At 43.2% G+C, this 48,121-nt stretch carries 40 protein-coding genes and 1 pseudogene; 28 read left to right on the top strand and 13 right to left on the bottom strand.

What is annotated here, in order from left to right:
- The 4 genes and pseudogenes from B5D55_RS08650 to B5D55_RS08640 form a co-directional block, all read right to left on the bottom strand.
- A partial coding sequence (locus B5D55_RS08650; protein WP_143593299.1) for a transposase occupies positions 1-242 on the bottom strand: 242 nt, incomplete at its 3' end.
- Between the two features lie 61 nt (positions 243-303).
- Positions 304-456: a hypothetical protein gene (locus B5D55_RS11620; RefSeq protein WP_159446196.1), complete on the bottom strand. Its 153-nt coding sequence runs from the start codon at positions 454-456 to the stop codon at positions 304-306.
- Positions 457-787: 331 nt separating this feature from the next.
- A pseudogene (locus tag B5D55_RS12070) lies at positions 788-1,206 on the bottom strand (type II toxin-antitoxin system VapC family toxin).
- Complete coding sequence (locus B5D55_RS08640) at positions 1,199-1,447, bottom strand: DUF6364 family protein (protein WP_078933617.1); 249 nt, start codon at positions 1,445-1,447, stop codon at positions 1,199-1,201. Before B5D55_RS08640 ends, B5D55_RS12070 begins: the two are co-directional and overlap by 8 nt.
- A gap of 178 nt (positions 1,448-1,625) precedes the next feature.
- On the opposite strand from B5D55_RS08640, the gene B5D55_RS08635 reads away from it, so the two are divergent.
- Both B5D55_RS08635 and dapB read left to right on the top strand, forming a co-directional pair.
- Complete coding sequence (locus B5D55_RS08635; protein WP_078933606.1) at positions 1,626-2,951, top strand: aspartate kinase; 1,326 nt, start codon at positions 1,626-1,628, stop codon at positions 2,949-2,951.
- 42 nt (positions 2,952-2,993) lie between these two features.
- Positions 2,994-3,773, top strand: coding sequence for a 4-hydroxy-tetrahydrodipicolinate reductase (dapB, locus tag B5D55_RS08630; RefSeq protein ID WP_078933605.1), 780 nt, complete (start codon positions 2,994-2,996; stop codon positions 3,771-3,773).
- Positions 3,774-3,790: 17 nt separating this feature from the next.
- Here dapB and B5D55_RS08625 read toward each other — a convergent pair whose 3' ends face one another.
- A complete protein-coding gene (locus tag B5D55_RS08625; protein WP_078933604.1) occupies positions 3,791-4,483 on the bottom strand; it encodes a hypothetical protein in 693 nt (230 codons plus the stop codon).
- A 174-nt stretch (positions 4,484-4,657) separates the two neighbouring features.
- Here B5D55_RS08625 and B5D55_RS08620 point away from each other — a divergent pair, with 174 nt between their 5' ends.
- From B5D55_RS08620 to B5D55_RS08610, 3 genes are read left to right on the top strand one after another with little or no spacing between them, the layout of a single operon-like run.
- On the top strand, positions 4,658-4,936 hold the full coding sequence (locus tag B5D55_RS08620) for an OadG family transporter subunit (protein WP_078933603.1): 279 nt from the start codon (positions 4,658-4,660) through the stop codon (positions 4,934-4,936).
- A 24-nt stretch (positions 4,937-4,960) separates the two neighbouring features.
- Positions 4,961-7,045 (top strand): sodium-extruding oxaloacetate decarboxylase subunit alpha, encoded by a 2,085-nt coding sequence (gene oadA, locus B5D55_RS08615; RefSeq protein WP_078933602.1) that lies wholly within the window; start codon positions 4,961-4,963, stop codon positions 7,043-7,045.
- A 59-nt stretch (positions 7,046-7,104) separates the two neighbouring features.
- Positions 7,105-8,532, top strand: coding sequence for a sodium ion-translocating decarboxylase subunit beta (locus B5D55_RS08610; RefSeq protein ID WP_078933616.1), 1,428 nt, complete (start codon positions 7,105-7,107; stop codon positions 8,530-8,532).
- Between the two features lie 102 nt (positions 8,533-8,634).
- On the opposite strand, the gene B5D55_RS08605 is transcribed toward B5D55_RS08610, so the two are convergent.
- From B5D55_RS08605 to B5D55_RS08590, 4 genes are all read right to left on the bottom strand, one after another.
- Positions 8,635-9,270 carry a lactate utilization protein gene (locus tag B5D55_RS08605; RefSeq protein WP_078933601.1) on the bottom strand — a complete coding sequence of 212 codons (636 nt, stop codon included), beginning with the start codon at positions 9,268-9,270 and terminating at the stop codon, positions 8,635-8,637.
- A 43-nt stretch (positions 9,271-9,313) separates the two neighbouring features.
- On the bottom strand, positions 9,314-10,645 hold the full coding sequence (locus B5D55_RS08600; protein WP_143593297.1) for an OmpA family protein: 1,332 nt from the start codon (positions 10,643-10,645) through the stop codon (positions 9,314-9,316).
- A gap of 86 nt (positions 10,646-10,731) precedes the next feature.
- Positions 10,732-11,673 (bottom strand): lytic transglycosylase domain-containing protein, encoded by a 942-nt coding sequence (locus B5D55_RS08595; RefSeq protein WP_159446195.1) that lies wholly within the window; start codon positions 11,671-11,673, stop codon positions 10,732-10,734.
- Positions 11,670-12,734 carry a tetratricopeptide repeat protein gene (locus B5D55_RS08590; protein WP_078933598.1) on the bottom strand — a complete coding sequence of 355 codons (1,065 nt, stop codon included), beginning with the start codon at positions 12,732-12,734 and terminating at the stop codon, positions 11,670-11,672. Before B5D55_RS08590 ends, B5D55_RS08595 begins: the two co-directional genes overlap by 4 nt.
- Before the next feature lie 105 nt (positions 12,735-12,839).
- Here B5D55_RS08590 and B5D55_RS08585 point away from each other — a divergent pair, with 105 nt between their 5' ends.
- The 9 genes from B5D55_RS08585 (at position 12,840) to ffh (ending at position 22,698) form a co-directional block, all read left to right on the top strand.
- On the top strand, positions 12,840-13,466 hold the full coding sequence (locus B5D55_RS08585; RefSeq protein WP_078933597.1) for a LiaI-LiaF-like domain-containing protein: 627 nt from the start codon (positions 12,840-12,842) through the stop codon (positions 13,464-13,466).
- A gap of 56 nt (positions 13,467-13,522) precedes the next feature.
- The gene (locus B5D55_RS08580; RefSeq protein WP_143593295.1) at positions 13,523-15,223 is read left to right on the top strand and encodes a tetratricopeptide repeat protein; all 1,701 of its coding nucleotides are present in this window, start codon (positions 13,523-13,525) and stop codon (positions 15,221-15,223) included.
- 136 nt (positions 15,224-15,359) lie between these two features.
- Positions 15,360-15,764 (top strand): preprotein translocase subunit YajC, encoded by a 405-nt coding sequence (gene yajC / locus B5D55_RS08575; protein WP_078933595.1) that lies wholly within the window; start codon positions 15,360-15,362, stop codon positions 15,762-15,764.
- 18 nt (positions 15,765-15,782) lie between these two features.
- Entirely contained in the window at positions 15,783-17,522 is a 1,740-nt protein-coding gene (gene secD, locus B5D55_RS08570) for a protein translocase subunit SecD (RefSeq protein WP_078933594.1), read from the top strand.
- Positions 17,523-18,764, top strand: coding sequence for a protein translocase subunit SecF (gene secF, locus B5D55_RS08565; protein ID WP_078933593.1), 1,242 nt, complete (start codon positions 17,523-17,525; stop codon positions 18,762-18,764). It begins immediately after the preceding gene.
- Between the two features lie 100 nt (positions 18,765-18,864).
- Positions 18,865-19,728, top strand: a complete 864-nt coding sequence (ispH, locus tag B5D55_RS08560) for a 4-hydroxy-3-methylbut-2-enyl diphosphate reductase (RefSeq protein WP_078933591.1) — start codon at positions 18,865-18,867, stop codon at positions 19,726-19,728.
- An 89-nt stretch (positions 19,729-19,817) separates the two neighbouring features.
- Positions 19,818-20,261: a nucleoside-diphosphate kinase gene (gene ndk, locus B5D55_RS08555; RefSeq protein ID WP_078933589.1), complete on the top strand. Its 444-nt coding sequence runs from the start codon at positions 19,818-19,820 to the stop codon at positions 20,259-20,261.
- A 24-nt stretch (positions 20,262-20,285) separates the two neighbouring features.
- Positions 20,286-21,350, top strand: coding sequence for an NAD(P)H-dependent glycerol-3-phosphate dehydrogenase (locus B5D55_RS08550; RefSeq protein ID WP_078933587.1), 1,065 nt, complete (start codon positions 20,286-20,288; stop codon positions 21,348-21,350).
- Positions 21,343-22,698 carry a signal recognition particle protein gene (ffh, locus tag B5D55_RS08545; RefSeq protein WP_078933586.1) on the top strand — a complete coding sequence of 452 codons (1,356 nt, stop codon included), beginning with the start codon at positions 21,343-21,345 and terminating at the stop codon, positions 22,696-22,698. Before B5D55_RS08550 ends, ffh begins: the two co-directional genes overlap by 8 nt.
- A 98-nt stretch (positions 22,699-22,796) precedes the next feature.
- Here ffh and B5D55_RS08540 read toward each other — a convergent pair whose 3' ends face one another.
- A complete protein-coding gene (locus B5D55_RS08540) occupies positions 22,797-23,528 on the bottom strand; it encodes a glycogen-binding domain-containing protein (RefSeq protein WP_234975414.1) in 732 nt (243 codons plus the stop codon).
- Between the two features lie 229 nt (positions 23,529-23,757).
- Here B5D55_RS08540 and flcA point away from each other — a divergent pair, with 229 nt between their 5' ends.
- Together flcA and B5D55_RS08530 are read left to right on the top strand one after the other, a co-directional pair.
- Positions 23,758-27,873 (top strand): periplasmic flagellar collar protein FlcA, encoded by a 4,116-nt coding sequence (gene flcA, locus B5D55_RS08535; protein ID WP_078933585.1) that lies wholly within the window; start codon positions 23,758-23,760, stop codon positions 27,871-27,873.
- Entirely contained in the window at positions 27,873-28,496 is a 624-nt protein-coding gene (locus B5D55_RS08530; protein ID WP_078933583.1) for a diacylglycerol/polyprenol kinase family protein, read from the top strand. The genes flcA and B5D55_RS08530 overlap by 1 nt, the downstream gene beginning before the upstream one ends.
- A 20-nt stretch (positions 28,497-28,516) precedes the next feature.
- On the opposite strand, the gene B5D55_RS08525 is transcribed toward B5D55_RS08530, so the two are convergent.
- Complete coding sequence (locus tag B5D55_RS08525) at positions 28,517-29,350, bottom strand: hypothetical protein (protein ID WP_078933582.1); 834 nt, start codon at positions 29,348-29,350, stop codon at positions 28,517-28,519.
- A 123-nt stretch (positions 29,351-29,473) separates the two neighbouring features.
- On the opposite strand from B5D55_RS08525, the gene B5D55_RS08520 reads away from it, so the two are divergent.
- The 3 genes from B5D55_RS08520 to B5D55_RS08510 all read left to right on the top strand — a co-directional run bounded on the left by B5D55_RS08520 (position 29,474) and on the right by B5D55_RS08510 (position 33,270).
- The gene (locus B5D55_RS08520; protein WP_078933581.1) at positions 29,474-30,229 is read left to right on the top strand and encodes a DUF2259 domain-containing protein; all 756 of its coding nucleotides are present in this window, start codon (positions 29,474-29,476) and stop codon (positions 30,227-30,229) included.
- A 121-nt stretch (positions 30,230-30,350) separates the two neighbouring features.
- Entirely contained in the window at positions 30,351-31,397 is a 1,047-nt protein-coding gene (locus B5D55_RS08515; RefSeq protein ID WP_078933580.1) for a lipoprotein TP_1001-related protein, read from the top strand.
- Positions 31,398-31,527: 130 nt separating this feature from the next.
- On the top strand, positions 31,528-33,270 hold the full coding sequence (locus tag B5D55_RS08510; RefSeq protein WP_078933579.1) for an AMP-dependent synthetase/ligase: 1,743 nt from the start codon (positions 31,528-31,530) through the stop codon (positions 33,268-33,270).
- On the opposite strand, the gene B5D55_RS08505 is transcribed toward B5D55_RS08510, so the two are convergent.
- Complete coding sequence (locus B5D55_RS08505) at positions 33,242-34,195, bottom strand: AraC family transcriptional regulator (RefSeq protein WP_078933578.1); 954 nt, start codon at positions 34,193-34,195, stop codon at positions 33,242-33,244. The two genes, B5D55_RS08510 and B5D55_RS08505, sit on opposite strands and share 29 nt — an antisense overlap.
- Positions 34,196-34,343: 148 nt before the next feature.
- On the opposite strand from B5D55_RS08505, the gene B5D55_RS08500 reads away from it, so the two are divergent.
- The 8 genes from B5D55_RS08500 (at position 34,344) to clpB (ending at position 46,961) form a co-directional block, all read left to right on the top strand.
- A complete protein-coding gene (locus tag B5D55_RS08500; RefSeq protein WP_234975413.1) occupies positions 34,344-34,901 on the top strand; it encodes a BUD32 family EKC/KEOPS complex subunit in 558 nt (185 codons plus the stop codon).
- Between the two features lie 111 nt (positions 34,902-35,012).
- A complete protein-coding gene (malQ, locus tag B5D55_RS08495; protein ID WP_078933577.1) occupies positions 35,013-36,608 on the top strand; it encodes a 4-alpha-glucanotransferase in 1,596 nt (531 codons plus the stop codon).
- A gap of 197 nt (positions 36,609-36,805) precedes the next feature.
- Positions 36,806-38,098 carry an ABC transporter substrate-binding protein gene (locus B5D55_RS08490; protein WP_078933576.1) on the top strand — a complete coding sequence of 431 codons (1,293 nt, stop codon included), beginning with the start codon at positions 36,806-36,808 and terminating at the stop codon, positions 38,096-38,098.
- A gap of 78 nt (positions 38,099-38,176) precedes the next feature.
- Positions 38,177-39,709, top strand: a complete 1,533-nt coding sequence (locus tag B5D55_RS08485; protein ID WP_078933575.1) for a carbohydrate ABC transporter permease — start codon at positions 38,177-38,179, stop codon at positions 39,707-39,709.
- Positions 39,709-40,584, top strand: a complete 876-nt coding sequence (locus B5D55_RS08480) for a carbohydrate ABC transporter permease (RefSeq protein ID WP_078933574.1) — start codon at positions 39,709-39,711, stop codon at positions 40,582-40,584. The genes B5D55_RS08485 and B5D55_RS08480 overlap by 1 nt, the downstream gene beginning before the upstream one ends.
- A gap of 83 nt (positions 40,585-40,667) precedes the next feature.
- Positions 40,668-42,413, top strand: coding sequence for an ABC transporter ATP-binding protein (locus B5D55_RS08475; RefSeq protein WP_078933573.1), 1,746 nt, complete (start codon positions 40,668-40,670; stop codon positions 42,411-42,413).
- 9 nt (positions 42,414-42,422) lie between these two features.
- Entirely contained in the window at positions 42,423-44,315 is a 1,893-nt protein-coding gene (locus B5D55_RS08470) for an ABC transporter ATP-binding protein (protein ID WP_078933572.1), read from the top strand.
- A 60-nt stretch (positions 44,316-44,375) separates the two neighbouring features.
- Positions 44,376-46,961, top strand: a complete 2,586-nt coding sequence (gene clpB, locus B5D55_RS08465) for an ATP-dependent chaperone ClpB (RefSeq protein WP_078933571.1) — start codon at positions 44,376-44,378, stop codon at positions 46,959-46,961.
- A 160-nt stretch (positions 46,962-47,121) separates the two neighbouring features.
- On the opposite strand, the gene B5D55_RS08460 is transcribed toward clpB, so the two are convergent.
- Complete coding sequence (locus B5D55_RS08460; RefSeq protein ID WP_078933570.1) at positions 47,122-47,328, bottom strand: helix-turn-helix domain-containing protein; 207 nt, start codon at positions 47,326-47,328, stop codon at positions 47,122-47,124.
- A gap of 508 nt (positions 47,329-47,836) precedes the next feature.
- Between B5D55_RS08460 and B5D55_RS11615 the strand changes: the two genes are divergently transcribed.
- Positions 47,837-48,001 carry a hypothetical protein gene (locus B5D55_RS11615; protein WP_159446194.1) on the top strand — a complete coding sequence of 55 codons (165 nt, stop codon included), beginning with the start codon at positions 47,837-47,839 and terminating at the stop codon, positions 47,999-48,001.
- The last annotated feature ends 120 nt before the right edge of the window (positions 48,002-48,121 follow it).

Genomic DNA, 48,121 nt, shown 5'->3' with positions numbered 1-48,121 from the left:
TTTTGAAGTTTTGCTTCAAGTTCATCGATTTTCTTCTGCTGGGCTTTTTCTGTAATGTCCGGTCTGGTACGGTTGAATATCATTGCCGCATTTTCCAAGAATTCTTTCTTCCAGTTCAGGATCATGTTTGGATGAATGTTGTTTTCCTTTGCAACATCGCTGACCGCTTTTCCATCCTGAATAACAGCCATCACAACTTTCAATTTTTCTTCTGCCGTAAAAGTTCTTCGCGTTCTTCCCATAAGGTGTCCTTCCTTTGTATTATACACCTTATTAGCTTTGCTGTTTTAGTCCAAGTTGCGGTTAGGCATTACACATACAACCAGAACCATAAGAAGTTAATCCACAGAAAACGCAGTGTTTTTCATCATCAATATGTTCATGTTTTTTAGTTGGACTTTTCATACATCCACTACCGTAACTTGTAGAACCACAATATTTACATTTTGAAACCATAGCTTATTCCTCCTAGTAACTATATATTACTACGAATAAGTATATCATGTATGATACAGAAGTATGATTTTCCTTTGCATGAAATACCAAAACATCAGCAGAACATCCACCATCAGAATTAGCAAACCAAATCTTTCGTAAATATGGACGAATATTTGCAATAAGAACATCACCTTTTTTATAACGAGTAAGATTGCATTTTTGTGGTGGAAGATTTGCACAGGAAGAGTTCCTGTTACAGAATTTGTTTCATATTTGCATAGCGCGATTTCAGCATAGTTTTGTCAGCTTTTGTAATAATCTTTCAACAATGCAGTTCAAAATTTTTGTTTTAAATTAACTTTTTCGTAACCAAGTAACTTTCCGGCGTTTGTACAACAATAGATGCCTTTTTATAATCCCGAATGTTTCTGGTTAAAATGACAGGAATTTGATATTCCAAAGCCGTGTAATATTGAATTGCATCTTCAAAATCTGGAAAGTCAGAGTTTAAGGCCTTGTCGATGACGCTTTCTGTAGAATAAATTACATGCAAAAGAATACGCAGTTTTCGGACTGCATTTTTGCAGAAGCGTTTCCAAGCTGTTTTCGAAGAATATAAAAAGTATTTGCCAGAATCAGAGGAGTTGTGTAAAGTTCCAGTTTTTTCATTTCGGCAAAAGTAAAAAGCACCGCAGAAAAATGAAAATTCGGAAGGCGACCGGCAAGTAAATCCAGAATCACATCCGTATCGACAAAAACTTTATTCATATTTTTTATCCAGATAAGAAGTGTAATCGGATTTATAATCATAATTTTCTTCAAGATGAATTATGCCCGAAAGTTCATTTACCAAAGGGCTGTAAGAAAATTCTGATTTATTGTTATTAACAGTAAGATTGTCGAAAAAGTTTTCTACAATTGCAGAAAGTGAAGTTCCAATTTTAGAAACATATTCTTTAGCACGAGAAATTGAATCGTTATTAAGCTTTAAGGTTAATTTTGCTTCCATATTTTTCCTTTCATAAAAGTCAGTGCTGTAAGCTTTGTCGCGTTTCAATCATTTTTTTTCACACTTCTCTTATGCGTATAAAATAATAAATTTTATACGGCTTCTCAAGTTTTTTTTACATTGCGTGATGTTTATACAAGATTGAATAAATATGCAATAAAATGTATATTCTTTAGATATGATAGTTATGAAATTCGGCGGCTCTTCGGTGGCCAATGCAGACAGAATAAAGCATGTTGCTTCTATTATTAAAGCGTATCGGGAAAAACGTCCTGTTGTAGTCCTTTCTGCAATGGGAGATACGACTGATCATCTTCTTGAGGCGGCAGACAAAGCCGTTTCTGGTATTGTGGACGTGGCTGGCGTTGCGCAGCTTCACGAAGATACTGCACGCGAACTTGGAATAGACATTCAGACGGTGCAGCTTCTTCTTGACGAACTGAAGCAGCTTCTTACAGGAATTTCAATGCTTAAGGAAATCAGCAAACGTTCGCGTGACTATCTTGTTTCATTCGGCGAGCGGATGTCCGTTCGTATGATGGCTGCATACCTGAACAGTATTGGGATTCCTGCAAAATTCTACGATGCCTGGGACGTAGGTTTTATAAGCGATTCTCATTATATGTCGGCAGAACTGCTTGATGATGTGTGGAATACTATTCCTTCTCATCTTGACGGATACAAAAACGGAACGGACGATGCAATTCCGATTGTTACCGGCTTTATAGCAAAAGACGCTGCCGGAAACATTACGACTCTTGGACGCGGCGGAAGTGACCTTACGGCAACGATGATTGGTGCGGCGCTTTCCGTTGATGAAGTCCAGACATGGAAAGACGTTGACGGCATTATGACTGCCGATCCGCGCCTTGTAAAGGATGCAAAACCTGTTCCGGAAGTAACGTATGAGGAAGCGCAGGAACTTGCCATGTTCGGAGCTCAGGTTCTTCACCCGCGCTCAATGCTTCCTGTCCGTAAAAGCGGAACGCCTGTCCGCGTAAAAAATTCCTATAATATAGAAAGTCCCGGCTCTATCATCGTTGAAAAGCATTCTGGTAAAGTTCCGCCTGTGTGCGCAATTACCTCTGTAAAGCACGTGAGCATTTTTGATATTGTTTCTACACGCATGCTTGGTGCGGCAGGATTTCTTGCGCACATTTTTAATCAGTTCTTGAAATGGAACGTAAGCATAGACGTGATTGCAACTTCCGAAGTGTCAGTGTCCTGTACGGTGAACACAAAGGCAGATTTGAGCGGACTCATTGCTGACCTGAAGAACGTTGCCGACGTAAACGTGCGCACGGGAAAGGCGATTGTAACGATTGTCTGCGATGCCGCGCATTCAAGCGCCATTCTTGCAAGCGGATTTGACGCACTTGCAGACGAGGGAATAAACGTCCAGATGATAAGTCAGGGGGCATCAAAAGTAAATATTTCCGTTCTTGTTGACGAAGACGAGGCGGACAGGACAGTTACCATTCTGCACAAAGCCTATTTCGGCTGACGGCGGGATGAAACTATTATTGTTTATGATATTGGAGAAAAAATGAAAATAGCACTTGTTGGATATGGAAAAATGGGGCATATGATTGCAGAGTGTGCGCGCTCATGCGGTCATGAAATTGCCGTAACTGTAGATGTTGTCGCAGATGATGCTTCTGCAAAAGTTCCTGCCGGAGATTACGAGGCAGTTGCGCGTGCGGTAAAAAGCAGCGGAGCGGAAGGAATTATAGAGTTCAGCCATCCGTCTGCGGTAATGGGTAATATCAAGGCTCTGCTTCCGCTTGGAATTCCTGTTGTAGTTGGAACGACAGGATGGAATGACAGGCATCAGGAAGTTTCGGATTTTGCCGCTTCATGCGGCGGAACGATTATGACGTCCTCCAATTTTTCTATCGGCGTGAATATGCTCTACAAGATTATTGATGAAGCTGTAAAGATTATGGAGCCGTTTTCCGAGTACGATATTTCTACGTGGGAAATGCACCACAATCAGAAGGCGGACAGTCCGTCCGGCACTGCTCTTGAAATTGCAAAACATATTCTTGCAAATACAGGTCGCAAGACGGAAATTGTAACGGAGGAATTCCACGAAAAGCCAAAGCCGGAGCAGCTTCACGTTTCTTCAACGCGCTGCGGAGCAGTTCCTGGAACGCATACTGTATTCTTTGACAGTGCCGCCGATACTATAGAAATTACTCACCGCGCAAGAAGCCGCGCGGGTTTTGCAATGGGTGCCGTTCACGCACTTGAAAGGCTGTGCAACGGCGTAAAAAACGGAAATCTTGTAAAAGGGCGGCTTTACGGAATGAGCGATTTGTTCTAGTTTTTCCGCTTTTTCCGCTAAATCAAAATCATACAGCAGAAACCTGCAGAGACAAGCAGTTCGGACAGTGCAAAAAGCAGCATTGTTTCAAACTGCTTGTTTTTTTTGTCCGTATGAGTCATCCGTTCTGCCGTCCAGATTGCCGGTGGCAGAGAAAGTACCGCTCCGGAAAGAAGCAGCAGTGAATACAGGCGGAATGAGCCGGCTGCCGTAACGACTGCTGTCTCAAGAAACGCATACAGTACGGTGAAGCATGCGGCGGTAATGACTGAAAGAACAATGTCTTCTTTCCTGAAAAAGTGCAGGATAGTGAAAATGTCCGCCGCTGCGAGACCGGCTGCCGTCAGGGCAGAAAGCCATACCGGAACAGGACACAGGTAGAAAGAAGGGTGGAGCAGGACGAGAAAACAGGCGCCGGCTGCCGTAAAAGTCGCCGCTCCTGCAAGAATGCATATTCTTTTTGTAATGTAATCTGCCAGAATTGAACCTGCCGTACTGCATGCAAGCGATATTGAAAGCATAAGCATAATGTTTTTTGAATCTGGAAGAAGCGGTGTAAGTACAAGAATGCATTCGGTAAGTATCAGAGGACAGCTGAACGGCTTTGCGTATTTTGTAAGGCTGTAAATATTTTTTTTGCAGCCAATAAGTACAAGAATTACATCGATGAAGAAAAGGGGTGTTGTTATCCCGAGAAAAATCATAACCATGGAATCAGTATAACACAAAATAAAATATGCCGTAAACTGTATTGAATAATGCTTGTAATCATTGAAAATATTTTTCCATTCTTTTATACTAAACTTGCTGACATTTTTTGAAATTTTGTTTAGAGCTGTTTTAAAGAATGTCTGTTCCTTATGTTAAAAAACCATGGAGGTTATATGACAATATCGGAAATGCTCGGGCAAAGCGGACTTCTGACTTTGCTTGGACTGGGTGTTGTTTTTGCTTTCATTATTATTTTGATTTTCTGTATGAAACTGCTTCAGGTACTTGTTCATGCATTAAAACTTGATAAGGGTGATTCAAAGGCAACTGTAAAGAAAGCGCCGGCTGCTGCTCCGGCTGCAACTGCGGTTTCTGCGGCAGCTCCTGCTGCGGATGCAAAAGCCATCGTTGCTGCGATTGCTGCTGCAATCCGCGAAAAAGAATCTGTTTGATAAACGTTTTAAGAGGTACATTTTATGTCTAAAGTTGGAATTTCCGAACTTGCAATCCGTGACGCTCATCAGTCACTTCACGCAACACGTATGACTACGGCAGATATGCTTCCTGCCTGTCCGATGCTTGATAAAATCGGATATAAATTTATTGAAGGATGGGGCGGTGCAACTTATGATTCGTGCATCCGGTTTTTGAATGAAGATCCGTGGGAGCGCCTTCGCAAACTTCATTCTGCAATGCCGAACAGCAAGATTATGATGCTTCTTCGCGGTCAGAATCTTCTTGGCTATCGTCATTATGCAGACGATGTTGTTGATAAATTCGTAGAAACAGCTGCAAAGAACGGTATTGACGTGTTCCGTATTTTTGATGCGTGCAACGATCCGCGCAATCTTGAGCGTGCTACAAAAGCCGCTAAAAAAACTGGAAAACACGTTCAGATGGCAATTTCCTATGCCGTTACTCCATATCACACTGTTGAAAAATATGCAGAACTTGCAAAGACTTATGCTGAATTCGGCGCTGATTCAATCTGTATAAAAGATATGTCTGGTCTTCTTAAGCCGTATGATGCATTCGAACTTGTTACTGCAATCAAAAAGGCTGTAGACCTTCCTATAGAAATTCATTCACACGCAACTACAGGTCTTTCCGTAGCAACGGAACTTAAGGCAGTTGAGGCAGGTGCAGATATTCTTGATACTGCAATTTCTTCTATGTCTATGGGTACATCTCATTCCCCTACAGAAACAATCGTAGAAATGCTCAAAGGTTCAAAATACGATACAGGTCTTGATACAAAAGCTCTTCTTGAGATTGCTGCTTATTTCCGTGAAGTTCGTACGCATTATGCCTCACTTGAATCAAAATTCCTTGGGGCTGATACGCGCATTCTCCTTTCTCAGGTTCCAGGCGGAATGCTCTCTAACCTTGAAAGCCAGCTGAAACAGCAGGGGGCAGCAGACAAAATGGATGACGTTCTCAAGGAACTTCCTGTCGTACAGAAAGACGTCGGCTATGTTCCGCTTGTAACTCCGACTTCACAGATTGTCGGAACTCAGGCTGTATTCAACGTACTGTTCGGCCGCTACGAGCGTATGACAGGTGAATTCCGTGATCTGCTTGTCGGAAAATACGGAAAACTTCCTGCTGAACCTAATGCTGATCTTGTAAAGAAAGCTCTTGAACAGAATAAAATGGAAAAGGCTGTTACTTGCCGCCCGGCTGATCTTCTTGAGCCGGAGTGGGATAAAATGGTTAAGGAAGCTAAGGAGAACGGCGGTGACGGTTCTGATGAAGATACTCTCACTTATGCAATGTTCCCGAAAGTTGCTCCAAAATTCTTTAAGGAACGTGCAAACGGTCCTGTTGATGCAAAAGAAGCATTCGGCATAAAAGAAGCGCCTAAATCTTCTTCCGGCGGAAAGGGCGGCTCATACACCGTAACTGTAAACGGTACTGCCTATAACGTAACTTCCGGTCCTGCTGGAGATTCTATGAGCGTACACGTAAACGGTACTGCCTATAACGTAACGTTCGGGGCAGCAGGAAGTGCTCCTGCCTCAGCACCGGCCGCAAGTGCAGCACCTGCTGTTACTGGCGGAGAAGACGTTAATGCTCCTGTTGCAGGAACGCTCCTTCGCTATGCAGTTGATAACGGCGCATCTGTATCAAAAGGTCAGACTGTCATCGTTCTTGAGTCAATGAAAATGGAACTTGAAGTAAAAGCTCCGTGTGACGGAACTATTACTTTCACAGCCCAGACTGGTTCACAGGTTTCCAACGGACAGAAACTTGCTGTCATCGGCGGTACAGCTGCTGCTCCGGCAGCTCCTGCACCAGCTGCAAGTGCTGCACCAAAAGCAGCACCGGCGACTCCTGCCGCAGCTTCAGGCGGAAAACCGGTTAATGCTCCTGTTGCAGGAACGCTTCTTCGCTATGAGGTCAGCGAAGGTGCTTCAGTTTCTGCAGATACGACTATAATCGTCGTTGAGTCAATGAAAATGGAGCTTGAAATAAAGGCTGGAAGTGCAGGAAAAGTTCATTTCCTTGCAGCTACAGGTTCTCAGATTACCTCTGGTCAGGCAATTGCCGAGATTCAGTAACGGGTATGCGTTTTTACCATACTCGTATGGTATATCTTTTGAATGTAAGGTTTGGAAAAATGGAAACTTTAAACGATACAAAAAATAAAAATAAGATTTTTCTTATGACTGCTGTGTTTCTGCTTGCCGCTGCCGTTATTTCGTTCGGTTCTACGGCTTTTGCAGACAACGGAGCGGAAGTTGCCTCTTTCCGTACGATGAACACTGCTATAGTAAAAGGTTCTGAAAAAGTACCTTCTATTTCTGTCGGTGAATTTATAAAGAATATCGGAAAAAACACCGGTATCTACAAAATGATTCATACGGAAACGCCGGAAGAAATAGAAGCTGCGGAAGCAGAAAAGGCGGCGATTGCTTCTCAGGAAGCAGAAGATCCGTTCAGCGGTGTTATCGTACCAGGATGGCAGAAACTTTTGATGCTTGCAATCGGCTTTCTGATTGTATATCTTGGTGCTGCAAAAGGATTTGAGCCTCTTCTTCTCATTCCAATCGGTTTTGGAACTATTCTTGTAAATATTCCGGGCGCAGGAATGGGAGATGCTCCGCACGGTATGCTACACATTCTGTACAGTGCCGGCGTAGGAAACGAATTCTTCCCTATGCTGATTTTTATGGGAATAGGTGCTATGACGGATTTTGCTCCGCTTATTGCAAATCCGAAGATGGCACTTCTTGGCGGTGCAGCACAGCTTGGTATTTTTGCTACTCTGTTCGGCGTTGCGCTGATGAATCTTATTCCGGGCGTTGATTACAATATGCTTCAGGCGTGTGCCATTGCCATTATCGGCGGAGCAGACGGTCCTACGTCAATCTACGTTTCCGGAAAACTTGCGCCGGAGATGATGGCTGTAATTGCAGTTGCCGCTTATTCATATATGGCGCTTGTTCCGATGATTCAGCCGCCGATTATGAAAATGCTTACTACACGCAAAGAACGTCTTATCCGTATGAAACAGCTGCGCGAAGTTTCTCGTGCAGAAAAAGTGTTGTTCCCGCTTCTGCTTCTCGTAGTTACGCTGCTGTTCCTTCCGCCGGCTGCTCCGCTTATCGGTATGCTTGCCTTCGGAAATTTCGTAAAAGAAATCGGCTGTGTCGAGCGTCTTTCAAAGACTATTCAGAACGAACTTATGAATATCGTTTCAATCCTGCTTTCTTTGGGAGTAGGAAGTCAGATGACGCCGGAGAAAATTCTGAATATGAACTCTATCGGAATTATCATCCTTGGTCTTGTGGCTTTTATCATTGCTTCTGCCGGCGGTATTCTTATGGCTAAGTTTATGAATCTGTTTCTTAAGGAAAAAATCAATCCGCTTATCGGTTCAGCAGGCGTTTCTGCCGTTCCTATGGCGGCACGCGTTTCCAATAAAGTTGGACAGAGCTATGACCCGATGAACTTCCTGTTAATGCACGCTATGGGACCGAATGTAGCCGGTGTTATCGGAACTGCAATCGCGGCAGGTGTATTCATAAGTACATACGGTCATTAAAATTTCTGCGGCATGTTTGTGCTGCTGAAAAAGTAAAAAAGGCATCTGCTTTAAGCGGATGCCTTTTTTGTTTAGGATTTTTTTGTGAGAGGGGGAGAGCGGCTAGAATCCCAGCGCTTCTCCTACAATGACGACTTTAATTCTTCCCGCCGGTTTTGAGTGTCTTGTTGTTACAAATACATTACAGATGCAGTCTGCGCTGTTACAGTCTGCGCATTTTCCGGTGATTTTACACGGTGTTTTTATGTCAAACCGCTGTGCGTTCACCGGTGCCGCAACTGTCCGTACGCGTACAAGCGCATCGTCTATGTTCCGCACGATTTTATTCGTTCCGCAGGCAATTATTACGTTTTTCGGACCGTATGTGATTGCGGCAACACGGTTACCGTTTCCGTCTATGTTCAGAAGCTGTCCGTCCTGCGTAATTGCATTTGTTCCGCTTAAAAAAGTTCCGCAAAGGAGCGCTTTCCGCATAAGTTCAGTTCGTTCTTCCGGTGATTTTGCAGTGTCGCGGCCAATGACGGAATATCCGCCGTTTTTAATTTCTTCGATAATGCCAAGTTCTTCCATAGTCTGGCATCCGCCCCAGCTTACCGTTTCGCTTTTTGGAATAAGCGACAGGATTTTCTGCTTTGCTTCCTTGCGTGTGGCGCAGTAGTATGCCTCAAAACGGTTTGCCTCAAGTGCCTTTACAACCTGTGTTCCGATTTTTTCGTTCCATATTTCTGTTGCTGTCATATATGCCTCGCATAAAAAAGATTCTTTTTTTTCTTGCAGACTGTTACCAGTCGCGCTGAATGTACGTTGCCCTTGGACGTGCCGTAATGTCTACGCGCCTGTTTTGCGCACGTCCTTCTTCCGTTGCGTTTGTTGCAACCGGACGTGTTGCTCCGTATCCTTTATAGGTGAAAAGTTCCTGCGGTACTCCTTCTTCGATGAGCGCATTCATTACGGTGCGCGTTCTTTCTATTGAAAGGTTCATCTGTCCTACGGGTTTTCCCAAATCAGCCGTATGTCCTTCTACAAGAATTGTAAATTCGTTGTTTCTGATGATTTCCGTAAGCATTTCTGCAATTCGACGTATGCGCGGCCGTTCCTGCGGAAGAAGTTCCGGGGAATCCGGAATGAATTTCAAGTCTACGCTGAAAAGAATACCTGTAAGGGAGTCAGTTACGTTGATGTCCGGGACTTTGTTTTCATAAATGTATTTTTTTACAGTCCTGTATGACGCGTAATATTCCGGGTCTTTTTCTACAGTCTGTACGTCGTATACAAGATTTTTTTTATCAAGCAGAATGACCACTTTTCCGTCTGCAAGAAGGCGGCGGTTTTCTTCGTTTCCAAGTATTTTAAGTGCATCTTTACGGCGTATTACAGGATCTGTTCTGTTTCGTCCGTATACCTTGAATGCCTTTATGTACAGCGGGTCTGCACCTGTCCTGTTTTCATACTGGGAAAAATCATCTGAATAATTATAAACGACTATTCCGTTTTTCGCGGCAGTTTCCCTTTCTACAATGTTTTTTTCATATATAAGGTTCATCTGCTCGTCCCAGACCTGCGGAAAAAAGCACGGGTAGACTTCGCTCTGTACGTATTCTCCGTGGACAGGAACGGCACCTCGTGCGTCAATGATAATTCCTGTGTATGCTCTTGTTGATACGGTGTCTACCGGTTCTTCCGGCTGGTACGGATATTTGTGCTTTACAAGCTGGCTGTTTATGGCAGTCATATTGATTGTGTTTGTCGTCGTGAGCGTTTTTTCGTCAGAATAAAACACTTCAGGCGTAAGGCTGCCGTTTTCGATTATTTTAGTAATCTGCTCAAGTGTGATTGTTCCGCCGTCAATTAAATCTCCCACATAATTCGCAGAATCTACGAAAAGTGAAAGAACCGGATCTTTTAGGAGTGCCGGCATTTTTATTTTTATAAGACCGGCTGCGGTACTTTTTCCGGAAGGCATTTGAAGTCCTGCCTTGTTCATATCAAGCGACAGCGATGCGGTGAACGTTTTTTTTGTCCAGTCAACTTTGCTTTTTGATTCGACTGCGCCCTGTGAGAACAGCCTTGCGGAGAAAATGAATGCTGATAAAAAAAGAATTGTTTTTTTCATTATATTACGCTCATTTGATTATCGGTGGATTTTTTATTCGTTTATAGCACTTTATTATATTACTTTTATGGAAAAAACTGCTCTGGTCAGTCGTTTAAATTGTGAAGTGCATATTCGGCTGATGCTTTCATTCCTTCCGGAAGGCGGATTTTGTATTCTTTGTGCGGCGGCGTACATCCCTGGACAAGCGCAAGGTTCAGGCGGATAAGTTCGTCTTCATCAATGCGAAGTTCCCGGGCAAGCGCGCGTATAGAAACAGATTTTTTCACCGTTACATAGTCGAATTCTCCTGCCCGCATATCAATTGTCTTTCCGGTTTCATCCCTCGCGCTCGGAAACGGTATTCCGTAATAGCCGGCGTTTTCCACCGCGTCTGCAACCGCCAGAAGTTTCGGTACGTAACCGGCTGCCTGTGCGCTTAAAAAGCCGTTTTCCGAAAGATACCAGAAGTCCCTGCTGCCGGCTTTTTTTACGGCACGCTGCATTGCGCCGGCTCCGCAGTTGTATGCGGTGATTGCAAGCAGCCAGTCACCGAACACATCATAGTTTTCCTTTAATTTTGAAAGCGCCGCCTGCGTTGATTTCCAGGGGTCAAGGCGCTCGTCAATATAGTCGTCGCAGTGCAGAAACGGTTTTACGCTGTTCAGCATAAACTGCCACATTCCTGTAGCGCCGCTTTTGGATTTTGCAGTCGGAATATAGTTCGATTCTACAACCGGAAGATACTCAAGGATGGGAGGGAGTCCGCGCTTTTCAATTTCGTTCCTGACATAAATTCTGTACGGTTCGGCGTTGTCAAGAATGCCGAACAGCCATTTGTACTGTGTTGTCTGGTATTTTTCGCGCAGCTGTACTACGCGCGGCGAGTCAACGCCGGAAAAGCCGAGCTGTTTGTAAGAGGCAGTTTTGTTTTCGGCTGACGGCGCGGATTCTGCACCCAGCGGCACTGACAGAAACGCAGGAATAATGAAAAAAAAAGCGAGGCGGCGGAGGATTTGTGTAAAAATCGCTCTGCGGAAAAAACTCACAGCTTTTCTCCCATATATATTCCTGCCCATTCCCAGTTTCCGTGAATGTCCGGGTCAAGCGGAAAGTTTACTTTTCTGAAATAAAGATACCATACGGAAACGTACTGGCTCCAGCCCCAGGTTCGTAGATATGCTTCGTTTGAGTTTGAGTCAGAGTCGAGTTCCTTTGCAAAGCGCACGCGGTTTCCGCGCATAAAGTTCCGCATAGAAAATTCTTCCTGCGCATTCGGATCCATTTCGTCCTGTTTCCAGGACATAGAGAAAAAGTTGACTTTTGCCTTGTATTTGTCGAGCGAGCGCCAGTCGTAATTCTGGATTGCGCGCTTTACTGCGGATTCAAGCGCGTCAAGGCTTTCAAAAGTCCAGTCTTTCGGCGAATTGCTGAATCCTACAAGCTGGCGCGCTTTTTTGTATGCGTTAGGTTCTCCTGAAATCTGAATTGTAGAAGCGTCCGGCTGTGCAAGGAAGATTGAATACGCCTTGAGCGCTTCGTTCCATTCGCTTTCCTTTTCGTATTCAAGCGCAAGCCGCAGGTAAAGTTCAGTAATACTTACGTTTGCCGGAAACCTGTTTATAAGGTCGTTGAAGTATCTTATTCTGTTTCGCGGCGTCTTGCTTATCTGTATAAGGTTTTGAAGGCAGATGAAGTGAACCGAATTTCCCTTTACAAGCAGATCCTGATATCCCTGAAGAATTCTGTCAAAGTAATATTCTGCTACAGGCTCTGCTCCGGAAGACATATAGGCGTATGCCGTCATCAGAAGCCAGTAGGCGTTGTAGATGTCGTCCGGATGTTCTTCAACCCATCCTGTCAGAAAAAGAATAAGTCCCTGCTGGTCGTTTACTGCGATAAGGTTTGTGGCTATCTGGTTTATGATTGCGTACCGGCTTACGGAATCAAGCTCCGTGTTCTGAAGCAGTGCGGTCAGTTCCGCCTGAGTACGGCTGATTTCTGCCTGATTTTCAACGGACTGGGAATTTTTGCGGCTGCACGAGAAAATCAGGAAAGAAAAAAGGAAAATAAAAGGAATATATATAAGGAATTTTATTCTTTGTCTCATTTTTTGAATTTATCACGTTCATTGGTTATTGGCAAGACGGGCTGTAATAGTGTATTCTATAAAACTGAACGCCAGTCGCTGCCGGTATTTTTTTGGAGGACTAGTATGAAAAAGCCGAATGATACATTTCTTAATATGATGCTCGTGTTCGGGCTGCTTTTTATCTTCGCCGGTTTTCTGTTCCTTGTGGGATTTACGGGCGGAAATATCGGAACTGCCGCATTCAGCGTGTATCCGCTTCTGGTCTGTTTTGCAGGATTTGTCTTTCTGTACATTTACTTTGGAGTTTCAAAAACACCGTTCAAGCTGTTTGTCGGAATGTCATTCGTTCTGAACGGACTTTTCTGCCTTCTTGTTTCGCGCGGTGCATTCAATATGACGATGAAGGAATACTGGCCTGTACTTGTGATTGTTACGGGTATTTCCCTTTTTGTTGCCGGACGCACGAAGGGCAGGCATCTTATCCTGCCGTATGATTTACCCGGAGCGATTTTCCTTTTTATGGGCGTAATTTTTCTTTTGTTTTCTCTGGGAATTATCCGGATGTCGCTGGCGCAGATGGCAGTTATGTCTGTTCCTGTAATTCTTATACTGACCGGCGTAATTCTTGTTGTACTTTTCTGCAAGCGCAAGGCGCTTCTTGATTTTCTTCCTGATGATTTGTCGGAGGAGCTTTCCGGAAAGAAAGACGAAGACGAAACGCAGGATTTTGATTCCGGTGAAGATTTGTGAGTAAAGGCAGCGAAAGGGCGATAAAATATATTTTTCTCATTTCAGCTGTTTTTTGTATGCTTAGTTCAGCTGTCTATCCGGCTTCTAAAAAGAAAAGCAGGAAAAACAGAGAACCTACTGTGGTTGCAGAGGAAAAAACGGCAATTTCTTCGGACAGGACGGAAGAATTAAAGAATAAAAAATATACGTATTTTTCTTCTGTTTCAGAGACTGTCCTTGCCGATGTGGAAACTGGTTCTCCGTCATCATTGCGCCGCGCCGCTTCTGCAATGCGCAAGTCAGAAGTTGATTATCTTGAAAACGAAAAAGTGCTGCTTGCCGTAGCCTCCAGCATTATGCAGATGGTGTATCCGTCTGAACACGTAGACTGGGAAACGCCGTCATTCACCGACGTTACGCCTTATATGGGTGCCATTCAGTCGGCGCAGAAGGGCATCTATGATATGAGTACCGGAAACGTCGATTTCCTTACGATTGTACTTCCTTCCCTTGTAATAACTACGGCGGATGACGTTTCGCCGTTCTTTACGAATTCGGAAAACGCCCTGCGGCAGGGACTTTCAATGCGCGGAGATTCTGTCCTTGCGCAGTATCTGCTGGGGCTTCTCTACCAGAAAAATAATATGCCGGAGCAGGCGCTTTCCTGTCTTTCTTCTGCAAAAAATCTTGCGCCGGACTGTTTTCAGATTTTACTGTCATTTGCGGAATGCCAGAGCCTTGCCGGAAATATGCGCGAGTCTTATGAATGTGCCGTCCAGCTCCTTGAAAAATATCCCGTGGACGTCCGCCTTCTGAAACTTTGTGCGCAGACGGCGTATGCACTGAACAACCTCAATGCCGCAGAGGAATATATTTCGCGCGTCCTTCAACAGGAGCCGAATAGTCTGGAATCGCTTTTGTTCCGCGCGAAAATTCTTATGGCAAAAAAAGAATATATCCGCGTTGCATCGCTGCTTGATATGTACTCCAGACAGGATACGACGGCGAAAGAGTATCTTCTTCTCCGCACGCAGCTTCAGTACGATTGGAGCAAAAATCTGAATGCGGCCGTTTCTACTATAGAAAATGCCCTTCGCCTTTATCCGGATGACAAGGATGTCCAGCTGTTCGCCGCCCGGCTTGCAAGCCTTTCGTATACAAAAATCGCCGGAAAATCCGCCGAAGAATATGCTGATGCGGTACTTCAGAAAGAGCCGGACAATGAAATTGCGCTTCAGTATGCGGCGGACGGTTTTGTTCAGAAAAAAAATTACCAGAAGGCGTACGAACTGAGTTCCGCCCTTATTGCAAGGAATAAGGATGATCCCGAAAATCTTTTCCGCCACGTAAATATCTGTCTTGAAGTCGGAAAGAAAGACGAAGCGTGGAATTTGATTGCGCCGCTTTATAAAGAAAAAAGTTCCGATGAAAACGTAATTCAGATGTATATAATTACGCTTGATGCAACAGGCCGCGATGCTCAGGCGCTTTCACTCATTAACCAGCTGCTCCCGAATTCGTCTTCCCGGCAGAAAAGTTTTCTGTACTACCGGCGCAGTCTTTTGCAGGGTGACGAAAATGCCGCGCTTTCCGATCTGCGCTCAAGCCTTATTGCAAATCCGCGCAACAGCGACGCATTGTTCCGCCTGTACCAGATTTATTTTGACAAGAAAGATTACCGCAAGGCGCAGTATTACCTTAAGCAGGTTGTTGCGCTTAATCCTAACGATGAAGAATTCCACCGTCTGAACGACGAACTTACGCTTCTTTTAAATTAAACTCATTGCTCCGCCGTGCCGCCGCTGTATCCATTGTTATGGCTGACTTTCTGCTTGACGGTTTTGTGAAGTGTATGTTATTCTTTTAGAACTGATTTTATCAGATAAATTTAACATCTAAAAAAAGGATTGCGATATGTCTTTTATTTCTTTCTTACAACAGGCGGGTAGTGCTGCAAGTGCATCAACTACAGCTTCGTTCCTGTCTACGATTGTTCCGTTTCTTCTTATCATTTTGATTTTCTACTTCTTTCTTATTCGTCCGCAGAATAAGAAACAGAAGGAAACAGAGAAGATGATTGCTGCCCTTAAAAAAGGCGACAAAGTCGTAACTATCGGAGGAATACACGGAGTAGTGTCTTCCACAAAAGAAAAAACTGTTATTGTAAAAGTTGATGACAATGCAAAATTAGAATTCAGCCGTTCTGCCATTGCAGCAGTTGAAACAGACAAGCCTGCAGAATCTGACAAGGCAAAAAAAGATAAAAAAGATTCTGAAAGTGCGTCTGGCGCAGATAAAACAGAAACTGAATCAAAATAATCTCTGGGGTAAAACAAGATGAATAAACGCAGTCGTTTTCTTATTCTTCTGGCAGTTCTTGCTGTCTGTCTTGCATTCCTGTGGCCATCCGTAACGTGGTATTGGGGAACGCCAAAGGAAGTACAGGCTCTGGCTTTGGGCTCGCTGGAAAATATCAAGGATTATGCAACGGCACAGGCATCCTCTGATGTGCTTGCCATAAAAGCTGCAGCAAAGGAAGATGCTTCTGCTGCCGTAGATCCGCAGTTTGCCTGGCTTGAAAAAGCAGCTGCAAAGCAGTACAAGAAAGCCGGTGAGAAAGTTCCTTCTCCTATGACAGTAGGAGCTGTTCTGAGTGCATATCAGAATGAACAGGAAGTTCTTGACGAAATTTCCGGTCATTACCGTGACAATATCCTTAAGGCAAAAAAGCGCTATCAGAATTCTGTTAAGCTTGGTCTTGACCTTTCTGGCGGTATGAACATTATCGTAAAGGCTGACCTTGATGCAGCTGTTGCTTCTCAGGTTGCTTCCGGAACGGACGTTAATGTGGAACAGTTCAAGAAAAGCGCAATGGCTCAGGCTGTAGAAACTCTTACAGGCAGAATTGATAAGTTCGGACTTACAGAACCGGTTATCCGCCAGCAGGGTGAAGATCGCATCTATATTGAAATGCCTGGTGCTGCCGAAGCTGATGCAATCAACACGATTATTATGGGAAAGGGAATCTTGAATTTCCGCCTTGTTGATACGGAAGCAACTGAAAAATTCAATCAGTATTATATGCAGCACGCCGCAAGCACTTTCAATGCGCTTGGTGATTTGATAAATCCTTCAATTATTCCGGCAGACTGTGAAGTTATGGGACATTATACAAAAGATGATTACGGTCTTGACGAGAGAATCGGTTATCTTGTAGTAAAAAAAGAGATTGCCCTTGACGGACAGCATATAAAATCTGCTGAAGTGGGTGCTGACAATCTTACAAACCGCCCTGAAGTTGACTTTGTTCTTGATACTGAGGGTGCAGAGATTTTCGGTACGTTTACCGGCGCTCATAAGGGTGAATTCCTTGCTATTGTAAGTGACAATAAAGTAAAATCTTATGCCCGCATTAACGATGCAATTACCGGCGGACGCGTTGCCATCACAGGCTTCGGTCTTGAAGAAGCGCAGAATCTTCAGAAAGTTCTTCAGACTGCTTGGCTGAACGTTCCTTTAAGCGTTGAAAGCCAGCAGGTAATCGGCGCTTCTCTTGGCGAACAGGCAATTCATCAGGGTATAAAGGCTATTGTCGTAGGTCTTCTTGCGATTATGGTATTTATGCTTATCTGGTACAAAGGTGCCGGAGTAAATGCCGTTGTTGCTCAGGTACTGAACCTGTACATTATGTTCAGTATTCTTTCTGCATTCAACCTTACTCTTTCATTGCCGAGTATTGCCGGTATGATTCTTACAATCGGTATGGCAGTTGACGCAAACGTTATTATCTTTGAGCGCATTAAAGAAGAACTTGCTCTTGGAAAGAGCCGTCAGGCTGCGCTTTCAACAGGTTTTGACAATGCATTCTGGGCAATTATGGACTCGAACATTACGACATTCATTGCCGCAATCTTCCTTTCTCAGCTTGGTACAGGCTCTATTCAGGGTTTTGCAGTAACGCTTGCAATCGGTGTTATTTCTTCTGTATTCACTGCGCTGTTCGTATCTCGCCTTATGTTTGATTTCAACACGGATGTGTTCAAGTCAACAAAAGTTAGCATTGGTTGGGGGCTGTAAATGAAAAAAGTAATTGGTTTTAGCAAGGCTTTTATTCCGTGTGCTGTTATAAGCGCTCTGATTATTATTTTTGGTGCTGTTGGTTTTGTAACAAAAGGAATAAATCTCGGCATTGATTTTAAGCCTGGTCTTATAGAAGAAATACGCATTGCGCCGCCAGCCCTTTCGGTTTCTTACAGCGGCAATGCAAATGCAACTGTTGATGTTTCAAAGGAAAGCCTGTCCGTTGTTGTAAGCGGAATCGGTGCAGAAAACAAGACTTCCGTGTTTGCTTATGCAGAATATCCTTCTGTAAATGATATTGCGGCGGCATTGAATACCGTTGACGGCGTTAAGGCTGTTGTAAACACACACGGCGATGCAGAATCTTTCTATATGTTCTTGAATTCAGCCGTTTCTACGCAGCTTTCAAAAGATCCGCTGTACATATACGCAAAGAATGCTGACGTAACGATTGATGACGTACGGGATGCGCTTTCCGATGTACACGGTGTTGCAGTGAAAAAACTTGGTTCTTCAGTTACGAGTTTTCAAATTCGTATGCCGGTGGCTACTGATGAAGATTCGAGCGATGTTCTTCAGAAAACTGTTTCTGCAAAACTTGGTGAAAAATTCGGTGCTTCTGACATTGCTGTAGTAAAAACTGACTTTATCGGTGCAGGTTTCTCAAAGACCCTTGCTTCTAAGTCAATTATCCTCCTTCTCTGTACAGTCGTACTTATCTGGGGATACGCTGCAATTCGCTTTCACTGGGATTTTGCTCTTGGTGCTGTCGTTGCTCTGCTTCACGATACGTGCATTATGTTTACGTTTATCGTCTGGACTCAGATGGAATTCAGCACGACGGTTCTTGCCGCAGTGCTTACAATCATCGGTTATTCCATAAATGCAACAGTCGTTATACTTGACCGTATACGTTTTAATCTTAATACGATTAAAGTTACCAAATTCAGCGAGCTTATTGATTCAGCCCTTTCTGATACTTTGGGACGTTCCATTATCACTACGGTTACGACGCTGTTTGCGGTTCTTTCACTGTATATATTTACTTCCGGAAGCATAAAGGATTTTGCGCTTGCGTTGATTGTCGGACTTTTGAGCGGATGTTATTCATCTATCTTTATTTCCGGCGGATTTATTCAGTTGCTCCGCAGAGGATGGAAGCCGGAGTTCGGAATTCATCATTCTGAAAAGGCAATGAAAAAAGGCGTTCTTGATATGAGTGCTGGAGTAAGCGTCTAGTTCTGTTTTGATGAAAATAAAGGCTGCCTGCTGATGTGTTTTTATAATGCATCTTCGGGGCAGTCTTTTTTTTTGCTCTGAAAAATGATATGTTTATGGTATGAAAGTCATTCTTGCTGATGTGCTCGGTTATTGTATGGGAGTCCGCAGGGCGGTTGAAAGCGCTGAATCTGCCCTGGAAAAATATTCGGACAGACAGGTGTTTTCTCTCGGACCGCTAATTCATAATCGCACGGCGCTTGAACTGCTTGCCGGAAAAGGACTTGGTATTCTTGAAGAAAAGGATATTTCTGGTATTGAACCCGGCAGTGTCGTCATAATACGCGCGCACGGCGTAGCACCCTCGGTTATCGATTGTCTTGAAAAAAAAGAGTGCATTATCATAAACGCAACCTGTCCGCGCGTTATGGCAAGCCAGAAAAACGCCCGGAAATATGCTGCGCTAGATTTTACGGTAATTCTTGCCGGCGATAAAAATCACGGCGAGGTTACGGGAATTGCAGGATATGCCGGAAACTCTTTTGTTCTTGTGCAGAATGATGAGGAAGCAAAAGATTACATTCGGACTCTTGACGGAGAAAAAAAAGCCGTTCTTCTTAGTCAGACGACGTTCAGTCCTCTTGAATTTGAGAGGATTTCAAAAACAGTTTCTTCAGGAATAAACGGCGTTCTTGTGATGAATACAATCTGCCCTGCAACGAAGGAGCGGCAGGATGCACTTTTGCGTTTGTGCCCGCAGGTTGACGGCGTTCTTGTTGTGGGCGGAAAAAATTCTGCCAATACAAAGCGGCTTCTTCAGACGGCAAAAGAGCATTGTGCAGAAGCTGAACTGATAGAAACGGCTGATGAAATCCCGGAGCGTTTTTTTTCAATGCAGACAGTCGGAATTACGGCAGGTGCTTCTACACCTGATGACGTTATAAAGGCAGTTCAGAAAACTTTGGAGTGCGGCGGCAAAGTCTGACGGAAGAATTATCTGCCCCTACAATTCAGCCTGACACTTTGGGTTGAAATCTTGAAATATGTATTATATTCAGTTATAATTACAAAACTATGACAAGATGTTTTACTATGTTTAAGCCAGGCGTATTGAATCGCCGGCATGTTGGCGAAATAATTGCCAGATTTGAGAAAAAAGGACTGAAGCTGGTCGGCTTAAAAATGATGCGGATTGATAATGAACTTGCAAAAAAACATTATGATGTTCATTCTGACAAGCCATTTTTTCAGGATTTAGTTAATTTTATTACGTCTGCACCTGTTGTAGCTATGGTATGGCAGGGTGATGACTGCGTTTCTATCGTAAGAAAAATGGTCGGTGCTACAAAGCCGAGTGAGGCTCAGCCGGGAACAATCCGCGGTGATTACTGTATGCACACGAATATGAATATTATTCACGCTTCAGACAGTGATGAGAATGCTGCCCGTGAAATCGGTCTTTTCTTTGATGAGTCAGAGATTTTTGACTGGGCCGATGCGCTGACTGACTGGATATAAAAAATAATAAAGAAGGTGCTTTGTATGGAATCTAAGAATGTAGGAGTTCTTGGCGGGGGTGCGTGGGGAACTGGTCTTGCACAGGCGCTTGCCAGAGGCGGACATACAGTTCAGATGTGGGCTTTGGAGCCGGAAGTAAAGGAATCCGTCAATAAAGAACATGAGAATAAACGGTATCTTCCAGGGTATAAACTTTCTGAAAATCTTACTGTTTCCAATGATATAATCGAAGTTGCAACAGGCAAGGAATTCCTGATTATTGCATCACCTTCTTTGTTTCTTGCAAGTACTATAAGAAAAATAACGGCAGTTCCGAATATTGCTGACGGTACTACAGTAATTGCTTCCTTAACAAAAGGTTTTGTACCGTCTGCTGACGGACCTAAACTCATTCTTGAAACGATTGAGAATGTTCTTCCCGGAATTTATAAGGGAAATACCGTGTATGTGGCAGGTCCAAGCCACGCAGAGGAAGTTGCAATGGGTAAGCTTACAGGACTTATTGCTGCCTCTGAAAATCCTAAGAATTCAATAAAAGTTCGCGAACTTCTCAGAGTTCCGGGACTTATGGTGTATTCCAGCCTTGACGTTATCGGTGTTCAGATTTGTGCCGCTGCAAAAAACGTCATCGCTGTTGTGTATGGTGCACTTGATGCAGTAAGTGAACATTCCCAGACATTCGGAGATAATGCTGAGTCTCTTCTTATGGCTGCAGGTCTTAATGAAATTCAGACTCTTGGAATGGCGATGGGCGCTACTCATCCTGAAACGTTTACTTCAATTTCAGGTGTGGGCGATCTTGACGTTACGTGCAAAAGTAAGTACGGACGCAACAGGCGTTTCGGTCAAGATATCATCAAGAGCGATATTTTGTCTAAATTTAGTAACCTTGATGATTTAATTGAAAATATCGGAAAAGTCGGCTACCTTCCGGAAGGTGCGGTTGCCTGTAAATATGTTCATGAAATCTGCGAACGCAAGAATATAAAGCTTACTATTTGTGACGGCTTGTACAGAATCTTGAATAAGGAAATCCGTCCGCTTGATTTTCTGGACGAGCTTTTGATTCAGGGTAAAGTCCATGCTTGAGAAAATAACAGGTACATTTAATTCGATTATCCGTACTATAAGCGGAAAGTCGACTATAACGGAAAAAAATATCGAGGAAACTGTAGAGCAGATAAAAATGGCATTGCTTGAAGCTGATGTCAATCTGCGCGTTGTCCGTCGTTTTGTAAACAGTACAATAGAAGAAGCGAAGGGCGAAAAAGTCCTCAAGGCAGTTGATCCGGGACAGCAGTTCGTAAAAATCATTTACGATAAGATTGTTGCAATGCTCGGTGGCGAGGAAGAACAGTCGCTGAAACTTAAAGGACCGGATACTACGTCCGTTATCCTTTTGCTTGGTTTGCAGGGTGCAGGAAAAACTACTGCGGCACATAAACTTGCCGCGCGCCTTAAAAAAGAGGGAAGAAATCCTGTTCTTGCAGCGTGCGATTTAGTGCGTCCTGCTGCGGTGGAGCAGCTTTCTGTTCTTGGCGAGAAAATCGGTGTTCCGGTCTATAAAGAAGATTTAAAAAATGCTGTAAAGAATGCGGAAGGCGCGCTTTCTTTTGCAAGGAAAAATCAGTATGATACGCTGATTATTGATACTGCCGGTCGTCTTCAGATTGACGAAGATATGATGGCGGAACTTGTAAAAATCAAGAAGTGCGTCAGTCCTGATGATGTTCTGCTTGTTGCAGATGCTATGACTGGTCAGAATGCCGTTGACATAGCAAAGACTTTTGACGAGCGGCTTGGCATTACCGGCGTTATCCTTACGAAATTTGATTCTGATGCGCGCGGCGGTGCTGCCCTTTCTTTAAAAACAATTACGCAGAAGCCTATTCTGTTTATCGGTACGGGTGAAAAGACAGAAGATTTCGATGTGTTTCATCCGGATCGCATCGCAAGCCGTATTCTTGGTATGGGAGATGTTGTTTCCCTTGTTGAAAAAGCGCAGGAAAATGTTGATCAGGAAGAGGCAGAGCGCCTTCAGAAACGTATGGCGCGCAACGAATTCACTCTTGAAGATATGCTTATGCAGTTCCAGCAGGTTAAGAAAATGGGTTCGATGCAGTCTTTGATTGATATGCTTCCGGGAATGGCAAACCAGCAGATTGATACAAGCGGTATGAAGAAAAACGAAGCGATTATCCTTTCTATGACAAAGAAGGAACGTGCAAATCATCTGATTATCGGACCGAGCCGCCGAAAGCGCATTGCAAAAGGCTCCGGAACGACTGTTGCGGACGTAAACAAACTTATCAAGCAGTTTGAAAAAACTAAGCTTATGATGAAAAAAGTGAGCCGTAACAAGGGACTTCAGGCAAAGATGATGAGCCAGTTCGGCGGAAATATGGATATGAGCAAGTTCGGAAACCTTTTGAAATAATAAAAAAGCCGAAAAAATAAAAATGCCCGGTGCGAAAGCCTTGCAGTAATTCTGCGGCAGACGTCCGGGCTTTTTTTATAAGCGGAATTTGAATCTGTTTATTCTACAATGAGGACAGAGGTACTTCGTCCATCCGGTGTATATGCCCTGTTTGGATTTGTTTTGTCCACGACAGCTTTCATTCCTATGTAATAATTGTAGTAATATTTTCCTGCCGGAAGCGGAATTTCTATTTCGTAAAAGCCCGGCTTTGTTTCCGTAAGTTCATAAATCCAGGAATCCCAGTTCGTGAATGTTCCTGCAAGCCTTACTGTACTTCCCGGCGTTCCGTTGTAGATGAATTTTACGCAGTCGCTTTCCGTAATGTCTGTTATTTCCGGCAGCGGTTCGCCTAAATAAAGAGATGACAGCGATATTCCGGTTGCAGAATCATACGTATATTCAGGGTTTTCCGGGTCAGAAGTCCACAGTCCGTCTATAATAAGCCTGTATTTTAGTGACGTAAGGTCTTTCGGGCGTTCAAGAATGTAGAACATAAGGGAACTTGTCGTTTTTCCGTCTACGTCTTTATTCGTATGATTTTGGAACGAATGGATTGTCCTGTAGTTTTCGTAGTCAAATGCAATGCCGATATGCCGTGCGCCTGTTTTCTGCGTGAAGATAATGTATCTGTCCGTAACTTTTGGTGCAGAAATGCTGTTCAGCGAACTTACGATATTGTTGTATTCATATAAGTCTTTTTCTTCCATCATTACCGCTTTTTTTGCAAAGGCAGACGGAAGTGCGGCAAGCAGAAGTGCAGATGCAATCAAAAAACGAATCTGTTTCATATTTCGTTTTTCGGAATAAAAACTCATTCTGTTGAGCGGAAAATGCATAATTTTCAGAACTCGACATTCGGGCTGTTTATGATAAAATATAAGAATAAAGGTGAATGCAAAATATTCCGTAAATATAATAAGGACGGTTCTTTTTACCTGTCCTGATTAAACAGATTGCGTAAGGGTGTACAGTTTATACTTGTAATAAAGTATGCTTGTGGGGTAAAATCGAAATACTATGCCGGGTCTAAGTCAACTCAAAAAATTCAATTCGGATATTCTTTCTCTTGGTAATGAAGCTGAACTGCGTTCAAAGCGCGGTGAAAAAGTCGGTTCTCTGCCGATTCCTAAGGGAATTAAGGATGTTGATGATTCTGATGATTTTGTGATGGGTATGCCCGAGCCATCGGAAGATGTTATTGCGGCGATGGAAGAAAAGCCGGCTCTTGATGAAGATTTGTCTGATATTATGGGCAGTTCTTCTTCGTCTGATTCTGCTCCTGTACAGAGCGAAGCGCCTTCTGCGCCGGTTCCTGATGTTTCTTCACTCTTAAATCCTATTGGTCTTGCCACTGCATCTGACGAGAATGATGCAGTTCCAGATCTTTCTTTATTTATGGAACCAGTAGACCAGGAAGAACCAGAGGAAGTTCCTGAAGAAAAAGAACCTGAGATTTCAGATTTAAGCCTTGAAGATTTGCTTGGTGGTACAGGCTTTGACGGTTCTGAGGGAACATCTGAAAATTCTGACGCCGAAACAGAATCTGATAATTTTACTTCTTCTGATGAACCGGAAGAATTTTCTGGAACTAAAAACAGTTATTCTGAAGAAAACAGCTTCTCTACGGAGCCTGCGGAGAATGTGTCTGCCGCCGGTTCAATTCCGTCTTTGTCTGATGTACTGGGGAATGCTGATGAGTCTGGTAACTCTGATACGGGCGGCAGTATGCAGAATGACGCTGATTTATTTGCAGAACCGCTTGAAGATGCCGAACTGCTGGAAACGCTTGACGATGAACCGGAAGAACTTGAGGAGGGTGAAGATGTTGCGCCGGGAACAAGTTTCTCTGCGGAAGATTTTGCGGAACTTTCCCAGAATTCTGCGGCTGCCGCAGACGCCGATGCAGAACCTGCTTCTGATTTCAAAACTGTTTTGGAGGAACACGAAGAGTCCGACATAGACGGTTTTGACGTTCAGGATATTACGTCTGATGAAATTCCTGCTGTTCCTTCAGAAACAGAAAGCGCCGGTGCCGGTGATGAGCCGGTTACTGAACAGTCCGGGAATTTTGGAATAGACGGACTTGATATACAAGACATTACGCCGGATGAAACTGCTTCTGAAAATCAGGCAGAAACAGTGAGTGAACCGAATTCGTCGAACAAGCCAGTTGATGACATTCCTCTAGAAGAAAGCAAGACGTCTTTCAGTGCAGATGACTTTGATCTGGCTTCTTTTGATGATGCAAATTTTGATGTTGACAATCTTGTTTCTGGTGATGACGATATAGAACTTCAGGACGCTGATGAAACGGCGGAAAATAAACCTGCACAGGATATTCCTTCTGAAACTGACGGGAATGTGAATGACGCGGAAACAGGGACGGCTTTAGGAAACGAAGCGGATGCGTTTAATCTTCCTGACATTGATTTTGATGATATTTCAGATAAAAATTCGGAAAATAAAACTGATGATGTATCTTCTGACGGTGAGGCTGAATTTGAAAATGCCGGCATTCCTGACGGACTGTTTGATTCTTCCGATATGGAACTTCCGCCGCTTGGAGATGAAGTAGATGCGGCTTCTGATTTTGTAAAAGAGGCTGAACAGAATGATGCATTCAAGCTGTCTGATTTTGACGGTGATAATTCCGGTTTTTCACTTGATACTCCTGATTTTTCTTCAGCCGTTCCTTCAGATGAAGATGTTTCACCTTCGGAAAATGAGTCTTTGAATTTGGATGATGCCGCTTCTTCTGGTGACAGCGCTTCTTCCGGGGATGCAGTTTCATCTGGTGATGCTTCTGATGCCGGAAGTAGTGATGATTTTCCTGCTGATTTTAATTTTAATCTTGATGATGCCGCAGATGAAAGTTCTTTTTCTGCTTCTACGGATGAGTCTGTTCCTGCAGAAACTTTTGATATTTCTGCAATGGAAGGACTTGAATTTCCTGATACTGACGCAAAGCTTGCCGGAAATGATGCGTCCGGTTTTGAGCTTGGAAGCGACGATGACATTCAGTTTGAAAACAGTGATTTTGAAATTCCTGGATTTTCTGATGTTGATACAGTTGCGGAACAGAAAAACGGAAAGCTTGGGCCTGCATCTGCGCCAGCAGAACCAGAACCTGACGATAACAACGGTCTTCCGCCAAATACGCTTTCCGACGAGCAGTACCAGAAATTCCTAAAAAATCTGTCTTCCTATCCGCTTAATGTCCGCATTGCAGTTGAAGATTTGATTGTAAAAAATGAATTCACTGATGAAGCAGAATTCGAAATTATTTTAAAAGTCCTTAAAAAAGTGCCTGCCCGGCAGCTTGCTTCCGAGCTTGAAAAAATGCTTGATATTGCGCTGCCTGTTCCGCGTGATTTTGAGCGTCGCACTTCCGAAGAATATGAGATTTACAAAAGTTCGTTCCAGTATCAGCTGCGCAATAAAATCATTCCGGGAGCAATGGTCTGTTCTGTTGCAACAGGTCTGTGCATTCTGCTGTTTCTGTTTGCAAAGAATTTTATCTATAAACCGGCAAAGGCTTCTTCACTCTATAGGCAGGGATATGTGCTTCTTGAGACAGACGACTACCCGAATTCCGAGCTGAAATTTAACGAAGCGGTGCTGTATGACCTTCAGAAAAAATGGTTCTTCCGTTATGCACAGGGCTACCGCCGTCACAAACAGTATGCCCGTGCGGAACAGATGTACAGAAATATCCTTTACTGTTTCAATCACGATAAAACAGCCGGACTTGAGTATGCGGAAATGGAACTTAATGACCTTGCAAACTATGAAAAGGCGGAGAACGTCCTTCTGCGCGACGTGCTTGATTATCACGTAAATGATTCTGACGGTCTGCTTTTGCTGGGTGATACGTATCTTGAGTGGGCTACGGAAAAAGATTTTTCTAAATTTGAAGATGCGCGCGTAAAATATGCAGAGCTTATTCAAATGTACGGACCGACGAATTTGTATATGTCGCGTATGATGCGTTACTTTATCAGGACTGATAATCTTCTTGAAGTTTTGCAACTGAAAGAACATTTTATGCCGAAGGAAAAATCTCTTGGCGCGCAGGACTGGACGGAACTTAGCGGATTTATGCTTGACAAGCTTTACGGACCGCTTGCTCCGGCTGACGAATACCTGCGTACAAAAATCGAAGATGTAAAGGAAATGCTTATGCGTGCTGTCCGCGCGGATTCTTCCAATCCTGCGGCACTTTACAATCTTTCGCGCTATTACGTCCAGATGAACAACAGTATGAATGCAAAATCTTCGCTTGAAAGAACGCTTCTTGCTTTTGAAAATGCTCTGTCACTAAAAAAGCGTGACATATACAAGTATATTGACTCATACCGTCTGCTTGGCGAGCAATATATAGAAGAACGCGAATATTTGAAGGCTAGGGAATATTTTACTTCCGGCATTTCGCTGTTCCAGAATGAACAGATGTCAAGCGGTTTTGAGGGAAATCATCAGGTTGGAAAACTTTATGCCGATATGGGTGATATAGATTATTTTATTTCTGGTGATGTGAACAGTGCGCTTTTAAATTATCAGGATTCTGTCAGTAACGATAATGATACTTCTGAAATCCGCTATAAAATCGGTGCAATTCAGTACGGCAAGAAAAATTATTCAGAGGCTCTTGGTTCGTTTATGAAGGCATCTGAAGACAATCCTGATGATACGAGCCTTCTTCTTGCAATGGGAAATACGCTGTCACTTCGTAATGATGCGTACGCTTCACAGGGGTACTACGAACGTCTTATTGACATTCTTGATGCGGAAAAGGAACAGAAAGGAATTCTGTTTCCGCAGATGCGCTCTGATGAGTCAGAAATCGTTGATTTGTATCTGAAGGCATCAAATAATCTTGGCGTAACGTTGTACAAGCTTGCCCGGCGGACAGGGAACAGTACGCTCAATGCACAGGCAATTTCAAATTTCCAGGAATCTATACGTGCCTGGGATGCGCTTACACGTAATCAGCAGACGCTCATCCGTCTTGGCGGAAGCAATCTTGCGGAGCAGAATATAAAATATCTTACACATCCGATGCCGGATTTTGAACCGGCGATTTATACGGACGTGCCTCGTACGCTCAGTACAGAGGAAGGATTGAATCCATAATGGCATTGAATTTGAAGGGCGGAATTGCGCTCAAACAGTATAGAAACAGCATATTGAAAGAACTGGTAAGAAAATCAATTCATATGTGCAGTTCGTTTGTTCCTTTTTTTCTTGGAATTGCGTATGAGCCGGTGATTGTGCTTTTGTGCGCGCTTCTGGTGTTTTACTGCGTTTCTGAGCTGCTTCGCCTGAAAGGTGTAGAACTTCCTGTCGTTGCAAAAATAACTGCCGTTGCCGCACGCAAACGCGATGAAAATAAATTCGTTCTTGGACCTGTTACTCTTGTAATCGGAATTGTAATGTCCGCCCTTTTATGGAATCTTCCGGCTGCTTCAATTGGGATTTATGCACTTGCATTCGGAGACGGACTTGCAAGCCTTTGCGGAAAACTGTTCGGGCGCATATACATTCCTTTTACGCACGGAAAAACAGCCGCTGGAAGCCTTACTTGTTTTTTTGCGGTATTCGTTTCTTCGTTCTGCGTATGCCGTAATGCGGCCGTTTCGTTTTTTCTTGCGCTTGCCGCAATGATTATAGAGGTCATTCCTATGGCAGATTTAGACAACGTTTTTATTCCTGTTGTTATAGGCGCGCTTGCACAGTTTTTTCAGGGATGCATTTAACCGCTATGAAAATTACAGTTTTATAAATCGTTCCACAAATACATTTTATGAAGCGCTTTCAGATATGACATACTGCCTGTAAAAAGCAGGACAGTCCCTGTTCCCAGAATCAGAAAACTGTATGCGCTACATAGAAAAAGGTATCCTGTGCACATAAGAATCATTCCGTATGGGAAAGTTCTCTGGCTTTTGTCCTGAAAAAAACTGATTGTCTGCGTTATTATTGCCGCAAGAAACAGCGCGTACTGTGAATACGTAAAGACTTTCGGGTAGCCGTATTCAAGCTGGCACAGCGGAAGGACTTTCTGTGTGTTGAACGGCAGGAGTACGGAAATGTAAATTGAAACTACAAACAGAACCAGAATGTTCTGTTCAACGTACTGACGGGATTCTGTTTTATTGTAAATTACGGCAAAAAGAAGGCTCAGCGGTGCAAGAATCCGCCCTGAAAGCATTATCGTGCTTGCAACAAGTGCAAGGTGCGTTTTTGTGTGCCACAGGTCAAAAAACGGGAAGCACATCCTGACTGGTTCTGCAAGGCAGGCAATGAGAAAAATGGAAAAATAGATGATTTCCGTTGACTGCGTTTTTTCAAATTCAACGTTAAGGTAAAGCAGCATAATGAACGAATACAGCGGAAAAATAAAAATAGAAAACAATACTGCCGTAAAATTAAATCTGGTCAGAAAGTACTGCTGGAATTTTACGTAAGGAATGTCAGCCGGTACAGCCAGTTTTCCTGTTGTGTACAGAAACGGAATCAGAATTCCTATGAATACAAGCAGCGTAAGGGAAATGAAAATAAGAAAAAGGTTTATTCTGTTTCTGGTCTTGATAGTCATTTTAAAAATCATAGCTTCAATATAAATTTTAGTAAAGACTTACTGTAAAAAACCGAAAATCTATATGTAGACTTTAAAAGAAGATGGGAAAGCCAGAAGAAACATATATTCTTATTGACTTTTTCAGGGGGAACTATGAAAAAAATAATAGCCGGTGGTATTTTTCTTTTTATTGCTGCTGCCGTTTCTTTTGCAGGTGATGCAGCTGTTCTTGTTGACAGCGGATTTTCTGCGGACGGTGCATATTATATTTTCGGTCAGTACGGAAAAACGGACAAATCTTTTCAGGGGTGGGCTGAAATTTATACAGTCGATGTTGCCGGAAATGATTATGTAGACGGCGGTGTGTTCCGGGTAAAGCCGTCTGCCGTTACGTTCAATAAAAACGGCAAAGAAGTATTCGATTCTCTTGCAGGACAGAATTTCAATGCGATAAAAAAATACGGATGTAATCCTGCAAAGCCGGATCAGGTGCTTTATATTCGCGAAGATGAAAAAAAATCTTCGCTTGATGAAATTGTGTTCAAGGATTTTGTAAGTTCGCTGAGCAAGGATCAGGCGTATTATCACGTAAGGCTTGTTCCTGAATACGTCGGAAGCGGAATAAAGACAAAATCTTCGTTTGTAATCAATCTTGAAAAGCGGGATGCGGACGGAACGGTGCTTGCCCGTCAGGTTATCGGTACTCCGTCTGTAAAGCGTTCAGGTGTAACAGGTTACAAGATTGAGCGGATTGTATGCGATAATTCTGGTAAAAACATTGTGTTTATAGTTGAAAAAACTGTTGAAGATAAGACAGGAACGAACATCAGGTATATGATAGAAGCCGCCGCTTTGAACAGTGATTTTTTTCTTAATCTTGCAGAACATAATGATTCTGATGCAAAATAATCTGTAAAATATAGATTTTTCAAAAAAAATCCGCTTTTGCGGATTTTTTTTTTTGCAAATTTTGCCTTTTTTTCAAAAAGAATTCGACATCTATGTAGAAACCAAAAAAAGAGGTAAAGGTATGAAAAAACTTTTCAAAAAAATCGGACGCAGTCAGGGCGTTCTTTTTTCACTGGTTCAGTCGTCTGCCATTGCGGCGGTTGTTCTTCTTGCTGTAAGCCACGTTTCCTGCAAAATGACGGAAACTGGCATTTCCGTTTCGGAAGGGGATTATACGACTCCCGTGCTTGAATCGTATTCCCTTACAGGCGAAAAAACTATGCGGCTTGTGTTTTCAAAAAAAATTACGCTTGAAAATCTTAACCTTACACCGGAAGTTGAGATTGATTCTGTGTCATACGACAGTCAGGAAAATTCTATCTGCTTTGCCGACGTTACGTTTTCTTCCGGTCTTGAAATCGGCAGGGAGTATTCCTTGTTCGGCGACGTTATTGATGAATCAGGAAATTCGCTTACGTTCTGCATTCCTTTTTCCGGCTACAACGCAGAAATTCCGGTTCTTGAGATTACGGAGATACGCCAGATGTACAAAGGCGAATCGAAAGGCGACGGAAAATTCTACTGCGAATACGTTGAACTTTGCGCCAAAAGCGCCGGCAATCTTTCCGGACTTGAACTTTTCAGCGTAAGCGATGGAGAGGAAAAGAAATTTGTCCTTCCGTCAGTGCGCGTAAGTGAGGGAGATATTGTCGTAGTCCACCTGCGTTCTAAGGGAGAAGGCTGTATAAGCGAACTTGACGATGACTTGAATTTGTCTTATGCGCTCGGTTCTGCTTCCGGCGTGCGTGATTTATGGGATGAAAACGAAGATGCCCGGCTTAATGATACGGCTGATGTTGTCGTTTTAAGGAATTCTGCTGACGGAACTCTTTTGGATGTCGTGCCGTATGCAAAGGCAGGAACAGAAAACTGGAAGAATGAAAGTTTTTCGTCTGTTCTGGAAGATGCTGTCCGCCAAAATTTGTGGTCGCCGGACAGTTCTATTGGTGCGGCTGTTAATGCTGACGGAATTACAGCTACAAAATCGCTTCTTAAGATAAAAGACGGTCATTCTGCTGAATGCTGGCAGGTTTCTGCAACAAACGGAGGAACGCCGGGAACTTTGTAGAATGATAAAGGCGGAATGTAAAAATAAACTTTTTTTATTTTTGCCTCAGGTGTATAATGAATTTGTATCTGATATTTGCATTCCGCCGGCTTTATAGAGAAGTTCCGGCATTATAGCGGAGTTTCTGTTTATGGACGATTTGAAAAATTATAATCCAAGCCAGTTTCTGGAAGATTTCCGGGGAACGTTTTTTACAGGCGAATGGCCGACGCTTCCCGAAATGTTTAATATTACCGTAGAACGTTATCCAGACCGCCCGTGCTTTACTGACTGGGAAGGTGAGAACGGTGAAAAACGGACATATTCTTATACGCAGGCAAAAGGACTTGTTCTTACGCTTGCAAACTGGATGACGGTAAACGGCGTTCAGCACGGAGACAGAATTGCCGTGTCAGGGAAAAATTCTCCTGAATGGGCGGTCGTGTATCTTGCGGCTCTGTATGCCGGTGCCGTTATCTGCCCTATGGATTATGCGCTTCGTCCGGAAGAAATAGAAAATCTTATTGCAGCGGCAAAGCCTGTGATGCTTTTTATTGATGAAGAAAAGTATGACCATTTTGCCGCAAAACAAATGGATTGCAGGGTGTTTTCCTTGAGCAGGAAGCAGGGTGAACTTTATTCGCTTTCCCTGTGCGCAGATGTGCAGAAAAATCCAGAGCCTGCTTTGATGGAGGAAACGGCTGCAATTCTTTTTACAAGCGGTACGACTGGAACTCCTAAAGGCGTTATGCTAAGCCATAAAAACCTTGTGAGCGACTGTTATATTGCACAGAGCAATATGCGGATTTTCTCAACTGACGTTTTTTATGCCCTGCTGCCTATTCACCATGCGTATACTATGCTTGCCGTTTTTATAGAGGCGATTTCCGTAGGTGCAGAGATTGTGTTCGGAAAAAGTATGGCAGTCAGCCGTCTTATGAAAGAACTGAAAGACGGTAAGATAACTATGCTTTTAGGTGTACCGATGCTGTTTAATAAAATTGCCGCCGGAATTATCAAGGGGATAAAAAACAAAGGTCCTGTTGTCTATGCCGTTATGAAAATGCTTATGGCTGTTTCGTTCATCATAAAAAAGACATTCGGTATAAATCCTGGTAAACGGATTTTTAAGGCAGTTCTTCAGCAGGCAAACATTTATACAATCCGCATTGCAATCTGCGGCGGCGGTCCTCTGGCAAAAAGCGTATTCCGTCTTTATAACGAGATGGGCATTAATTTTGTGCAGGGATACGGTCTTACGGAAACTTCACCTATTATCGCGCTAAATCCCGTTCATCATTTCAAGATTGAAAGCGTCGGAAAATATTTTGTCGGAAAAATGGAAATGAAAATCCTTAACCCGAATGAAAACGGAATCGGCGAGATTGCAGTAAAAGGTCCGATGGTTATGCAGGGATATTATAATATGCCTGAAGAAACTGCAAAAGTCTTTACGGAAGATGGCTGGTTCAAGACAGGTGATTTGGGGTGGATTGATAAGGAAAATTATCTTATGCTGAGCGGGCGCGTGAAAAATATGATTGTTACGGAAGGCGGAAAGAACGTCTATCCGGAAGAAATCGAGGATGCGTTCCAGCTTGAAACGGACATACAGCAGATAACCGTACGCGGTTATATTGCCGACGAGAAAATGAAGTCAGAAGAACTGGAAGCGCTTGTCTACCCTGGCGACGAACTTTTTGCGCACCTTAAGATACGGCGTGATTTATATGATGATGACGCCAGAAAGGCGGTTGAAAAAGCTGTTTCTGCCATTGTGGAGAGGGTGAACAGGCGGCTTCAGCCTTACCAGAGAATAACGCGGATTACAATTCTTGACGAGCCGCTTGAAATGACGACTACGCTCAAGGTAAAGCGGAACTACAACAGCTAGCGTTATGTGCAAAATCGGCTTTACCTGCGGTGGCGGATGTTTTTTCTACAGGGGCTTCTGCCGCTTTCTTCCGAAGTTCGCCCGGAGTACAGCCGTATGTACTTTTGAATGCCCGTATAAAATAGGAGAAATAGTGGAAGCCGCATTCTTCGCAGATTTCGGAAACTGATTTGTCCGTGTTTTTCAAAAGCCGCTCGGCATTTTCAAGCCGCACAGAATTTACATATTTTATAAGAGAAATGCCGGTCAGATTTTTAAAGGATTTCATAAAATGGCTTTCGGAAAGATTTGAGAGTTCCGCCACTTCTTTTACGGTGATTTCTTTCTGATATTCTTCCTGAATGTAGCGGAGCACAGGCTTAAGCCTTGCGATTGACGAATGCATTGATTTTCCCTGCGTGGTCATCGGAATGAGCAGACTGTTTATTTCAAACAGGACGGCGTACAGGTGTGATTTTATCATCAGTTCGTTCGTGGTGTATTTTTCCTTTCTGTGTGCAATCAGTTCCTGTATGTGCGGAGCGATTTTTCTGTTCATTTCGCTGTCTTTCGGCAGATGGAACGACGATAGCTGGCTGTCACCGGTATACGGCTGAAAATATTTTTTGTAGCAGACGGAATTTTCATTTTCCTCAAGGAGCGAGAATTTAAAAAGAATGTTAAAATATCGCATTGATTTATTTTCCGTCTGCCGTATGTCGTGAACGGACTGCGGCGGAATGAGAACGACATCTCCGGCGGTACAGATGTACGGACGGGATTGTACGCTGATGCATCCTGTTCCATGTTCTATATAAATGATTTCAAATTCTTCGTGCCAGTGAAGGGGATAGTTGTGCAGAAATTCCGGGATTTTTCCTGTATAGACAATATACGGAAAGTCCAGCCGCCCGTGAATTTTAGTTTCGTGCGTACCGATGCTCACTTTTCCTCCTAAAATACAGATTACAGTTCAGACTGAAAATTAAAAAACTGCCGCAAAAAAATGCGCGGTGCAGTATTTTGATAGGATTGTGTTATTATAGAATATTATTTTGAAAAAATAATAAATCTTTTGATAGTATACTGATGATATGGAGATTTACAATATGCAAAAAGCAATGACGATAAACGGAACTGAATTTAATGTTGTGTCGCTTCTCGGAAAGGGGAAAGGCGGATATTCCTATCTTGCAGAGCGCGACGGAAAGAAGTTTGTACTTAAGCAGATTCATCACGAACCGTGCAGTTACTATACTTTCGGCAACAAGATTGAGGCTGAGCAGAACGATTACGCAACGCTGAAATCAACAGGAATAAGGCTTCCAAAACTTATTGATACGGATGTTAAACAGGAGCGGATTCTTAAGGAATTTATAGACGGTCCTACGGCAATGGATCTTGTAAAGCAGGACAAAATGACAGATGCGTATATTGGTCAGGTTAAGGAGATGTGCAGGCTTTTGTATCCTGCCGGGTTGAACATCGACTATTTTCCGACTAATTTTGTCGTTCAGAATGACGTTCTGTTCTATATAGATTACGAATGCAATAATTATATGGAAGAATGGAATTTTGAAAACTGGGGAATAAAATACTGGAGCAAGACGAAAGAATTTTTAGATTATGTAAACGGTTCGTCTGCACAGTGAACGCCCGGCTCTTTAATCGGATGCATTTTTAATGGCGCGTTTGCTTTGATTTTCCCTGTTTTGCACATTGGTTTTGTTTACAATTTATAAAACGTATATTAAAATGGTGGAATGAAATTTACAAGAAGCAGTGGTATTTTAATGCACCCGACATCTTTTGCGGGTACACCAGGTATAGGTACGCTGGGAAAAGCAGCGTATGAATTTGTTGACTGGCTTGAATCTGCACATCAGACATTATGGCAGATTCTTCCTATTGGACCTACGGGATATGGCGATTCTCCGTATGCATCGTTTTCTACGTTTGCAGGCAATCCGCTGATGATTGACCTTGACGACCTTGCGGCGAAAGGATGGGCAGACAAAAATGACATCATTCCTGCTGATTATATAAAGACGGACGGTCCTGTTGATTTCGGCAGCGTAGTTTGGTGGAAAATGCCTGTGCTGTTTAAATGCGCGTCATACTTCCTTGCAAATTGTAGCAAGAAAGACCGTGAGGATTACGAAGCGTTCAAGAATGATAATTCCAGCTGGCTTGATAACTACGCAAATTTCACCAGCATAAAGCAGTTCTACGATGCAAAGGCAGATAAAGAAGGCGTAAGCGGCATTGCACAGATGTGGAATGCTTTCTGGCCGGAAAAACTTGCAAAATGCGATCCGGTAGAAGTTTCAAAATGGAATGCCGGGCACACAGATAACATTGAGCAGATAAAAGTAATTCAGTTCTTCTTTGCAAAACAGTGGTTTTCTTTGAAAGAGTATGCAAACGGCAAGGGAATAAAGCTTATCGGTGACATTCCGATTTTCGTTGCGCCGGATTCTGCTGACGTATGGGCAAACCAGAAGTTCTTTCAGCTTGATAAAAAAGGAATCCCTTTGAAAGTAGCCGGTGTTCCGCCGGATTATTTCAGTGCTACTGGTCAGCTGTGGGGTAATCCGCTGTATGACTGGGATGCAATGAAGAAAGACAACTATTCGTGGTGGGTAAAACGCACCCAGCGGATGACAGAGCTTGTTGACATCGTACGCATTGACCATTTCCGCGGATTTGAAGCATACTGGTCAATTCCTTACGGCGATCCTACGGCTGTGAACGGCAAGTGGATTCCAGGCCCGAATATTGCTTTGTTCGATGCGATTAAAAAAGCACTCGGCGAACTTCCTATTATTGCAGAAGATCTGGGCGTTATCACCGACGGTGTTCGCAAACTTCGTGATGATTCCGGTTTCCCTGGAATGAAAGTCCTTCAGTTTGCATTTGACCCGAACGAAGCCGGAAAAGACGGAATGGTAAACGCATTCCTTCCGCACATGTATCCGCAGACTTCCGTTGTATACACCGGAACGCATGACAACGACACTATGCAGGGCTGGCTTGACAGCGCTTCTGATGCGGCAGTAAAAATTGCGGCAGAATATGCGTTCGGAAAGAAAATTTCCGAAACTGAGGCGCGTGCGCTTTCTGACAACGGCGAACTGTGTGCAGGTCTTATCCGCAGTGCAATCGCATCAACGGCAGATATGGCAGTAATTCCTATGCAGGACATTCTTGACCTTGGCGCAGAAGCGCGTATGAATACGCCTAACACCCTTGGCGGAACGAACTGGGCATGGAGAATTGCACCTGGCAGCCTGACAAAAGAACGGGCAGAAAACCTTGCGTTCATCTCTGATTTGTACGGACGCAATATCCTTAAATAAATAAACTTTTTCTTGTTATAAAGAAAAAAAACGGCTTCGTGTAAAAAAACGGAGCCGTTTTTTTTTGTCATAAACAGCCTTGAACGGCGTAAAAAATATTTTAATTTGACAAATCACTTTTATGGACTTATCATAAAAAATAGCTTCTTGTAAAAGAAGCTGAGAAAAAAAAGTTATCTATCATTACGGAGGAAAGAATGAAAAAGATAATGATTTCATTGGCTGCAGCTGCATTGGCTTGTGCTGCATTTACAGGATGTCAGAAGAAAGGTGCTGGAGAGGGTGATGCTGCCCGTTCTGCAGGCGGAAAGATTGAGCTTGAGATGTATTACTACAAGCAGGAAAATCAGGAAGGACTTATGAGGATTGTAAAGGCATTCCAGAAAGAAAATCCTGATATTTCAATTAAAATGCTTATTATTCCAAACGATGCAGATGCTTCAATGTCTGCACGTGCGGCTCAGAACGATTTGCCGGATATTCTTCAGATGCAGTCTTATGCTCGCGTTGAAGAGTATGCATCAAAAGGTTATCTTGTAGATCTTTCAAAAGAACCTGCTCTTCAGGCTGCTCTTCCAAGCTCGCTTCCTTCTGTTACTTGGGAAGGCAGACAGTATGCCGTTCCGATGGACTATGCAGGAATCGGTATCATCTATAACAAAGATATTTTCCAGAAGCTCGGTCTTGAAGCTCCTGCTACATACCGCGACCTTGAAAAAGTATGCCGCGTTCTGAAAGAGAACGGCGTTGTTCCGTTTGCAGCCCTTCTTAAGGAAAACTGGTCTGTAGGTCATTTTATTACAATGATTCACACTGCACTTCTTGCAGAAAAGAACATCGCTCCGGCTGATTTCATTGCTTCTATGAACGCAGGAAAATCATCTTACGGTGCTGTTGATACTGCAAAACTGTTCAGCATCCTTGATTTCTACCGCGCTAATATGAATTCAAATGCAGGTGAAATGGGTGGCGGCGAACAGCAGCAGTCATTTGCAAAAGGTGAATCTGCAATGATGGTTCAGGGACTGTGGGCGTATGTTGATGCCCTCAAACTTAATCCGAATTTGAACGCAGGATTCATTCCGTTCCCTGTTTACAACGATGCAAAGATGAACAAACTGTATGCTGACGTTGACTCTACGTTCGGTGTTTCTTCACAGTCTTCTAAGGAAAAACAGGATGCAGCAATCAAATTCCTGAACTGGCTCTCTTCTGATGAAGGAAAGGCTCTTTGGGTTTCTGAATATAAGCTTACTCACTCATTCCAGGGCGGTGATTTCGCTTCTCTTGGTGCTCCGTATGCTGACCTTATGAATTCTGTTGCAGAAAAAGGCGCATATCCGTGGGCATTCTCACAATATCCTACAAAAGTATTTGAGGATGCGTGCAAGAACGGTGCCCAGCAGTATATGATGCAGGTAAAATCTGCTGATGATGTAATCAAAGCTATTGACGAACAGTGGGCTGCTTCTGCAGTTTCTGCAAACTAAAATTATAATTTAATTGAAGGGGCGGTCAGATTATTCTGCTGCCCCTTGTTTTTTGCTTGCTGAAAGGATTTATACATAATGGTTGAGCCAAAAATAAAAAAATGGTCGTATTTTACAGCATTTATCCTGCCGTGTCTGGTTTTATACTTGCTGTTTTTTATTACTCCTTTTTTCAGGGGAATCGGAATTTCCCTTACGAACTGGGATGGCCTTACGCAAAAAGTTCCTATGACATTAGGAAAAGAAGAGTTTGAACTTAAAATTCTGTCCCGGATTGAAAAGCAGTCTGATGCAGACTATGTGATGAGCGTTTATTATTTGGATGAAAACGACAATTCCTATCATCGCCGTGCAATCAACGGTATGAAAAAATATAGACTGGAGCGGATTATAAGAAAGACAAAATATGAGCCGGACGCATACCGGTTCGTAGGTCTTGAAAATTATAAGAAAATTTTTACCGGCAAGAGTGGCGGTAATTTTTATCCTCATACGACAAAACTTCAGAAATACAATAAGTCTTCTGATTTGCCTGGTTCTATTCCAAGACGGACTTTTGAAAAAGAGATTGCAAGGCGTCTTCCAAAAGATAGTGAAGACAGTGCCTTAATAAAAAAGGCATATTCATATTCTGAAGCGTCTGATTCATACCGCCTTTCAAAAGAGTATGATGAATTTGAAATAACGACACCTCTGTGGGAACTTGCCGAGGTTCTTGTTACCAAAACAGTTTCTGAAAGCGACATTGATTCTTTTGTGCGTAACCTTAAGGTTATTGCCCTTGGTCAGGATACGTATTCTATCAGGAAAGCAGCCGTTGACTTTATACATTTGCACTCAATTTCTGACGGCAGTAGGGATACTGTTCTTTCTGTGGCAGACGGTATGCTTGAGGCAGGAAAACTGAAAATTGCACTTTCTGATAACTGGGTTGTGAAGCAGCGGAATATGGGCGTAGTTGGCTTTACGCTGTTCTTTGCATTTTTCTCCGTTATCGGCATAAATGTAGTTGCGTTTGCGCTTGCTCTTGCACTTGATACAGGACTGCACGGTCAGAAAATCCTGCGGACTGTATTCTTCCTGCCGAACGTACTTTCAATGATTATTGTTGCCCTTATCTGGAATATGCTGTTCGTCCAGCTGCTTCCGGCGCTTACCGGCGTTGAAAAATGGATTTCAGATCCGAACAAGACTCCGTGGCTTCTGGTTGTCGTTGCCGTATGGCAGGGAGCCGGATACTATATGATTGTCTATCTTGCAGGTTTGCAGAACATTCCTACCGAGATTATCGAAGCTGCTAAAATTGACGGCGCTACCGGCTGGCAGCGTTTCCGTTTCATCACGCTTCCGATGATGATTCCTGCCCTTACGATTTCTCTGTTCCTTACGATTGCAAATGCGCTTAAGAGTTTTGACCTTATGTATGCAATGGTCGGACCAACCGGATATGCAACGGGAACTGTTCCGCTTGTCTACGATATTTATTTCCAGGCGTATTCAATGAAAGAATCCGGAATGGCGACGGCAAAGGCGATGGTTCTGTTCCTTGCGATTGTTCTTGTAACTGGAATTCAGCTGTTCCTGATGAAACGAAAGGAGGTTGAGGCGTGATGAACCTTAAGTCGTATTTTTTTGAAAAAAAACATATAAAGGCGAGAAGTGCGGCGCTTCTTGCAGTTCTTATTGTTTTTGCGGTGTTTTTTATTTATCCGATGATTTTTGTAATTATAAACAGCCTTCGCCCGAATGCTGCCATTATAAAAAATCCGCTTGGACTTCCGAACTCGGCGGACTGGAGTTATTTCAGGCCTGACGCAGTGAAATTCTTTGCAAATTATGCGCAGGCTTGGACTCAGATGCAGTTTCCGAAAGTCTTTCTGAATACGTTTCTTATTACCGTGTTTGGAACTGGCGGAATTATTATGACGTCTGCAATGTGCGCGTACGGTCTTGCCCGTTCAGATACAAAAATCTCCTGGTTTTTATACGGATTTTTTGCGTTCAGCCTTGTAATTCCGTTCCAGATTATTATGGTACCGATTGGCGTTCTTGCAAAAGACTTGAATTTGATGAATGTTCCGGGAATTGTAATTATGTACTGGGGACTTGGCTGTCCTACGGCAATTTTTATGATTCACGGATTTATTAAGGGCGTTCCGCGTGAACTTGAGGAATCTGCCGCAATGGACGGCGCAGGCAAGTTCTACATTTTCTTTGTGATAATTCTTCCTTTAATAAAGACGATTATTGCAACTGTTGCCGTTATTGATGCGCTGTGGTTGTGGAATGACTTTCTTCTTCCTTTGATTGTCATAAAAGAAGGAACGATTCAGCTTGCACAGATGAAATTTAACGGTCAGTTTATGAAAGATTACGGTCCGATGTGTGCTTCGCTTACGATTTCTTCAATCCCGATTATTATTTTCTATCTGGGACTTCAGAAATATATTATAAAAGGAATTGCCGCCGGTGCTGTAAAAGGCTAGGCGTGCAGACGGAAAAGGCGGGCTGATGTCCGCCTTTTTTCTTCTTCTTGCGTTTTGTCCGTTGATTTTGGTATATTTTACGTATGTCTTCCATAAAAAAGATCACAAAAAATCTTGAAAAAAAATACTGGTTCTATACGGCACTTTGTCCGCTCGTTATGATAGGTGAAGTTATCTTTGAAACTGTAATTCCATTTCTAATGGCATTTATTATAGATAACGGTATTGCTGCGCGCGATATGCAGTATGTTCTGCGGATTGGTGCATGTATGATTCTTTGTTCCGTCCTTTCGATGTGCTGCGGTGCGTTCGGTGCCCGGTTTGGTGCTGTTGCAAGCCAGGGATTTTCCCACAATCTGCGAAGGATGCTTTTTTCAAAAGTACAGGAGTTTTCTTTTTCAAATGTAGATCATTTCAGTACGGCTTCTCTTGTAACGCGACTTACGACAGACGTAAACAACGTTCAGAATGTATATCAGCTTGTAATCAGAATCTGTTTCCGCGCGCCTTTTATGCTTACTGCAGGAACGGTGATGGCATTTTTCCTGAATGCCAAGCTTGCATTTGTGTTCTGCATTTCTATTCCTGTACTTGCAGTTATAATCGCATTCATTTCAATAAAAGCGTATTCGCGTTTTGCTGTTATGCTTGAAAAATACGACAGGCTGAACACAATTGTTCAGGAAAATTTAATTGCAATCCGCGTAGTAAAGGCATTTGTACGTGGCGAACGTGAGTGCGAAAAATTCGCGGAGTCTGCGGACGCGGTAAGAAATGCCCAGCTGAATGCAGAAAAACTTATTATCCGTATTTCGCCTGTGATGCAGCTGGTTGTGTATTCAACAATTATTGCTGTTTTCTGGTTCGGCGGAAAAATGGTCGTCTTCGGTTCTATGAAATCCGGCGAACTTGTAAGTTTTCTTTCCTATGTAACGCAGATTCTTACGTCTCTTATGATGATAGCGATGATTTTTGTAAATATCGTTCTGTCCCGGGCTTCTGTAAGACGTATATGCGAAGTTCTGGATGAACATCCGGACATTGCTTCTCCTGAAAATCCTGTTGAAACTGTTGCAGATGGTTCTGTTGAATTTAAAGACGTGTGTTTTTCATACAGCAAGGGAAACGGCAATTTTGTGCTTTCTGATATTTCGTTTAGCATTAAGCCGGGGCAGACCGTCGGTATTATAGGCGGAACCGGCTCGTCAAAAACTACTCTTGTAAACCTGATTCCGCGATTGTATGATGCATCTTCCGGTGAAGTTCTTGCTGGCGGAAAAAACGTCCGCGAATATTCGCTTAAGGCTTTAAGGAACAGCGTTGCAGTCGTCCTTCAGAAAAATGTGCTTTTTAGCGGGACGATTAAGGAAAATTTGCTGTGGGGAAATGCCAATGCTTCCGATGAGGAAATTGCTGCTGCGTGCCGCGCTGCTGATGCGGCAGATTTTATCCTTTCATTCCCTGAAAAATATGATACCGTGTTGGGGCAGGGGGGCGTGAATTTAAGCGGCGGACAGAAACAGCGTCTTTGTATTGCACGTGCTCTCCTGAAAAATCCTAAGATTTTAATTCTTGATGACAGCACAAGTGCTGTTGATACTGCAACGGAAAAAAGAATACGCGATGCGCTTAGAAAACTCTGCCCTGATACTACAAAAATCATCATTGCTCAGAGAATATGCTCCGTAAAGGATGCAGACTGTATTTTTGTTCTGGATGATGGAAAAATAATCGGTCAGGGAACTCATGAAGAGCTTTTGCAGACTAACACTATTTATAGGGAAGTAAACGAATCTCAGCAGACAATGGGAGATGCTGATGTTGTGTAGGAGAAAATTGTGCCACCGGTAAAAATTAAAGGGGTTGCAAAGCCTCAGAATACAAAAAAGGTCATTTTGCGGATATTCAGCCATCTGCGAAAGTTCAAGGCGCTGTGGTTTCTTGTGTTCCTGTGCGTTCTTGTAAGTTCGTTTGCAAGCGTTGCAAGTTCATACATTATAAAACCAGCGTTGAATGATTATATAATTCCTATGATAAATGACGAGTCTCCGGACTTTCATTCGTTCCTGCTTTTGCTGGTACGGCTTGCGGTGATTCTTGCTCTAGGGGCGGCGGCAACGTGGTGTGCTAACAGAATTCAGCTGCACATTATTACGTCGTTTCTGTTCAAAATTCGCGTTGATTTGTTCAATAAACTTGAGAAACTTCCTGTAAAATATTACGATGCCCATCCGCACGGCGAGATTATGAGCCGTTTTACCAATGATACGGACACGCTTCGCGATATGTTCAGCCAGTCCGTGCCGCAGCTGATGTCGTCATCTGTTACGGTTCTTGGCGTTTTTGTGATGATGCTGGTACTCAGTCCGGTTTTGACTGCGGTTATTGCAGGAAGCCTTGCGCTTATGATGATTGTTGCGCGAAAAATTGGAAAGAGGAGCGCATCTGCATTCCGGGAACAGCAGAAAAATATCGGAATTGTGAACGGATATATAGAAGAACATATCGAAGGGCAGAAGGTCGTAAAAGTTTTTAATCACGAAAAAGTCATTGAGGCAGATTTTGCCGTTCTGAATGACAGATTGCAGCAGTCGGGAATGGAAGCCAATACGTTTGCAAATATTCTGGGACCAATAATGGGAAACTTTACGCATATACAATATGCATTTGTTGCTATTTTGGGTGCTTTTTTTGTAATTACGGGAAGTATGGATTTGGGAACGGTTGCGGCATTTTTGCAGTATACGCGTTCGTTCAGTCAGCCTGTTACGATGATAAGCCAGCTGTTCAATTCGATTTTAAATGCTCTTGCCGGCGCAGAACGGATTTTCAGTACGATAGACGAATTGCCGGAAACAGATGACGGAAGAATCCTTCTGGTGAATGCATACGAGGCAGAAATTGACGGCGAAAAAAAACTGGTTCAGTCGTTTGCGTATACCGGCGAATGGGCGTGGAAAGACAATGCGGACAATCACCTTATTCGCCTGAACGGAGAAGTTGTTTTTGATGACGTTTCGTTTGGCTACAGGGAGAATAAAACTGTTCTTCATAATATCAGCATTCACGCAAAGCCGGGGCAGAAAATTGCGCTTGTAGGTTCTACGGGAAGCGGTAAGACTACGGTGATAAACCTGCTTTCACGCTTTTATGACGTTCCTGAAGAAAACGGACGGATTTTATATGACGGATTTCCGCTGAATGAGATAAAAAAAGATGATTTGCGCCGTTCTTTGGGAATGGTTCTTCAGGATACTCATCTTTTTACCGGAACGATTTTTGACAACATAAAATACGGAAATCTTGAGGCAAGCCGCGCTCAGGTTCTTGAAGCGGCAAAACTTGCAAATGCAGACGGCTTTATCCGCCACCTTGAAAACGGCTACGATACGGTAATTTCCGGCGACGGCGCGAATTTAAGCCAGGGACAGCGGCAGCTTCTTGCCATTGCGCGCGCGGCAGTTGCAAATCCGCCTGTTCTTGTTCTTGACGAGGCTACAAGTTCCATTGATACGCGGACTGAAGCTCTTATCCAGACAGGTATGGATCGCCTTATGAAAGGGCGTACTGTTTTTGTGATTGCGCACCGTCTTTCAACTGTCCGCAATGCAGATGAAATTCTTGTCCTTGAAAAAGGTAGGATTATCGAGCGCGGAACGCACGAGTCGCTTATAAATCAGAAAGGACGCTACTATCATTTGTACACAGGGAATTCCATCTCCGTAGAATAGCGCAATCCTTTTGTCAGCTTTTTTCTTGAATTCGCTGTTTTTTGTGCATATTTTAAAAATATGGATTACGAACATTTTACCTTAAAAACGCAGGACGCATTGCAGAACGCAAGCGCCCTTGCACAGAAAAACGATCACAGCGAAATAGGATTGGAGCATCTTCTTTCATCGTTGCTTAGTCAGCAGGACGGCATTGTTCCTCCGATTGTTGAGCGTGTAGGAGTAAACGTTCAGAGTTTGCAGAAACAAGTTGATGATTTGTTGGGCTCGTATCCAAAAGTAACTGGAAATACGCAGATGCGTCTTTCGGACGGCGTTCAGAAAGTCCTTGCAAAGGCAGAAAATGAAATGTCAAAACTGAAAGACCAGTACCTTTCGTGCGAGCATCTGCTTCTTGCAATGACAAAATCAGACAGCGCGACCGGTGATTTGCTGCGTAAAAACGGAATTACCTATGAGGCTGTCCTTGAATCACTGAAATCTGTGCGGGGAAACCAGAGCGTAGACTCTCAGGATCCTGAAAGCAAAATGCGCTCGCTTGAAAAATACTGCACTGATTTAACTGCACGTGCCCGTCAGGATAAAATCGACCCTGTCATCGGACGCGATGAAGAAATCCGCCGTGTAATGCAGGTTCTGTGCCGCAGGACAAAGAACAATCCTGTTCTTATCGGCGAGCCGGGCGTTGGAAAAACGGCAATTGTAGAAGGTCTTGCACGGCGCATTGCAGGCGGTGATGTGCCTGAAAGTCTCAGAAACAAGAGGGTTCTTTCACTTGATATGGGAAGCCTTGTTGCAGGTGCAAAATTCCGCGGCGAATTTGAGGAGCGCCTAAAAGCCGTCATCACAGAAGTTACAAAGTCAGAAGGTCAGATAATCCTTTTTATTGACGAACTTCATACGATTGTAGGGGCAGGCGCAAGCGAAGGCTCTATGGATGCGTCAAATCTTCTTAAGCCGGCGCTTAGCCGCGGAGAAATCCACGTTATCGGCGCAACTACCCTTGACGAATACCGCAAGTATATAGAAAAAGACGCCGCTCTTGAACGCAGGTTTCAGCAGGTATACTGTGCCGAGCCTAGTGTTGAAGACACGATTGCCATTCTGCGTGGACTTCGTGATAAATACGAAATTCATCACGGCGTGCGCATAAACGACGAGGCTCTTGTGAGCGCGGCAATTCTTTCAAACCGCTACATCACAAACCGCTTTATGCCGGACAAGGCGATTGACCTTGTTGACGAAGCTGCAAGCCGCCTTAAGATGGAAATTGAAAGCCAGCCTACCGAACTTGATCAGATTGAACGGAAAATCCTTCAGCTTTCAATAGAAAAGCAGTCTTTGAGCAAGGAAGAAGATGCTGCTTCTAAAGAGCGGCTTATAAAACTGGAAAAGGAACTTTCGGAACTTACTGCAAAGCGCGATGCGATGAAAATGCAGTGGCAGAACGAAAAAAACAGCATAGACAAAAGCCGTAAACTTAAGGAACAGCTGGAAGAGGCGCGCTTTAACGAGGAAAAATTTACCCGCGAGGGAAATCTTGAAAAAGCCGCCGAGCTGAAATACAGCGTAATTCCGTCGCTTGAAAAACAGCTTTCAGAATCTGCTGCGCACGATAAGCAGATTGAAGAAAATCCTGAACGCGAGTCTCTTTTGCGTCAGGAAGTTACTGAAGAGGACATTGCACGCGTTGTAAGTACATGGACAGGAATTCCTGTTGCAAAAATGCTTTCAAGCGAAAAACAGAAATATTTGCAGCTGGAGGAAGTTCTGCATAAGCGCGTTATCGGGCAGAATGAGGCCGTTCAGGTTGTAAGCGATGCAATCCGCCGTAACCGTTCCGGCTTGAGCGACCCGAACAGACCGCTTGGAAGTTTTCTTTTTATCGGACCTACCGGCGTGGGAAAAACGGAACTTGCAAAGACGCTTGCAGACTTTCTGTTCAATGACGAAAAGGCTCTTACCCGCATAGATATGTCTGAATATATGGAAAAATTCAGCGTAAGCCGTCTTATCGGTGCGCCTCCGGGATATGTAGGTTATGATGAAGGCGGACAGCTTACAGAAGCGGTTCGCCGCAGACCGTACAGCGTAGTTCTTTTTGACGAAGTGGAAAAAGCGCATCCTGATGTATTCAATGTTCTGCTTCAGGTTCTTGATGACGGAAGGCTTACTGACGGACAGGGGCGCGTTGTAGACTTTAAAAATACGATTATCATTATGACAAGCAATCTTGGAAGCGAGCTTATTCTTGATGCTGATACGTCAGAAAAAATGGAAGCTGCAAAAGGACAGATTGACTCGCTTTTGAAATCGCATTTCCGCCCGGAATTCCTGAACCGTATAGACGAAATCGTAATGTTCCAGCGGCTGGATAAGTCATGCATCGGCGGAATCGTAAGAATTCAGCTTGAGCGCGTGGCAAAGCGGCTTATGGACAGACGGATAACGATTAAGTTTGACGATTCAGCAGTGGACTTTATTTCGGAAAAGGGATACGATCCTGCATTCGGTGCGCGTCCTGTAAAGCGTGCCGTTCAGACGTGGGTGGAAAATCCTCTTTCAAAGGAACTGCTTGAAGGAAAATTCGGCGAAGGAAGCACTGTTTCAGTTTCCGCCGGTAACGGAATACTTGAATTCAGGTAGATTTTTCAGTTGGTATATTAAAGTATACATCGAAAAACTTGTTTTTTTCGATTTTTTCTAAGTAAAAACAGTCCTGTCAGACGGCAGGACTGTTTTTATAAATTGCTGGAGTTAATGCTTTTTTTTAACATTCAGAGAATAAAATCAGAAAACCGGAAGATTAGTCTGTTGTAGTGTTATCGTTTGTGTCATTTTTCTTTTCCGTAGCTATTGCAGGATTCAACTTTGGATTTAAGCACCAGGCACGTACAGTGTCTCTTGAAAGGTTAAATTCACGGGCAAGTTTTTTATAGCCGTATTCTCCCTGTTTGTATTTTTCCACAACCTGCATTTTAAGTTCAAGACTGTACTTATTCCTTTTATCCATCTTTATACCTCCCGGTCAGTCCGCTAATTCATGAATGCTGATACGCTTTGTGCGTCATCGTTGAAATCGAGTCCGCACCAAGATTCTCTCTGAATAAATCAAATATATTGTCTATACTGCTTGATACATATATGGAAAACTCGAAAAACTTATCTTTGTCGGTTTTTTTATGAATTCCCATATACAAAAAATTTATATTTCAATATACACAATTATAATACAGTAATTGGTGGGTTATGAAAAGAGCGTTTTAAAAAGGTTTTGAGTTGATAATGAAACTTTTTTTAGATTCTTATTTGTGCGGCAGGGATGTTGATTCTGTGTTTCCTTAAATCCGACAGGTTGTGTTTTTTAGGAATGTAAAAGTTTTATAAAAATATCCTTTATATAAATTTTTTTATCCAAAGGATATTTTTATTTATCTAAATGATATTACAGCGAAAATACAGCCGGCTGTTTTGCCTATGGTAATGTCTGGTGTTATCAGTTACCTAATTCTGGAATTGCCATGCACCTTCCATCATTTGTATGGAAGTTTGAAGAATGCCCGGAAGGTTTTGGACTTAAGCCAGATTACTGGTCAACAAATGAAGATATCCTGAACTCTCTGGTACAACTTACTGGCGACACAGAACTTACGGAAAGATTAGCGGATATAAACAGTAATCTGTAAAATCAGTAAATTTTATATCGGATAGTCCGTTTTATGAAGTTATACGCTTGCAAAGGAATATCGCCGTAAACAATATGTCGGAAATCTACAGTTCGCTTATAAACTGATTTTTTTCTCTGT

The organism is Treponema porcinum (assembly GCF_900167145.1).
Classification (GTDB): domain Bacteria; phylum Spirochaetota; class Spirochaetia; order Treponematales; family Treponemataceae; genus Treponema_D; species Treponema_D porcinum.
This window is presented reverse-complemented; position numbering and strand designations above follow the sequence as displayed.

What these genes read in the sequence shown, in the direction of transcription:
- flcA (WP_078933585.1), top strand. Translation starts at nt 23,758, where the DNA reads ATGCCGGGTCTAAGTCAACTCAAAAAATTCAATTCGGATATTCTTTCT.
- yajC (WP_078933595.1), top strand. Translation starts at nt 15,360, where the DNA reads ATGTCTTTTATTTCTTTCTTACAACAGGCGGGTAGTGCTGCAAGTGCA.
- clpB (WP_078933571.1), top strand. Translation starts at nt 44,376, where the DNA reads ATGGATTACGAACATTTTACCTTAAAAACGCAGGACGCATTGCAGAAC.
- B5D55_RS08550 (WP_078933587.1), top strand. Translation starts at nt 20,286, where the DNA reads ATGGAATCTAAGAATGTAGGAGTTCTTGGCGGGGGTGCGTGGGGAACT.
- B5D55_RS11620 (WP_159446196.1), bottom strand. Translation starts at nt 456, where the DNA reads ATGGTTTCAAAATGTAAATATTGTGGTTCTACAAGTTACGGTAGTGGA.
- B5D55_RS08525 (WP_078933582.1), bottom strand. Translation starts at nt 29,350, where the DNA reads ATGATTTTTAAAATGACTATCAAGACCAGAAACAGAATAAACCTTTTT.
- B5D55_RS08590 (WP_078933598.1), bottom strand. Translation starts at nt 12,734, where the DNA reads ATGAGACAAAGAATAAAATTCCTTATATATATTCCTTTTATTTTCCTT.
- secF (WP_078933593.1), top strand. Translation starts at nt 17,523, where the DNA reads ATGAAAAAAGTAATTGGTTTTAGCAAGGCTTTTATTCCGTGTGCTGTT.
- B5D55_RS08640 (WP_078933617.1), bottom strand. Translation starts at nt 1,447, where the DNA reads ATGGAAGCAAAATTAACCTTAAAGCTTAATAACGATTCAATTTCTCGT.
- B5D55_RS08620 (WP_078933603.1), top strand. Translation starts at nt 4,658, where the DNA reads ATGACAATATCGGAAATGCTCGGGCAAAGCGGACTTCTGACTTTGCTT.
- ndk (WP_078933589.1), top strand. Translation starts at nt 19,818, where the DNA reads ATGACAAGATGTTTTACTATGTTTAAGCCAGGCGTATTGAATCGCCGG.
- B5D55_RS08600 (WP_143593297.1), bottom strand. Translation starts at nt 10,645, where the DNA reads ATGAAAAAAACAATTCTTTTTTTATCAGCATTCATTTTCTCCGCAAGG.
- B5D55_RS08480 (WP_078933574.1), top strand. Translation starts at nt 39,709, where the DNA reads ATGAACCTTAAGTCGTATTTTTTTGAAAAAAAACATATAAAGGCGAGA.
- B5D55_RS08520 (WP_078933581.1), top strand. Translation starts at nt 29,474, where the DNA reads ATGAAAAAAATAATAGCCGGTGGTATTTTTCTTTTTATTGCTGCTGCC.
- B5D55_RS08585 (WP_078933597.1), top strand. Translation starts at nt 12,840, where the DNA reads ATGAAAAAGCCGAATGATACATTTCTTAATATGATGCTCGTGTTCGGG.
- ispH (WP_078933591.1), top strand. Translation starts at nt 18,865, where the DNA reads ATGAAAGTCATTCTTGCTGATGTGCTCGGTTATTGTATGGGAGTCCGC.
- B5D55_RS08475 (WP_078933573.1), top strand. Translation starts at nt 40,668, where the DNA reads ATGTCTTCCATAAAAAAGATCACAAAAAATCTTGAAAAAAAATACTGG.
- B5D55_RS08500 (WP_234975413.1), top strand. Translation starts at nt 34,344, where the DNA reads ATGGAGATTTACAATATGCAAAAAGCAATGACGATAAACGGAACTGAA.
- B5D55_RS08460 (WP_078933570.1), bottom strand. Translation starts at nt 47,328, where the DNA reads ATGGATAAAAGGAATAAGTACAGTCTTGAACTTAAAATGCAGGTTGTG.
- B5D55_RS08605 (WP_078933601.1), bottom strand. Translation starts at nt 9,270, where the DNA reads ATGACAGCAACAGAAATATGGAACGAAAAAATCGGAACACAGGTTGTA.
- B5D55_RS08610 (WP_078933616.1), top strand. Translation starts at nt 7,105, where the DNA reads ATGGAAACTTTAAACGATACAAAAAATAAAAATAAGATTTTTCTTATG.
- malQ (WP_078933577.1), top strand. Translation starts at nt 35,013, where the DNA reads ATGAAATTTACAAGAAGCAGTGGTATTTTAATGCACCCGACATCTTTT.
- B5D55_RS08510 (WP_078933579.1), top strand. Translation starts at nt 31,528, where the DNA reads ATGGACGATTTGAAAAATTATAATCCAAGCCAGTTTCTGGAAGATTTC.
- dapB (WP_078933605.1), top strand. Translation starts at nt 2,994, where the DNA reads ATGAAAATAGCACTTGTTGGATATGGAAAAATGGGGCATATGATTGCA.
- B5D55_RS11615 (WP_159446194.1), top strand. Translation starts at nt 47,837, where the DNA reads ATGCACCTTCCATCATTTGTATGGAAGTTTGAAGAATGCCCGGAAGGT.
- B5D55_RS08625 (WP_078933604.1), bottom strand. Translation starts at nt 4,483, where the DNA reads ATGGTTATGATTTTTCTCGGGATAACAACACCCCTTTTCTTCATCGAT.
- oadA (WP_078933602.1), top strand. Translation starts at nt 4,961, where the DNA reads ATGTCTAAAGTTGGAATTTCCGAACTTGCAATCCGTGACGCTCATCAG.
- B5D55_RS08515 (WP_078933580.1), top strand. Translation starts at nt 30,351, where the DNA reads ATGAAAAAACTTTTCAAAAAAATCGGACGCAGTCAGGGCGTTCTTTTT.
- ffh (WP_078933586.1), top strand. Translation starts at nt 21,343, where the DNA reads ATGCTTGAGAAAATAACAGGTACATTTAATTCGATTATCCGTACTATA.
- B5D55_RS08490 (WP_078933576.1), top strand. Translation starts at nt 36,806, where the DNA reads ATGAAAAAGATAATGATTTCATTGGCTGCAGCTGCATTGGCTTGTGCT.
- B5D55_RS08580 (WP_143593295.1), top strand. Translation starts at nt 13,523, where the DNA reads ATGCTTAGTTCAGCTGTCTATCCGGCTTCTAAAAAGAAAAGCAGGAAA.
- secD (WP_078933594.1), top strand. Translation starts at nt 15,783, where the DNA reads ATGAATAAACGCAGTCGTTTTCTTATTCTTCTGGCAGTTCTTGCTGTC.
- B5D55_RS08485 (WP_078933575.1), top strand. Translation starts at nt 38,177, where the DNA reads ATGGTTGAGCCAAAAATAAAAAAATGGTCGTATTTTACAGCATTTATC.
- B5D55_RS08635 (WP_078933606.1), top strand. Translation starts at nt 1,626, where the DNA reads ATGATAGTTATGAAATTCGGCGGCTCTTCGGTGGCCAATGCAGACAGA.
- B5D55_RS08530 (WP_078933583.1), top strand. Translation starts at nt 27,873, where the DNA reads ATGGCATTGAATTTGAAGGGCGGAATTGCGCTCAAACAGTATAGAAAC.
- B5D55_RS08540 (WP_234975414.1), bottom strand. Translation starts at nt 23,528, where the DNA reads ATGAAACAGATTCGTTTTTTGATTGCATCTGCACTTCTGCTTGCCGCA.